Source organism: Bacillus sp. MM2020_4, from assembly GCF_011250555.1.
GTDB lineage: Bacteria > Bacillota > Bacilli > Bacillales > Cytobacillaceae > Neobacillus.
This window is the reverse complement of the sequence record NZ_JAANMZ010000024.1, coordinates 1-57,671: the sequence shown is the minus strand read 5'-3', so window position 1 is coordinate 57,671 and position 57,671 is coordinate 1. Positions and strand designations below refer to the sequence as shown.

General features: G+C 41.7%; 55 protein-coding genes, 9 tRNA genes, 1 rRNA gene, 2 riboswitches and 1 other annotated feature (1 of these 68 running past the window's edge). Of the genes, 47 read left to right on the top strand and 18 right to left on the bottom strand.

Features of this window, described 5'->3' with window-relative positions:
• Positions 1-623 carry the 5' portion of an aminopeptidase gene (locus G6554_RS15460; RefSeq protein WP_166243408.1) on the bottom strand. It extends 622 nt beyond the left edge of the window, so the window shows 623 of its 1,245 coding nt (coding positions 1-623); the start codon lies at positions 621-623; its stop codon lies off the left edge, out of view.
• A 189-nt stretch (positions 624-812) separates the two neighbouring features.
• Between G6554_RS15460 and G6554_RS15455 the strand changes: the two genes are divergently transcribed.
• The 6 genes from G6554_RS15455 to G6554_RS15430 all read left to right on the top strand — a co-directional run bounded on the left by G6554_RS15455 (position 813) and on the right by G6554_RS15430 (position 8,168).
• Positions 813-1,391, top strand: a complete 579-nt coding sequence (locus G6554_RS15455; RefSeq protein ID WP_166243406.1) for a hypothetical protein — start codon at positions 813-815, stop codon at positions 1,389-1,391.
• Positions 1,392-1,469: 78 nt separating this feature from the next.
• Entirely contained in the window at positions 1,470-3,125 is a 1,656-nt protein-coding gene (locus tag G6554_RS15450) for an FAD-binding dehydrogenase (protein ID WP_166243404.1), read from the top strand.
• A 245-nt stretch (positions 3,126-3,370) separates the two neighbouring features.
• Positions 3,371-4,435: a pyruvate dehydrogenase (acetyl-transferring) E1 component subunit alpha gene (gene pdhA / locus G6554_RS15445; RefSeq protein ID WP_166243402.1), complete on the top strand. Its 1,065-nt coding sequence runs from the start codon at positions 3,371-3,373 to the stop codon at positions 4,433-4,435.
• Positions 4,435-5,415, top strand: coding sequence for an alpha-ketoacid dehydrogenase subunit beta (locus tag G6554_RS15440; RefSeq protein ID WP_166243432.1), 981 nt, complete (start codon positions 4,435-4,437; stop codon positions 5,413-5,415). Before pdhA ends, G6554_RS15440 begins: the two co-directional genes overlap by 1 nt.
• Before the next feature lie 21 nt (positions 5,416-5,436).
• Positions 5,437-6,720, top strand: coding sequence for a dihydrolipoamide acetyltransferase family protein (locus G6554_RS15435; RefSeq protein WP_166243400.1), 1,284 nt, complete (start codon positions 5,437-5,439; stop codon positions 6,718-6,720).
• A gap of 41 nt (positions 6,721-6,761) precedes the next feature.
• Positions 6,762-8,168 carry an FAD-linked oxidase C-terminal domain-containing protein gene (locus tag G6554_RS15430; RefSeq protein WP_166243398.1) on the top strand — a complete coding sequence of 469 codons (1,407 nt, stop codon included), beginning with the start codon at positions 6,762-6,764 and terminating at the stop codon, positions 8,166-8,168.
• Positions 8,169-8,231: 63 nt separating this feature from the next.
• Here the strand turns inward: G6554_RS15430 and G6554_RS15425 are convergent, their stop codons facing one another.
• The 5 genes from G6554_RS15425 to G6554_RS15405 form a co-directional block, all read right to left on the bottom strand.
• Positions 8,232-10,340: an MMPL family transporter gene (locus tag G6554_RS15425; RefSeq protein ID WP_166243396.1), complete on the bottom strand. Its 2,109-nt coding sequence runs from the start codon at positions 10,338-10,340 to the stop codon at positions 8,232-8,234.
• A gap of 121 nt (positions 10,341-10,461) precedes the next feature.
• A complete protein-coding gene (locus G6554_RS15420) occupies positions 10,462-11,013 on the bottom strand; it encodes a TetR/AcrR family transcriptional regulator (RefSeq protein ID WP_166243394.1) in 552 nt (183 codons plus the stop codon).
• A 100-nt stretch (positions 11,014-11,113) separates the two neighbouring features.
• Entirely contained in the window at positions 11,114-11,578 is a 465-nt protein-coding gene (locus tag G6554_RS15415) for a CD3072 family TudS-related putative desulfidase (protein ID WP_166243391.1), read from the bottom strand.
• The gene (locus G6554_RS15410; protein ID WP_166243389.1) at positions 11,568-12,143 is read right to left on the bottom strand and encodes a CD3073 family putative ECF transporter S component; all 576 of its coding nucleotides are present in this window, start codon (positions 12,141-12,143) and stop codon (positions 11,568-11,570) included. The genes G6554_RS15415 and G6554_RS15410 overlap by 11 nt, the downstream gene beginning before the upstream one ends.
• A 45-nt stretch (positions 12,144-12,188) precedes the next feature.
• Positions 12,189-13,073: a selenium metabolism-associated LysR family transcriptional regulator gene (locus G6554_RS15405; RefSeq protein WP_166243388.1), complete on the bottom strand. Its 885-nt coding sequence runs from the start codon at positions 13,071-13,073 to the stop codon at positions 12,189-12,191.
• 327 nt (positions 13,074-13,400) lie between these two features.
• On the opposite strand from G6554_RS15405, the gene G6554_RS15400 reads away from it, so the two are divergent.
• The 5 genes from G6554_RS15400 (at position 13,401) to G6554_RS15380 (ending at position 17,759) form a co-directional block, all read left to right on the top strand.
• Positions 13,401-14,318, top strand: coding sequence for a class I SAM-dependent methyltransferase (locus G6554_RS15400; RefSeq protein WP_166243386.1), 918 nt, complete (start codon positions 13,401-13,403; stop codon positions 14,316-14,318).
• A gap of 102 nt (positions 14,319-14,420) precedes the next feature.
• Positions 14,421-15,800 carry a chloride channel protein gene (locus tag G6554_RS15395; protein ID WP_347564319.1) on the top strand — a complete coding sequence of 460 codons (1,380 nt, stop codon included), beginning with the start codon at positions 14,421-14,423 and terminating at the stop codon, positions 15,798-15,800.
• Between the two features lie 156 nt (positions 15,801-15,956).
• Positions 15,957-16,451 carry a sigma-70 family RNA polymerase sigma factor gene (locus tag G6554_RS15390; protein WP_166243384.1) on the top strand — a complete coding sequence of 165 codons (495 nt, stop codon included), beginning with the start codon at positions 15,957-15,959 and terminating at the stop codon, positions 16,449-16,451.
• Positions 16,444-17,466: an anti-sigma factor gene (locus G6554_RS15385; RefSeq protein WP_166243382.1), complete on the top strand. Its 1,023-nt coding sequence runs from the start codon at positions 16,444-16,446 to the stop codon at positions 17,464-17,466. The genes G6554_RS15390 and G6554_RS15385 overlap by 8 nt, the downstream gene beginning before the upstream one ends.
• Positions 17,451-17,759 carry a hypothetical protein gene (locus G6554_RS15380; protein WP_166243380.1) on the top strand — a complete coding sequence of 103 codons (309 nt, stop codon included), beginning with the start codon at positions 17,451-17,453 and terminating at the stop codon, positions 17,757-17,759. Before G6554_RS15385 ends, G6554_RS15380 begins: the two co-directional genes overlap by 16 nt.
• A 346-nt stretch (positions 17,760-18,105) precedes the next feature.
• Here the strand turns inward: G6554_RS15380 and G6554_RS15375 are convergent, their stop codons facing one another.
• Positions 18,106-18,831: a polysaccharide deacetylase family protein gene (locus tag G6554_RS15375; protein WP_242637803.1), complete on the bottom strand. Its 726-nt coding sequence runs from the start codon at positions 18,829-18,831 to the stop codon at positions 18,106-18,108.
• Between the two features lie 178 nt (positions 18,832-19,009).
• Here G6554_RS15375 and G6554_RS15370 point away from each other — a divergent pair, with 178 nt between their 5' ends.
• Positions 19,010-19,702 carry an AIM24 family protein gene (locus G6554_RS15370; protein ID WP_166243378.1) on the top strand — a complete coding sequence of 231 codons (693 nt, stop codon included), beginning with the start codon at positions 19,010-19,012 and terminating at the stop codon, positions 19,700-19,702.
• Between the two features lie 267 nt (positions 19,703-19,969).
• On the opposite strand, the gene G6554_RS15365 is transcribed toward G6554_RS15370, so the two are convergent.
• Positions 19,970-20,887, bottom strand: coding sequence for a nuclease-related domain-containing protein (locus G6554_RS15365; RefSeq protein WP_166243376.1), 918 nt, complete (start codon positions 20,885-20,887; stop codon positions 19,970-19,972).
• Between the two features lie 193 nt (positions 20,888-21,080).
• Between G6554_RS15365 and G6554_RS15360 the strand changes: the two genes are divergently transcribed.
• From G6554_RS15360 to G6554_RS15330, 7 genes are all read left to right on the top strand, one after another.
• Positions 21,081-21,410, top strand: a complete 330-nt coding sequence (locus tag G6554_RS15360; RefSeq protein ID WP_166243374.1) for a PadR family transcriptional regulator — start codon at positions 21,081-21,083, stop codon at positions 21,408-21,410.
• Complete coding sequence (locus tag G6554_RS15355; protein ID WP_166243372.1) at positions 21,407-21,805, top strand: permease prefix domain 1-containing protein; 399 nt, start codon at positions 21,407-21,409, stop codon at positions 21,803-21,805. Before G6554_RS15360 ends, G6554_RS15355 begins: the two co-directional genes overlap by 4 nt.
• A 12-nt stretch (positions 21,806-21,817) precedes the next feature.
• Positions 21,818-22,456: a hypothetical protein gene (locus G6554_RS15350; RefSeq protein ID WP_166243370.1), complete on the top strand. Its 639-nt coding sequence runs from the start codon at positions 21,818-21,820 to the stop codon at positions 22,454-22,456.
• A gap of 147 nt (positions 22,457-22,603) precedes the next feature.
• The gene (locus tag G6554_RS15345) at positions 22,604-23,293 is read left to right on the top strand and encodes a response regulator transcription factor (RefSeq protein ID WP_166243368.1); all 690 of its coding nucleotides are present in this window, start codon (positions 22,604-22,606) and stop codon (positions 23,291-23,293) included.
• Between the two features lie 84 nt (positions 23,294-23,377).
• A complete protein-coding gene (locus tag G6554_RS15340; protein WP_166243366.1) occupies positions 23,378-24,301 on the top strand; it encodes an ABC transporter ATP-binding protein in 924 nt (307 codons plus the stop codon).
• The gene (locus G6554_RS15335; RefSeq protein WP_166243364.1) at positions 24,294-25,037 is read left to right on the top strand and encodes an ABC transporter permease; all 744 of its coding nucleotides are present in this window, start codon (positions 24,294-24,296) and stop codon (positions 25,035-25,037) included. The genes G6554_RS15340 and G6554_RS15335 overlap by 8 nt, the downstream gene beginning before the upstream one ends.
• A 12-nt stretch (positions 25,038-25,049) precedes the next feature.
• Positions 25,050-25,955 (top strand): sensor histidine kinase, encoded by a 906-nt coding sequence (locus G6554_RS15330; RefSeq protein WP_347564318.1) that lies wholly within the window; start codon positions 25,050-25,052, stop codon positions 25,953-25,955.
• Between the two features lie 70 nt (positions 25,956-26,025).
• Here G6554_RS15330 and G6554_RS15325 read toward each other — a convergent pair whose 3' ends face one another.
• Positions 26,026-27,852: an amino acid permease gene (locus tag G6554_RS15325; protein WP_166243362.1), complete on the bottom strand. Its 1,827-nt coding sequence runs from the start codon at positions 27,850-27,852 to the stop codon at positions 26,026-26,028.
• Between the two features lie 148 nt (positions 27,853-28,000).
• Positions 28,001-28,146: riboswitch (cyclic di-AMP (ydaO/yuaA leader) on the bottom strand.
• Positions 28,147-28,274: 128 nt separating this feature from the next.
• On the opposite strand from G6554_RS15325, the gene G6554_RS15320 reads away from it, so the two are divergent.
• The gene (locus G6554_RS15320; protein WP_166243360.1) at positions 28,275-28,427 is read left to right on the top strand and encodes a hypothetical protein; all 153 of its coding nucleotides are present in this window, start codon (positions 28,275-28,277) and stop codon (positions 28,425-28,427) included.
• Positions 28,428-28,463: 36 nt separating this feature from the next.
• Here the strand turns inward: G6554_RS15320 and G6554_RS15315 are convergent, their stop codons facing one another.
• From G6554_RS15315 to G6554_RS15305, 3 genes are read right to left on the bottom strand one after another with little or no spacing between them, the layout of a single operon-like run.
• Complete coding sequence (locus tag G6554_RS15315; protein WP_166243358.1) at positions 28,464-29,558, bottom strand: GerAB/ArcD/ProY family transporter; 1,095 nt, start codon at positions 29,556-29,558, stop codon at positions 28,464-28,466.
• Positions 29,555-30,760, bottom strand: coding sequence for a Ger(x)C family spore germination protein (locus tag G6554_RS15310; RefSeq protein ID WP_166243356.1), 1,206 nt, complete (start codon positions 30,758-30,760; stop codon positions 29,555-29,557). The genes G6554_RS15315 and G6554_RS15310 overlap by 4 nt, the downstream gene beginning before the upstream one ends.
• On the bottom strand, positions 30,757-32,337 hold the full coding sequence (locus tag G6554_RS15305) for a spore germination protein (RefSeq protein ID WP_166243354.1): 1,581 nt from the start codon (positions 32,335-32,337) through the stop codon (positions 30,757-30,759). The genes G6554_RS15310 and G6554_RS15305 overlap by 4 nt, the downstream gene beginning before the upstream one ends.
• A gap of 215 nt (positions 32,338-32,552) precedes the next feature.
• Here G6554_RS15305 and G6554_RS15300 point away from each other — a divergent pair, with 215 nt between their 5' ends.
• The gene (locus G6554_RS15300) at positions 32,553-33,125 is read left to right on the top strand and encodes a TetR/AcrR family transcriptional regulator (protein ID WP_166243352.1); all 573 of its coding nucleotides are present in this window, start codon (positions 32,553-32,555) and stop codon (positions 33,123-33,125) included.
• 140 nt (positions 33,126-33,265) lie between these two features.
• Here G6554_RS15300 and G6554_RS15295 read toward each other — a convergent pair whose 3' ends face one another.
• On the bottom strand, positions 33,266-33,520 hold the full coding sequence (locus tag G6554_RS15295) for an alpha/beta-type small acid-soluble spore protein (RefSeq protein ID WP_166243350.1): 255 nt from the start codon (positions 33,518-33,520) through the stop codon (positions 33,266-33,268).
• Between the two features lie 106 nt (positions 33,521-33,626).
• Positions 33,627-33,839, top strand: a binding site (T-box leader).
• 51 nt (positions 33,840-33,890) lie between these two features.
• On the opposite strand from G6554_RS15295, the gene argS reads away from it, so the two are divergent.
• The 5 genes from argS to G6554_RS15270 all read left to right on the top strand — a co-directional run bounded on the left by argS (position 33,891) and on the right by G6554_RS15270 (position 39,372).
• Positions 33,891-35,585 carry an arginine--tRNA ligase gene (gene argS / locus G6554_RS15290; RefSeq protein ID WP_166243348.1) on the top strand — a complete coding sequence of 565 codons (1,695 nt, stop codon included), beginning with the start codon at positions 33,891-33,893 and terminating at the stop codon, positions 35,583-35,585.
• A gap of 72 nt (positions 35,586-35,657) precedes the next feature.
• Positions 35,658-36,119, top strand: coding sequence for a DinB family protein (locus tag G6554_RS15285; RefSeq protein WP_166243346.1), 462 nt, complete (start codon positions 35,658-35,660; stop codon positions 36,117-36,119).
• Positions 36,120-36,200: 81 nt separating this feature from the next.
• Positions 36,201-37,382: an MFS transporter gene (locus G6554_RS15280; protein WP_166243344.1), complete on the top strand. Its 1,182-nt coding sequence runs from the start codon at positions 36,201-36,203 to the stop codon at positions 37,380-37,382.
• A 276-nt stretch (positions 37,383-37,658) separates the two neighbouring features.
• Positions 37,659-38,840, top strand: a complete 1,182-nt coding sequence (locus G6554_RS15275) for a NupC/NupG family nucleoside CNT transporter (protein ID WP_166243342.1) — start codon at positions 37,659-37,661, stop codon at positions 38,838-38,840.
• Between the two features lie 47 nt (positions 38,841-38,887).
• Positions 38,888-38,990, top strand: a riboswitch (guanidine-I (ykkC/yxkD leader).
• A 61-nt stretch (positions 38,991-39,051) separates the two neighbouring features.
• Positions 39,052-39,372, top strand: coding sequence for a hypothetical protein (locus tag G6554_RS15270; RefSeq protein ID WP_166243340.1), 321 nt, complete (start codon positions 39,052-39,054; stop codon positions 39,370-39,372).
• 33 nt (positions 39,373-39,405) lie between these two features.
• Here the strand turns inward: G6554_RS15270 and uptA are convergent, their stop codons facing one another.
• From uptA to mgtE, 3 genes are all read right to left on the bottom strand, one after another.
• Positions 39,406-39,999, bottom strand: coding sequence for an undecaprenyl phosphate transporter UptA (uptA, locus tag G6554_RS15265; protein ID WP_207627636.1), 594 nt, complete (start codon positions 39,997-39,999; stop codon positions 39,406-39,408).
• Between the two features lie 136 nt (positions 40,000-40,135).
• On the bottom strand, positions 40,136-41,323 hold the full coding sequence (locus G6554_RS15260) for an FtsW/RodA/SpoVE family cell cycle protein (protein ID WP_166243338.1): 1,188 nt from the start codon (positions 41,321-41,323) through the stop codon (positions 40,136-40,138).
• 144 nt (positions 41,324-41,467) lie between these two features.
• Entirely contained in the window at positions 41,468-42,826 is a 1,359-nt protein-coding gene (mgtE, locus tag G6554_RS15255; RefSeq protein WP_166243336.1) for a magnesium transporter, read from the bottom strand.
• A gap of 243 nt (positions 42,827-43,069) precedes the next feature.
• Between mgtE and G6554_RS15250 the strand changes: the two genes are divergently transcribed.
• The 4 genes from G6554_RS15250 (at position 43,070) to cshA (ending at position 48,595) form a co-directional block, all read left to right on the top strand.
• Positions 43,070-43,846: a hypothetical protein gene (locus G6554_RS15250; protein ID WP_166243334.1), complete on the top strand. Its 777-nt coding sequence runs from the start codon at positions 43,070-43,072 to the stop codon at positions 43,844-43,846.
• A gap of 170 nt (positions 43,847-44,016) precedes the next feature.
• The gene (locus G6554_RS15245; RefSeq protein WP_166243332.1) at positions 44,017-45,096 is read left to right on the top strand and encodes a D-alanine--D-alanine ligase; all 1,080 of its coding nucleotides are present in this window, start codon (positions 44,017-44,019) and stop codon (positions 45,094-45,096) included.
• Between the two features lie 82 nt (positions 45,097-45,178).
• Entirely contained in the window at positions 45,179-46,558 is a 1,380-nt protein-coding gene (locus tag G6554_RS15240) for a UDP-N-acetylmuramoyl-tripeptide--D-alanyl-D-alanine ligase (RefSeq protein WP_166243330.1), read from the top strand.
• Positions 46,559-47,101: 543 nt separating this feature from the next.
• Positions 47,102-48,595, top strand: coding sequence for a degradosome RNA helicase CshA (gene cshA / locus G6554_RS15235; RefSeq protein ID WP_166243328.1), 1,494 nt, complete (start codon positions 47,102-47,104; stop codon positions 48,593-48,595).
• Between the two features lie 74 nt (positions 48,596-48,669).
• Here cshA and G6554_RS15230 read toward each other — a convergent pair whose 3' ends face one another.
• Positions 48,670-49,398, bottom strand: a complete 729-nt coding sequence (locus G6554_RS15230) for a rhomboid family intramembrane serine protease (RefSeq protein ID WP_166243326.1) — start codon at positions 49,396-49,398, stop codon at positions 48,670-48,672.
• A gap of 94 nt (positions 49,399-49,492) precedes the next feature.
• On the opposite strand from G6554_RS15230, the gene acpS reads away from it, so the two are divergent.
• The 6 genes from acpS to G6554_RS15200 all read left to right on the top strand — a co-directional run bounded on the left by acpS (position 49,493) and on the right by G6554_RS15200 (position 55,557).
• On the top strand, positions 49,493-49,843 hold the full coding sequence (gene acpS / locus G6554_RS15225; RefSeq protein ID WP_166243324.1) for a holo-ACP synthase: 351 nt from the start codon (positions 49,493-49,495) through the stop codon (positions 49,841-49,843).
• A 183-nt stretch (positions 49,844-50,026) separates the two neighbouring features.
• Positions 50,027-51,040 (top strand): LolA family protein, encoded by a 1,014-nt coding sequence (locus tag G6554_RS15220; protein ID WP_166243322.1) that lies wholly within the window; start codon positions 50,027-50,029, stop codon positions 51,038-51,040.
• Positions 51,041-51,141: 101 nt separating this feature from the next.
• Entirely contained in the window at positions 51,142-52,305 is a 1,164-nt protein-coding gene (gene alr / locus G6554_RS15215) for an alanine racemase (RefSeq protein WP_166243320.1), read from the top strand.
• Between the two features lie 261 nt (positions 52,306-52,566).
• Positions 52,567-52,848: a CopG family ribbon-helix-helix protein gene (locus tag G6554_RS15210; RefSeq protein WP_166243318.1), complete on the top strand. Its 282-nt coding sequence runs from the start codon at positions 52,567-52,569 to the stop codon at positions 52,846-52,848.
• A 4-nt stretch (positions 52,849-52,852) separates the two neighbouring features.
• A complete protein-coding gene (ndoA, locus tag G6554_RS15205) occupies positions 52,853-53,203 on the top strand; it encodes a type II toxin-antitoxin system endoribonuclease NdoA (protein WP_007083556.1) in 351 nt (116 codons plus the stop codon).
• A 218-nt stretch (positions 53,204-53,421) separates the two neighbouring features.
• A complete protein-coding gene (locus G6554_RS15200) occupies positions 53,422-55,557 on the top strand; it encodes a Tex family protein (RefSeq protein ID WP_166243422.1) in 2,136 nt (711 codons plus the stop codon).
• A 51-nt stretch (positions 55,558-55,608) separates the two neighbouring features.
• Here the strand turns inward: G6554_RS15200 and cmpA are convergent, their stop codons facing one another.
• Positions 55,609-55,722: a cortex morphogenetic protein CmpA gene (cmpA, locus tag G6554_RS15195; protein WP_007083554.1), complete on the bottom strand. Its 114-nt coding sequence runs from the start codon at positions 55,720-55,722 to the stop codon at positions 55,609-55,611.
• A 98-nt stretch (positions 55,723-55,820) separates the two neighbouring features.
• Here cmpA and G6554_RS15190 point away from each other — a divergent pair, with 98 nt between their 5' ends.
• The 11 genes from G6554_RS15190 to G6554_RS15140 form a co-directional block, all read left to right on the top strand.
• The gene (locus G6554_RS15190) at positions 55,821-56,294 is read left to right on the top strand and encodes a SprT family protein (RefSeq protein ID WP_166243316.1); all 474 of its coding nucleotides are present in this window, start codon (positions 55,821-55,823) and stop codon (positions 56,292-56,294) included.
• Between the two features lie 108 nt (positions 56,295-56,402).
• Positions 56,403-56,477 (top strand) — tRNA-Asn (locus G6554_RS15185).
• 3 nt (positions 56,478-56,480) lie between these two features.
• Positions 56,481-56,571 (top strand) — tRNA-Ser (locus G6554_RS15180).
• 18 nt (positions 56,572-56,589) lie between these two features.
• Positions 56,590-56,661 (top strand) — tRNA-Glu (locus G6554_RS15175).
• A 57-nt stretch (positions 56,662-56,718) separates the two neighbouring features.
• Positions 56,719-56,793 (top strand) — tRNA-Gln (locus G6554_RS15170).
• An 18-nt stretch (positions 56,794-56,811) separates the two neighbouring features.
• Positions 56,812-56,896 (top strand) — tRNA-Leu (locus G6554_RS15165).
• A 62-nt stretch (positions 56,897-56,958) separates the two neighbouring features.
• Positions 56,959-57,044 (top strand) — tRNA-Leu (locus G6554_RS15160).
• A gap of 62 nt (positions 57,045-57,106) precedes the next feature.
• A tRNA-Arg gene (locus G6554_RS15155) sits at positions 57,107-57,183 on the top strand.
• 8 nt (positions 57,184-57,191) lie between these two features.
• Positions 57,192-57,268, top strand: a tRNA-Pro gene (locus G6554_RS15150).
• A 16-nt stretch (positions 57,269-57,284) separates the two neighbouring features.
• Positions 57,285-57,358: transfer RNA gene (locus G6554_RS15145), tRNA-Gly, on the top strand.
• Positions 57,359-57,472: 114 nt separating this feature from the next.
• Positions 57,473-57,671: ribosomal RNA gene (locus G6554_RS15140) — 16S ribosomal RNA — on the top strand; the annotation flags it as partial.

Below are 57,671 nucleotides of genomic sequence, written 5' to 3'. Positions count from 1 at the left end.
TCATTTAGTTTCGCCGCTTTTTCATTCAATGTTTGTTTATGGTCATCCCATGCAGCAATTGGGTCATCTGCATAAACACGGGAGGTTTTAAAGATTTGATCCCATAAGGCATCGACCTGTTCCTCAGAAGATGATAAGTCCGGGAACACTTTTGCAGCCCAACCTGCACCGGCAGCGGCAGCAACAGTCCATTTTAAATCATCATTTTGTGTGGCAATACGCTGGGCACTGAATGCTTTTCCAGCTATATTTTGATAGGCACCGATTTTAGCGGGATCGACTTCATTTAGTAATCCAGGATCACTTGAGACAATCGATAGACGACTTACTCGATGATTTAACACATGGTCTTCGGATTCTTGAATTTCGTATTCAGGAATGGTCGTCAACACTTCTACAGGTTGATGTAAGTAATGCAGTTTACTGATTTCATCATCAGACCATTTAACGATTACTTTTTCAGCCCCTAACGTATATGCCTCTTGGGTGATATAACGAGCTAATGGAGCTTGATCCACAGTAATCGTCATTTTTACCCAATCACCGGGCTGAACGTTGATTCCCTTTGCTACTAAAAGTTTTGCGTATTTTTGTAAGTTTTCATTAAAATTTGGCAGGACCATTTTTTAACCCCCAATTGTTTTTTCCTTACTAACATACCATACTTAAAAGTATCTTCAAAATTATCAAACTTCATGAAACTAGGTTGCACCAAAAGAATAGAATACGTGTTTTAATACCTTTGTGGGATCTGGTAAAATCATGTAAATAGAGGTGATGATAGTGAATGAGACGCAAAGGGTACAAAAAATATGAAGGAAAAGCTGGTTTATATCAGAGCAAAGTCGGATCGAGTGCCTCCACTATCCCAGAGAGTAGTAAGAGTATTGTGGGTATTTTTATTGGGTGCCTTATTGGGCCTGTCTGCAAAATTAATAGGAACTTACCCAGTTTTTGGGGTAGTCGTAGCATCAATCATAGCCATGCGAAGTCGTTCGCCTAAAGTCGCAGCATTACACGTATTTGTCTTTTTGACTACAATGATTATTACTTATTATATATATTCGATGGTGTTGTTAGGATTTTCACCAAAGGATGATCTTATCTATTGGGGCGGTATTGCCTTACTTTCGCCGCTAGCCGGTTATCTGGTGTGGTACGCCAAAGGAAATGGCTGGCGGGCCGCGTTTTGTGCGGCTTTACCTATTAGTATGCTCTTGGTTAAGGGCAATAACTTTTTCTATACTTTTTCAGTTTCCAGTGGACTTGCTGTTTTCGCAGCTGTTTTACTATTTAGTATTTTACCCGCTAATCATTTTCAGCGCTTACGTATGCTGCCAATGGTCACTTTGTTATTTTTCTTATTGGAGTGGTTAGGAGTACCTTTTTAATTGTATAATTATCTAAAAAGTCAGTAATTTCTGGTGAAAAAATAACAAGTACATGATAATGGATGGGGGATTTGTCCTGTGGAATTTGATGTCATCGTAGTTGGGGCCGGACTTGCGGGGTTAGTAGCGACAGCGGAGATTGCCGATGCCGGTAAAAAGGTTTTGCTGTTAGATCAGGAACCTGAGGCATCCATGGGCGGACAGGCATGGTGGTCCTTCGGCGGTTTGTTCCTAGTTGATTCACCGGAACAGCGGCGAATGGGAATAAAAGATTCGAAAGAATTAGCATGGCAGGATTGGTTAGGTACAGCTGGTTTCGACAGGGAATTGGATGAAGATTACTGGGCGGTAAAATGGGCGAAGGCATATGTAGATTTTGCATCAGGGGAGAAACGTTCATGGCTATATGATATGGGAGTGCGCCTTTTTCCAGTAGTAGGATGGGCAGAACGTGGTGGTTATCTTGCCGACGGACATGGAAATTCAGTCCCGCGCTTCCATATTGTGTGGGGAACGGGTCCAGGCATCGTGGCACCGTTTGAACGGAGAGTCCGGGAGCATATGAAAAAGGGATTAGTCGAATTCCGTCCGCGACATCGGGTTGACGATCTGATGAATCGTAACGGGGCAATTGTTGGTGTGAGCGGTTCTGTTCTTGCCCCAAGTTCTGCTGCCCGCGGTGAGGCCAGCAGTCGAGAGGTGGTTGGAAACTTTGCATATCAGGCACAAGCCGTGTTGGTTTCAAGTGGTGGTATAGGTGGCAACCATGATCTAGTCCGCAAAAATTGGCCCAGTCGAATGGGGAAGCCCCCAAAACTGATGATTTCAGGTGTACCCGCACATGTGGATGGAAGGATGCTTGCCATTACCGAAGAAGCAGGCGGTCGAATGGTAAACCGTGACCGTATGTGGCACTATACCGAAGGAATTAAAAACTGGGATCCTGTTTGGGCTAATCACGGGATTCGAATCCTTCCAGGGCCTTCATCAATCTGGTTAGATGCACGAGGCAATCGTTTCCCTGCACCCAATTTTCCTGGGTTTGACACATTAGGAACGCTTGAAGCGATCCAAAAGACAGGCTATGACTATTCATGGTTTATTTTAACGCAGAAAATTATCGAAAAGGAATTTGCCCTTTCCGGTTCGGAACAAAACCCGGATCTAACAGGAAAAAGTATTCGAAAAGTAATAGGCAGAGCGCTGCCTGGGGCATCTGGCCCTGTAAAGGCATTTATGGACAAAGGGGAAGACTTTATCATTGAAGATAATTTGAGCGATTTAGTAGCCGGTATGAATAAATTGACAGGAGAAAACCTGTTAAATTTCTCAGAGATTGAGCGTCAAATAAAAGCACGAGATCGCGAACTGGAAAATAAATTTACGAAGGATCTTCAAATAACAGCAATCCGGGGTGCACGGAATTATCTTGGGGATAAACTAATCCGCGTTGCGACACCGCATAAAATTCTTGATCCGAAAAATGGACCTTTGATTGCAGTCCGTTTGCATATCGTAAGCCGAAAAACATTAGGCGGCTTGCAGACTGATTTGTCGGGGCAAGTTCTTAACGCTTCAGGAGATCCGGTTCCAGGGCTGTATGCGGCTGGAGAAGCATCGGGGTTCGGTGGCGGTGGAGTACATGGATATCGTTCACTTGAAGGCACGTTTGTCGGCGGCTGTCTTTTTTCGGGAAGAGTAGCCGGTCGGGCAATTGCAAAAAAGCTCCTCTAGTTGTGTATAAAAACATCTCCTTGTGATTTTCATCCAAGGAGATGTTTTTTTGTCCTAATCATGAAATAATACCTCAATTAGTGTCACAAGAGTAGCCGCTTATTAATAGAGCTCAGGAGAGCGCAGGAAAGGCGGTATAATTTCTGAACCTTCTGACATTTCATTGACATCGCTATTAAGGAAAATATATACTATTGACATCATGTCAATTTTCAGAAATCCAATTCGAATATGGAGGGAAATCTATGTGGTTGGAACCTAATGAAACCGTAGTGGAAAAAATTCAGTATCTGGATGAGAATGGAAAGCTTACCGGTGAAAGTCCGGACGTAAAGGATGAGGAACTGATTAACTTGTATAAATGGATGATTCAAGCGAGATCGTTTGATCAACGAGCCTTAAAATTGCAGCGTCAAGGGAGAATCGGTACGTATGCCCCCATGATTGGCCAGGAGGCGGCACAAATTGGTAGCGCTTTCTCCTTAGAAAAACAGGATTGGGTCTATCCTAGCTACCGGGAAGTCGGTGTTAGTTTGGTCCACGGAGTCCCAATGGAGAATTTTTTCCTTTATACTATGGGACATCTCAAGGGGACGGCATCTGAATCAGCCAATGTTTTCCCTGTGCAAATTATCATTGGGGCCCAGTGTCTACATGCTGTCGGCGGTGCCTGGGCAGGAAAATACAATAAGGAAAATAGTGTAAGTGTTGCCTATATCGGCGACGGCGGTACTTCCGAGGGCGATTTCCACGAGGCGTTAAATTTTGCCGGTGTCTATAAACTTCCAGTCGTTTTTTTCGTTCAAAACAATCAGTGGGCGATAAGTGTCCCGATTTCAAAACAAACGGGCAGTGCCTCGATTTCCCAAAAAGCAGTAGCGTATGGCATTACCGGGGTTCAAGTGGATGGTAATGATGCACTTGCCGTTTATTCTACCATGAAGCAGGCACTTGAACGTGCTCGCCAGGGAAAACCTGTATTAGTGGAGGCTATTACATACAGACAAGGGCCGCATACGACGGCTGATGACCCGACCAAATACAGGGATAGTGGTGAGCTAGAGAAATGGCTGGCAATGGATCCACTGAAGAGAATGAAAGCTTTTCTCATGGAAAAGGAAATCTGGAACGAAGAGCTGGAACAAAAAGAATATGAATGGGCCGACAAAAAGGTTTCAGAGGCATTTGAACTCGCTGTCAACACACCAAGAAGCAAGGTTGAAGAAATATTTGGGTTGGTATATGAGCAAAAGACAAACCAGCTTACAGAGCAGCTGAACTCCATTCCAACAGAGGGGGTATTGAAGTGATGACCACAATGACGATGATTGAGGCAATTAATTTTACCCTGAGAAAGGAAATGGAAAGGGATCAGCGAGTCATTTGCATAGGTGAGGATATTGGAAAAAACGGCGGAGTTTTCCGTGCCACAGATGGTCTACAGGCGCTATTTGGGGAAGAACGCGTTGTCGATACGCCAATCGCAGAGTCGGCCATTATTGGAGCTTCCGTTGGGATGGCAAGCAGGGGATTACGTCCAGTCGCTGAGATTCAATTTTTTGGATTTATTTACGAAGCGATGGATCAGATGGTGGCACAGGCTGCGAGACTTCGATTTAGGTCTGGTGGTGTATTTCAGGCACCAATGGTCGTCAGGGCACCATTTGGTGGGGGAGTAAGAACCCCGGAACTCCATTCTGATAGTTTAGAAGGTTTGTTTTTGCATTCGCCTGGGATGAAGGTGGTTATGCCAAGTAATGCCTATGATGCTAAGGGATTATTAACAGCGGCAATTCGTGATAATGATCCGGTATTATTCCTTGAACCAATGAAGCTTTATAGGGCTTTCAAACAAGAAGTACCAGAGGAAGATTATGTGATTGAGATCGGAAAGGCTCGTGTGTTAAAGCAAGGTGAAGAGTTAACGATCATTACTTGGGGACCAAGTGTACCGCTTGTCAGTAAGGTAGTCGAGCAATGGGAAAAGCAGACCAATACAACTGTTGAAATAATTGATGTAAGGACGATTTCCCCAATCGATGAGGAAACGATTCTGACTTCCGTGCAAAAGACTGGGAGGGCGATCATCGTTCATGAAGCAGTGAAAACCGGGGGACCAGGCGCCGAGATCTCCGCGCTCATCAATGAAAAGGCATTATTTCACCTAACGGCACCGATTATTAGAATAACTGGTTTTGATACCCCTTACCCGGTACCATCGGTGGAGGATGAATGGCTGCCTAATGCCAACAGAATCATTCAAGGCATGAAGGAAGTATTTTCGCATTAAGGAATAGGAGATGCATAAGGAATGGCATACGAATTTCGATTGCCTGACATAGGCGAAGGATTACACGAAGCGGAAGTCCTTACTTGGTTCAAAAACGTCGGCGACCAAGTAAAGGAAAATGAAAATCTAGTAGAAATACAGACGGATAAAGCGGTTGTAGAAATTTCCTCACCTGTAGGAGGAACCATTCAATCCTTTGGAGCAAAAAGTGGTGATGTGGTTAAGGTGGGCGAAATCCTTTTTACCGTTCTTGAAAATAATCATCGAATGGAGGCGATCACCCCCCTCCCACAAGAATCCTTACCCCAAAATTCCACACAGCAGTGGTCAATCAGTCAACAGGACGGAAGACAACCTACTCAAGCCAATCTTTTACCGAAACAACGAGTCATAGCGGCACCATCTGTAAGAAAACTGGCAAGGGAACTAGGGGTTGATATAACAGAAGTGACGCCGACAGGTAAGGCCGGCAAGGTAACGGAAGAGGATGTAAGGTCCTTTGGCATCCGAGCTACTAAGGAGGTTGCCGTCGCGATCGCGTCAGCTGCTCCAAAGGTTGTTTCTGCGCTACAACCCGAACAAATGTTGAAGGGGGAAGTGGTTGAAGAAATAAGGGAACCGATTCGGGGGTTGCGGAAAAGAATTTATGAAAATATGACTCTTTCAAAATCAAAGGCTGTCCATTGCAGTGGTATGGACGAAGTGGTGATCACGAAGCTGGTTGAATGGCGAAAACAGTTGCAGCACCATGCTGAAAAGGTGGGAGTCAAGTTGACGTATCTTCCGTTCTTTGTGAAAGCAGCTGCAAAAGCACTTCAACGCCATCCAATCTTTAATGCATCCGTTGATGATGAAAGGATGGAGATTGTTTATAAGAAACAAATCCATATCGGGATTGCAACGGCGACAGACGCGGGCCTAATGGTCCCTGTCATTAAACATGCGGATCAAAAAACAATTTTAGAAATAGCAAAGGAGATTCAAGATCTTTCGATTCGAGCCAGAGAAAGGAAGTTAAGGACTGACGAGCTCACAGGCAGTACTTTTACGATTTCAAACACAGGCGGAAATGGCGGCTGGTATGCAACACCGATTATTAACTACCCAGAGGTTGCCATCCTAGGCATACACAGTATTAAAAGGAAACCAATTGTCCAGGATGATCAAATCATCATTGGCGATGTGATGGGGATGTCCATTACCTTTGATCACCGCGTCATTGATGGTGCCCCATCAAATGCCTTTATGACGGACGTTCACTCATTCATTGAAAATCCTGAGCTATTAATACTAGAGGGAAGGTAGAAAGGGTGTCAGGCACCGTTATTTAGGAAGGGGGTTCCACAGTGAAGCTTTATGATGAGTTGTTACGTATTATCGGGGATGGTGAGAGGGTTTCGATTAATCAGACGGTCTTGGAACAGCATAGTAAGGGGGTGGCATACCACACACCCGCAATGCCCGATATAGTTGTTTTCCCTATTTCAAAAGAAGAGGTTTGCAGGATTGTTCAGTTTGCCAATGAGCATTCTATTGCAGTTGTCCCATTTGGGGCCGGAACAAGTTTGGAAGGGCATATTATCCCTGTCAATGGAGGAATTACCCTTAATTTCACGCTGATGAATCAAATTCTCTCGATCAGGCCGGATGACTTTTTGGTCACGGTTCAGCCGGGGGTCACAAGGGATCAATTGAATCATGCGTTAAAGAAACATGGTCTCTTTTTTCCTATCGATCCCGGGGCAGATGCCTCCATTGGAGGAATGGCGGCAACGAATGCCAGCGGTACAAATAGTGTTAAATATGGAGTCATGCGCGATCAGGTGCTGGGATTGGAGCTCGTTTTGGCAGACGGTTCGGTTATTCGGAGCGGCGGTTATTCCTATAAATCATCGGCAGGATACAATTTAACTGGACTCTTCGTTGGATCGGAAGGGACATTAGGGATCTTTACGGAAATTATTCTAAAACTGCAAGGAATTCCAGAGGTTATCTCAGATGTGAAAGCAACATTCCCATCGATTGAAGCAGCTGGGAAAGCAGCCACGATGTTGCTAAAGGCTGGACTTCCAATTGGAAAAATAGAGTTAGTGGATGAAAAGACCATCAAAGCCGTAAATTCCTATAAAAACACAACCTATCGTGAGGAACCCACTTTGTTTATGGAATTCAGCGGCAACGGACCTGATGTAGCGTATAGCGTCGAACAGGCACGAGAAATTATCAGTGGTGAACAATCTGCGACGTTTGAATTTGAAAATGATTCCCTAAAGAGGGCCCAACTTTGGGAAGCCAGGCACCATGTAGCCTTTGCTATTTTAGCGGCAAATCCGGGGATGGGGATGATGTCTACAGATGTATGTGTCCCACTGTCCGAACTAACCAGTGCATTAGCACATACTAGGAATGTAGTCGAAGAGCAGGGTCTCGATGCAGCCATTTTTGGGCATGTGGGTGATGGTAATTATCATGCGGTATTACCAGTGGATCCAAATAGTAAAGAACAACAGAAGCGCGTAGAGGAAGTCCATAAACAAATTGTCCAGTTTGCATTGTCCAAAGGAGGGACCTGCACTGGTGAGCACGGGATTGGTCTCGGCAAGAAAGCCTTCTTGCGGCAAGAACATGGAGATCTTTTACCGATTATGAAGGGGATCAAAGCATCCGTTGATCCGAACCATATTTTAAATCCCGGGAAGATATTTGAAGGGGTGTCTGTAACGTCTCAATTGAAGGGGCCAATCACTTCGTAAAGCAGTCATATAAAGAAGAAGAAAGGCAGCCAAAAAATTTGTGGCTGCCTCTCTTTATAGGTGCTATCTATTTTCACTAACCTTTTTATCTTTTTCCAATAAAACAATTAATCCAGGCAGCAGGACACCTCTAATTAAGAAGGTATCTAATAAGATTCCGACTGCAACAATAAAGCCGAATGTAAATAACAGCTGGATCGGCTGGGTCATTAATACGGCAAAGGTGGCAGCTAGAATAATACCGGCAGAGGAGATGACTCCGCCTGTGTTTGTAACTGCGATTTCTACAGCATCCTTAACAGAATGAGTCGCCCTCTCTTCTTGGAATCTTGAGATGAGTATGATATTATAGTCGATTCCAAGGGCAACCAAGAAAACAAACGCATAAAGCGGAACCCTATTACTGATGGAATCAATATCAAAGAGCAGGTTGCTCAAGAATGTCCCAAGCCCTAATGCTGCAAAGAAGGAGATTAAAATGGTACCCATCATGTAAATGGGCATCTTAACCGATTTTGTTAAGATAATTAACATTCCAAAGATTAAAATGGTTTCCAGCAGCACAATGACAATGACGTCCCGGTCGTTTACGGAACGATCATCCACTTTCGCTGCGGTTTCACCAGAAAAATAAAGCTTACCATACACCTTGCTATCAGTGGTAATTTGTTTGGTGGAACCAATTATTTCTTCCAAGGCATCGATGGTTTTAATAGAATACGGGTTTCCGGCAAAAGTCAGACTATAATAAAGAACGGAATCATCCTCCGTTTTCCCGCCTAAGCGAACATCACTAACAAGCGGCTGTTCAGCCAATGTTTTTCGTAAACTTTCCTGTTGGTCAGCTGTTACTGAGGCAGATGACTCGAATACAACGGTAGTTTGGGCTAAATCGCCGGGTTCAAACTTTTTCGCCAAAATTTCATAGCCTTGGCGGGATGGCATATCTTCTGGGAATGATTTCATTGTGTCAAATTCAAACTTTAGATTAAATAAATTGCTTGCCGATAATAAAAGAATGATCCCGATTACAGCGACGGACAGACCAGGCTTCCTGGTAACGAAGCGGCCAATTTTTCCCCAAACAACATGTTGATTTACTGCGCGATTACCAACGCGGGGAACCTTAGGCCAGAAGGACTTTCTCCCAAATAGCGTAAACAAGGCAGGTACAAGTGTAATCGATGCCAGCATAATGACCAACATGGTTGTTGCAAAAGTTGGAGCAAAGTTCTGGTAGTCACCAAATTGAGCAAAAAATAACACAAGCATGGCGGCTAAAACGGTTCCTCCCGAGAAGAAGACAGGCATGCCTGTTTCACGCATTGCTTCCTTCATCGCATCAAACTTACTTTCGTGGTTCGTGAGTTCCTCGCGATACCTGGAAAAGACAAATAAGGAATAATCAATCATCGCCGCAAATAAAAGAATCGACATAATTGAAATTGTCTGGTTGCTCAAAGCAAGCCCGGCCTTCCCCATGATTCCAAGGATTTGATTCACGACCTCATAGACAAAGACAGCCGCAAGAAGCGGAATGAATGCTAGTAATGGTGAACGATAGATTACGATTAATAGGATAAGAATTAAACCGACAGTTGATAAAATAAGGACAAGATCTGCACGAGAAAATAAATCAAGAGAGTCTGTTGCGATTCCCGCTGGTCCTGTTACATATAATTTGTATTCGGATGTATCTGCAATCGCCTTTTTGACTTTTGTCAATGACTCCTTAATTTCCTTATTTTCCAGCGAAGCATCGAAGGTAAGGGGAATCAAGGCCGTTGTTTTGTCCTCTGATAGGAAACCAGCTGCAGCTTGTGGAGGTAGGGATGCGATGGGAATCATTTGTTCAATCCCAGCGATGTCTTTCCTCTTAACTTCATCTAAAATTTCCCCTAGTTTAGCAATTTCTACTTGGCCCTCTTTGGATTGAAAAACTAATATGGCCGGAGTTCCTTCATTATTAGGAAAATAGTGATCCATTTTCTTTTGAGCAATCACAGACTTCGCATCATCTGGTAGGGAATCAATTCTAGAAACCTCATAATCCTTTGCGCTCGGTGCAAGCATAGCCAAAAGGATGGTCATAACTAGCCAGATGGATAAGGTAATCCACATCCCCCTTTTGGTTGAAACTCGATCGGTTATTGCTTGTAAAAATGATTTCATCTTTTTGATGTAGCCCCTCTCTTTATAAAAATTTACAAAGTAACGCAAATGTCACTTTTGGTAAAAGTAAATTGACACTATTGTCACTACTATTATCTTTGAAAGTAACATGGGTGTCAATTTAGGTATTTGTGAACATTCCCTCGCGAATAATTTGTTTAATGGAACTAACCCAAGTAGAATGGGGGGTCCCCCCGTGATTAGGGATGGCTACAGATTGAAAGATGTAGCCCAACAGTAAGTTGTTTGGAATATCAGACCGTAGTTTGCCTTCTGCCTTCCCTCTATCGATAAAGTCTTGTAAATACTGATACATATCAACATGAAGTTTCTCAAACTTTTCATTATGTCCTGGGATTTGCTGTCCGATTCTGATGAGTTTCTGAATGTCTGATGATGATAATATCAGGTTTAAAAGAAAATCAAATTGGGCGTCGAACCCAAGTTGTAGGTCTAATTGCTTTAAATGAATTAGAAATTGATCCATTTCATAAAAAATAAAGTTCGTGATGAGATCTTCTTTATTTTCAAAGTATTTGTAAAGGGCACCGCGCGATACGTGTAAAGTATCTGCTAAAATGCTAAAAGTAAATCCTTCATAACCATGTTGAAGAAGGAGCTGTTTTGTCTCCTGAAATAATTCATCCCTAGAAAATTTGCGTTCACGTGCCATGTTCTCACCTCTGCCCCCATTATATACAATATTTGCTGCAATAGAAAACAACTTAAAAACAAGCCCGCTTTCCGGATCAGGCTTGTTTTTTGTGCATTCCTTATTTTATAAAGTGCAGATTACCTTTGAATTCTGGTTCACTGGTATTCGGCAAATACCAGAGGGTTTTCAATGTGATTCCTTTTTCGCCAAACATCGCTGTTAACTCTTCGATAAAAATGCCGCGAGTCGGGTCACATGATGGGCTACTCTGAATCCCTAGCAGACCGATAATGTCATAATCATTTTTCAGATAGTCTTCAGCTTGTAGAAGGACAGGGTTCAGGATCTTCCGACAATGCTCTCTGTACTCAGGTGTGTTGTATTGTTCGTAGGTCATCGATGGCCGATTCAGCCCAAGAAAGGTAAATTCCGGGCATGGCAGCTGGAGAAATCCGTAACCCTCTTTCATTGCCCACTCAACAGCTGAAAGGACAGCACCTTCTGCACGGGCCTCATCTACAATGACGGTATTCTGATTTAAGATACAATGAGAAACTAGCAGGATCTTTTTACTACGCTGCATTTTTCTTCTCCTTATTCACGATCTTTGCTAGATTTGGTAAGCGGGCTATCATGAACATAACCAACAAACACGTAATGATTTTATCGACAAAATTGCCGGTAATCCGTGAAATAAAGGTAGAGGCAAAAACGCTTTCTCCTGCTGAGCGCAGCCAAAGGACGACTAAATCCATCCCGCTTCCATTTAATCCGCCATAGACGGCAACAGCAATCGGTGTCCCAATAAGAGGTGCGATAATAGATAACATAATTCCGGTGATAAGGGCGATATACCATTTTCTGAAATCAAACTTTTTCGCCATGTAACCTGCGACTAACGCAATAGCAATATTAACAAGCCCAAAGAACATGGCAGATGGACCTGTTGTGGCACCGAGGACCACGTTGGTCAGTCCACCGGCTAATGCTCCCCACCATGGGCCGAATAAGACGGCGACTAAAACCGTACCAATTGTATCAAGGAATAACAAAGGAATTTTCATTGATGAGACCACAGTTCCTAATAGTACGTTTAAAGCAATACCCATTGCAGAATAAGTTAAAATCATTGTTCTACTTACTTTCATAAACCTTTCCCCTCTTTTATAAAAGAATAGTAAAATCCGATTGCATCACTGCTTAAATAAAAGCCCTGTAAATTCTTTAATGATCGGACGGTCTGCCGCATCAGTTAGAGAAGTAAAATAAAAGTTTCTTAGAAAAGGATCAAATTTTTCAATAATCTGGATCCGACCTGCCTTTGCGGCTGGCATGGCAGCTAGCTTCGAGATAAAACTGATACCAAGTCCTGCTTCTACTGCAGCGATAACGGCTTCGGTACTGCCGATGGAGACAACGGAATGCAAATCAGAAAGTGAACACCCATGAAGTGTCAGGTAATCCTCCATTACCTTTCTTGTGCCTGATCCCTGCTCCCTTAAAACAAAATCATATTGTTTAATCTGCCTAAACTCCGAGTCGTCTGAATGGATCATCGGGTGTCCATTTGGTGTAATCAATACGAGTGAATCAGAGGCAATCGGCCTGAATTGAAGTTTGGTTGACTCTTGCTCAAGGCCAATGATTCCTATATCAATTCGATGATCCAGAAGTCTATCGAGGATTTTCTTAGAATCACCAATTTCAATGGTTACATCTACCTTTGGGTAAAGGCTTCGGAATGTTTTAATCCAGTTTGGAACAAGATAGGTACCAGGGATGGTGCTGGCACCGATGGTTAAGGTCCCGGTTAATGTATCATGAAGACCATGAAGTTCATCCTCCAGCCTTCGCCATCTTTGTGTTACTTCTTTAGCGGCCTGATAAACTAGCTTTCCGGCAGGGGTTGGCTGTATTCCCGATGTGCCTCGTTCCAAAAGCTCCATCCCAAGCTCTTCTTCCAAACTCTTTATTTTAAGGCTTGTCGTCGGCTGTGAACTTTTTAAGGCAGCAGCTGCCTCTGAAAAACTCCTTTTCTCGACAACCAAAATAAACGCTTCTAGTTTATTAAAATTCATTTCTACACTCCATCTATATTGGGATATTTAATAATTTATATTTACTTTTTTTATACTTAGGTGAGACTTTAATTGACAGTGCAGGTACACCATTATATTTTAACTTGATGGATGAGCATATGAAAGCAGGATTTTGTAAACATCTTTGTCGATTCTGTTAACAACGGGTGTTAGGTACTATTTTTCCAAAAAAGAAAATAAATTTATTGACTTTAACTATAAAACGTGCTATAATATTTATTTATTGACAATAAAGTTAACTCATCCTAAAATAAACTCCTAGCCACTTTTTGCTGGGAGTTTTCTTTTTTTAAAGGGGGAGTTTTCATGGAAGCTAATAAGGAAAGTTTAACTGCATTAGTAAGCTGCTTTGCCAGGGGATACCATGCATTGAATTGCAGCAAGCCCATTTTTAATGATTGGGCTGCCCCTTCACTGTTACGTGACGAGGAAAAACAACTAATCAGCACCAATTGGGCAAATGCCATCGCCTTTTTCGATCCGGAAAAGAGTGAATCCTTGACATCATTTAACGAAAAATTAGAATGGGTGATGAACAATCAGACCGTTCCTCAATTAGTCAGCCGGGCACGATATGCAGAGGAAAGTCTCGTGTCGGCGATTGAACGTGGAGTGAGACAATATGTGATTTTAGGTGCCGGCCTTGACACTTTTGCCCTTCGCCATAAAAACTTGCCGGAGGATTTTATCATCTATGAAGTCGACCACCCCGCAACCCAAGCATTCAAAATGAAGTGCCTGCAAGAAATGGGTTTCGCCATTCCTGCAAACATAAAATTTGTTCCCGTTGATTTTAAACATGATTCCTTACCTGAAGAGCTGAAAAAAAGCGGCTATGATAGCGGGCAAATTGCCTATTTTAGCTTGTTAGGGGTTGTTATGTACTTAGAGAAACTTGATTTTTTAAAACTCTTGACTGCCATTTCGGAAATGTCTTTAAACGGAAGCTCCTTTGTCTTTGATTATCTTGATGACACCGCGTTTAATGAAAGAAAGGCCTCAAAGAAGCTCATTCAAATGCGGCAAATTACTGCTGCCACGGGTGAATCAATGGTTACCGGCTTCGATCCTTTTGAACTTGACCTCGAGCTGCAAGATTGTCAGATGCTTTTATATGAAAATCTTTCACCGGAGAATATTGAAGAGCTGTACTTCACAGACAGGGAAGACGACTTGCACGCTTTTGACCATTTTCACTTCGCCCATTTAGTTGTTCATAAGTAAATGTTGACACCGTTCCTTTTTTGGACGGTGTTTTTTCAGGTGTTATCCTAAATTTTCAATCAATAGACTTCCTAAACATGTAGTGCTATTTTCAATAGGGGGGTGAACGGACAAATGTTTTCGCGGATCTATTACGTGGAACCGCTTGTGATGATTGCAACATTACTCCGGTGGCTATTTTTAGCAACGATTATGGGAGCATTTGTTGGGACCGGAACAAGCCTATTTTTACGTTTATTATACTATTCAACAGGTCAAACAGTACATATCCCATTATGGCTGCAAATGGTGCTTCTACCGCTTGGCGGGTTGTTGAACGGACTCATTTTATATTATGGATACCGCCATGCTTCGAAAACAAATAAAGACTCAACGATTGCCGCTGTACATGAGCAGTCGGGGGTTATGCCCTTTAAAACCATGTGGGTAAAGCCGTTAACGGCGATTATTACGCTTAGTTGCGGAGGCTCAGCGGGAAAGGAAGGTCCATGTTCGCATATCGGTGGTTCGTTGGCATCATTATTTGGCCTTCTTTTTCGCTTAAATCCGGAACTTCAACGGCGAATGGTTGCCTGTGGTGTTAGTGCTGGGTTTGCCAGTGTATTTGGCACGCCGATTGCAGGAGCTATCTATGGGATTGAGGTGTTAACCATCGGGCGTCTTCGTCACGATGTTATTTTCCCTGCTGTGATTGCAGGTGTCACATCTTACCGTATAAGCAAGCTATGGGGACTTACATATGACTATTATCCAATACGGGTTGCTTCACAGTTTTCAGAGGGACTGTTTATTAAAATGATTATCATCGGCATCCTTTGCGGACTTATTTCGTGGCTCTTTATTGAGCTGTTTGTCCAGGCGCGTACGTTTTTTGGCTTTATTCAGGAGAGGTTTCATATTTGGGAACCGTTCATGCCTTTGATGGGTGGTCTTGTTTTATCATTACTTATTTTCATACTGCCAACCGATTACCTTGGGTTAAGCTTGCCGTTGATGGAGAGCGCTTTAGCTGGGGAGCAAGTGCCCTATTTAGGTTTTCTGTGGAAATCACTCTTTGTTGCAATTACGTTAGGGTCGGGATTTTACGGCGGGATCGTCACACCACAATTTGTGATTGGCGCTCTAACTGGAAATGTTCTTGCCCATCTAATGGGCATCAATCCTGCTCTGGGGGCAGCGGTCGGAATGGTTGCGGTTGTTGCCGCGGCATCGAATACACCTATTGCTGCAATATTCATGGGATATGAATTATTTGGCAGCTTAACTGGCATATATGTGGTCGGGGCCTGTATTACAGCGTATATTGTCATTGGCCACAGGAGCGTTTATCCCGACCAGCTTGTTGCTTATCCAAAGTCCTTATGGATGTATCTGCAGCCGGGAATATCATTAGAAAGGGAAAAAATCCATGTTTCTTACGGGCTGTTACGAAAAATAAAACGGTGGCAGCGGCGGAAGCCTTACTTTAAAGTTAAAAGGTAATAGCGAAGGATATTTTAAACAAACGTTTGATTAGTAGGATATAGATGGATGAATGCGAACAGGGGCTAAACTGTTCGTATTTTTTTGTGAAATAATTTCCAAAACTGCAACCTTTTGCTATCGTTAAACGTGGTTAAGGTGAAAGGGGGAACGGGAGTGGAGCTAGATCAGGTTTACCTGGAACATGTCAATGATTTATACCGGTATCTATACTCCCTTTCAAAGGACCATTTTATCGCCGAGGACTTGGTTCAGGAGGCTTTTTACCGTGCCTATTTGCATCTGGAGGATTATGAAATCTCTAATATTCGTGCATGGCTATTTAAGGTCGCATACCATGCCTTTATTGATTTTCAACGGAAAAATAAACGTCTTGTTATTCAGGCGGAAATGGATGAGAGTAATTCCTCTCGGGATACGCCGGAAAAAAAGCTCTTAGAAAAGGAAAGCTTCCAATTATTATTGGAAGAAATTCATTTGTTAAAAGAACAAGAAAGACATGTGCTGTTGTTATGTGATTTGCATCAGCTTGCATACAACGAAGTTGCGGAAATTTTGGGAATGAATTTGAATACCTTGAAAAGCCATTTACATAGGGGCCGGCGGAAGGTCATGGAAAAAGTGAAGGAAAGGAAGAAGACGGATGAGTGATGAAAAAAATAATGTAGACGATGAATATCAAAAATACCTAAAGGAATCATTGAATGAAGTAAGCGAAGTGCACTCTTATTCCGAAAAAAGCCAAACGGAGATCGTCACGATGGGGAAAAATAGGGCCCGCAGGACGAATATTATGATCAGTCTGGCCATTCTATTATTAATTGTCCCTATCATGACATTGGCCTCCCATATGTACTATGCCGTTGGCGATAGGGCAAACCGTCTGATTGACGTTGCCACGAAAACGATCTATGTGACCGAACCGAATATGGGGCTGGAAAAATTACGCCTAGAGCATGAAATTGGCTTTTTTTCAATGAATATCAAGTTTGATGTATTTAAAAAAATCGGTAAGGAAGATTATAAGGTTGGGAACTATGATATTGACTTTTTTTTAGACAGAGCGAACTTTCCTAAGAAGAACCTTAATCTAGATAGGCCGTTAGCGGAATATCCAGATAAGGATACAGAAGTCTTGTTTCACCCTAAAGCATCCGTCCCTTTTAATAGAAACGATCAATGGGATATGTTAAATAAGCTTCCCGATGGGACTGTAGCGGAGGTATATATATCATTAAACGATGTTATGAAACCAAAGGAACTGAATAAAATTCTGCCTAAGGATATGGAACTTCGCTGGCTAGCGGTGGATACGGGGATGGATGCAGCACAGGTGGATGATGAAGGGGTACCCATTACACCTCTTGGATACCCTGCGCAATATGATCAGACGACGTGGTCCCCGTTTAAATCCTATAATCAAACAAATGAGGAAGTGTTTCTCGATATTTTATCGCTGCTTGAAAAAAATGAATCGGTTGCTGAAAAAGTCGCCCGGGCTAAATCATTGTCCCTGAAAAGCCGCATTGCCTATATTAAGAAACACGGCATCAAGGTGTATGGCGCTGTGATTACCGGCCCAACAGAGGAATTAAGAAAGCTGCAGAATGTAAAAGAAATTAATACGATGAAGGTAGGGGAGGTAAAACTATGGAACTGGGAATAAAGAAAAAAGGGGGCAACAGACGCCTTCCGACGATATCTGGATTTCTATCTTTTCTGGTTGCGCTACTTTCATTAGCTGGTTTAAATGTAGCTCTATTAGTAAAAAACGCAGAGTTTCCCGGAATCTTTATCGTTCAACTGCCAATTGTCGGTTTTTTTCTCGGACTTGCGGGGCTGGTAACCGTGAGAAGATCAAGATTATATGCCATTTGGGGACTTACCCTTAATATCTTTTTACTAGTTTTTACCCTATTAATGATGATTGCAGCATTAAGCATTAACCCAAAACCATAACACGAAGTTTTTTATGAAAAATGGTACAGAATCCTCATCGCTGGACATACTGTTAGATAAAGGCATGTCCACATGAGGTGATAAAGTTGGAGAAACTAGCAAATCTTTGTTGGGATGGGTTTACGCTAAAACATGTGTCACACCCGAAAGTCGTTAAACCTTATATCCTATTTATTTTTTCTGCCCTTTTGGTTGAATTGTTTTTGATTGCATTGTTGGGAGTGTCATGTTTTATCTTTTACCAAAACGGCTTTAGTCCGGATATGCTCTATTATATTAGTGGCGCAGTATTGCTTCTACTGTTTGTGATAACAGCTTCGGTGTTAAAAACAATTATTTTGAGACATTATTTTATCAATTTATAAGAGAGAAGCTCTGAAACAGTTACAAAGTTGTATCCTTGTTCTTTCAATGCAGGTAGAAAAATTTTTAAAGCCTGGATGGTCTGACTCCGGTCGCCGCCGCTATCATGAAGAAGGAGAATATCACCATGGCGAGCATGGCTGATGACATGATTAGCAATACTCAGTGCCCCCGGCAGGGACCAATCTCTTAATTCCTGATGATACGACCAAAGTACGACTTTGTATCCTTGTTCTTTTGCCTCCTGCAATAGGGCAGTGTCTAGGTATCCCCCAGGAGGTCTGAACAATTTAGGGTGGTTTGGCTGGTATTTTTGGATAATACGATCTGCCAATATAACCTCGTTGCGCATCTGATGAAAGCCAACTTTATTTTCGTATGGATGTGTCATAGAGTGATTGCCCAATTCATGACCGGCCTCCACAACCTGTTCGACAATGTCCGGATACAGTTCCATTCGGTTTCCGATTTGAAAAAATGTCGCATGGGCACCAAACTTCTCGAGAAGTAAAAGAATTTGGGGCGTATAGACAGGATCGGGACCATCATCAAATGTTAAAGCTATGACCTTTTTGTGTGTGGCTACTTCCCAGATGACTTGCCCCGTTGGCTCCACTTGCTTTCTCTTTATCATCTCCGCAAACACAGTTGTTTGAACGCTGGAATAAAAGCAAATAAATGCAATAATGAATCGAACCCATTTTATCATGGCGAATCTCCCTTAACGACCAAACTAGTTAGTCTTACTAATGTGTGCCTATATCATCATTCTTATGTTAAGAATCAGGGTAATTGTTTTCCGAAACAGCAAAAGAATCTAGCGAAAAACAAAATTGAAACATTCCTATCTTTTCTACGTAATACAATTAAGAAAGGGGATGGGCTGGATGAGTAGATATTCAATGGATGAATTCATTAAACAGACAGAACAAAAGGATAAAGGGGAAGGCTTTTTCGAATTAGAAACCCCGCGGATGCTTGAAGTGAACTTGGATGGCCTTGTTTGGGCAAAGGCGGGATCTATGGTCGCGTATCATGGGAAAATAAAGTTTGATCGCGAAGGCATTTTGGAGCACGGATTGGGGACCGCCTTTAAAAAGGCATTCACCGGTGAAGGTGCCTCGCTAATGAAGGCAAACGGACGGGGGAAATTGTATCTTGCCGATGAGGGGAAAAAGATTATTATCCTAAACTTGCAAAACGATTCCATCTATGTGAATGGAAATGACTTGCTAGCATTTGAGCCGGGGATAAAATGGGAGATTAAATTAATGAAGCGGATTGCCGGGATGATGGCCGGCGGTTTATTCAATGTCCGCTGTGAAGGAACTGGCATGATTGCCATTACTACACACTACGAGCCATTGACACTGCGGGTATTGCCGGGACAGCCGGTTATCACTGATCCAAATGCAACCGTCGCCTGGTCCGGAAATCTACAGCCTGAGTTTCAAACGGACATCAGTTTAAAAACATTCTTTGGAAGGGGCAGCGGTGAATCGATTCAAATGAGGTTCGAGGGCGATGGATTTGTCGTGGTGCAGCCTTATGAAGAGGTTAAGAGGGTAGAGAAGGGGTAACTTCATTGTAATCAAGCGGATGAAGACCAAGAGTGTGAATGAAATTGGAAAAAAGGACTTCATAAGATCGCTGAAGGACAAATCTTACTAGGGAAACTAAGGATTAGTCCCTCATAAGGTTGCTGAAGGACAAATCTCGATAGGGAAACAAAGGATTAGTCCTTCATGAGGTTGCTGAAGGACAAATCTCGATAGGGAAACAAAGGATTAGTCCTTCATAAGGTCGCTGAAGGACTAATCTCGAAAGGAAAACAAAGGATTAGTCCTTCAAACATAATAAGTCCATTGTCGAACTCCTGCCTTTTTAAAATTCCTCTCTAAAACCCTTCTAATCGTCTTTTTACACTTCACAACCCTACACCACTCATAAACCAAATTGGTTGTAATCCTCATTTTAGGAAACAGAAGCTTTAATTCATTCACACTCCGCAATACGGCCGTTGTCGCCAACTCTTCGTGCCCGCAATCACCACACACGCATTTCTTTCCGTGAACAGACATCGAAAATGAGCGGCATCCCACACATGTAAGTCCTTTTCGCAGCCCTTCATAATGATACGGGGGCAGTGTGGTATAAGGATTTTCCTCCATATGAAGGGAAATTAATTTATCAGCAAGAAACTTGTGTTTTTCATTTAAACGAGAAGGGAGCCCATCTATTTTTTTCAAATAGCTATTTACCTGTGTTGGAAAGATAAAAGGTTTGTCGAGGGTGGCCTGGTATAGGGTGAACCCGGGGTTGATAAAAACGACCTGGGCTTCAATGGGCAAAATAAACCCAATTTGATGAAGTAATTGACGGAGTAGGGATTTGCAGCGATTCAATTGATGAAGTGGATTAGTATATTCCTTATTGGGCCTCTTATATAATCTATCTACATCAGTATCTGTTTCGTAAAAATAATCACCTTCAAAATTCTTCACTTCGAAAAGGCAAATCTTTTCAGAAACAATAAGCAGCGAGTCTATTTGGAATGTAGTGTTGTTTACGTTTAATAACAGGTCATTTAGGATATAGCACTCACATTGAAGTTTCTTCGTCAACGCGTCAAACATGAGCTCACCTTCATATCCTTTTTTAAGTCTAACATAATGCTGTCTGTCTTTTTCGGGTAGGGTCATGAAGGTGTCTAGCAACTCCAAAATGATTAATTCCTTAGATTTAATACGGGGTTTATACGCCATATGCCACGGCCATTCTTTTTTTATCACTCCAAGTTTATTTTATAAGAATCTCTCTACCTAAGCGGCCAAGGGTTATGAAAATTTTGTTAATTTTTTTTAAAAAAAGGGCCTAATATTACTTTGACAGATAGAGTAATTTCGAGTAAGATTACTCTATCAGATAGAATAGTTATTGAAACAGGGAAGTGACAAGATGATTAGAAGCGATCTGATTCGCGGTCATTTAGATTCGATTATTTTACGCCTGATTTTTGAACAGGATAGGTATGGCTATGAAATATCGAAGGAAATCAGTTTACGTACAGACAATCGATTCCAGATAAAAGAGGCAACCTTATATGCTGTTTTTCAAAGACTGGAGAAAAAGGAATTAATTGAATCGTACATGGGGAGCGTTTCACAAGGCGGGAAAAGGAAATATTACAGGATTACCACGCTTGGGAAAGCTTACTTAAAAGAAATGATTGCGGAATGGAAAGAAACAAAAGAGGTAATCGATTTATTTATGGAGGGGTTAAAGTGAAAAAGTTAAAAAATCATGTCGATGAACTGTTTAAAGATGTTCCGGAGAGTGAGCAAAAGAAGGCTGTTAAGCAGGAGGTTTTAGAAAATCTTGAAGAAAAAGTGCTAGACCTGATAGAACAAGGGAAGGAAGAAGAGGATGCGATCAATAAAGCGATCGTGGACTTTGGAGACATTGAGGATTTAAAAAAGGAACTGGGTGTAAAGCAGCCGGTGAAGAAAAATATGTCAAGATTAAATTTAGGTTTCTCCATTTGGGGGAGCATTCTCATTATCGCTTTATTTGTGTTTATCAATTTTGCCTATTCACCGCAAACAATCTGGTTTGTCTATCCAACCTTCGCGGTGTTATGGTGGCCGCTAGCCATGTATTTTCATTGGCAGCGGTCAAAATAGGGAGGGATTACAATGAGAAAATTCGATCCAGGCTTTGCCGTCGCAGGATGTATCATGAGTATTATCTTTCTTATACTTGTTAACTATCTAACTAGCAGCCAATACGTATGGTTTTTTTATCCTTCCTTTGTATTGTTGTTGTGGCCTATTGGTGTGTACTGTGTGAAAAATGGGAAACATAAACATCTGTCACTTTCATATAGCGTATTGCTCATTGCCTTTTTGACAGTAGAGAATTTCCTCCATTCACCAGAGTATCCATGGTCAATTTTAGCTGTTTATCCAGTATTCTGGTGGCCGATTCTAGTTTTTTTAGGGAAGCGCGCACTAACATTACCCGTGGCATTGATTGGGAGTACGTCGATTATTTTTTATTATGCGGTGCTTAATGTATTCTTGTTTCCACAGCATCCGTGGGCTATCTATCCGGCTTTCGTTGTGTTGTGGTGGCCGCTTGTCATCTATCATGCCAAACAAAAGACATTTTTTGCATTCTCTCTTCATGCTACTCTCTTACTAACGGTCTTTTTTATTACCGTTAATACCGTCTCCAGCCCTAGCGCAATTTGGGCCGTATACCCCATCTTTTGCGCATTGTGGTGGCCATTAAGCATGTACTACTTCGTCTATAAAAGAAAACTCATAAAATAATCATTTGGGTGTTGTCCACTGCGGGGAGACAAGTGTCTTTTTGTGGTGCCTGACACCCTTTTTACTATATAGATAGTATTTGTGTAAATGGTGAAACAAGTTTATGCTGTATATACAAAATTTGGAGAGTAACTGGGTGATGATTGAATGGAGCAAATCAATATTTTGGTTGTGGAAGATGATAATGATATTAATCAATTATTATGCAATATTATCCGGAAAAGCGGGTATGTCCCGCAGCCGGCCTATTCTGGTACTGAAGCGATGATCTACTTGGAACGATCAGAATGGGATATGGTGCTGCTCGATTTAATGCTGCCTGGTATGACAGGAGAAGAGATCTTAGCAAAAATAAGTGAACAAAATCCTATACCTGTCATTGTAATCTCCGCAAAGCTGGAGCAGCAAACAAAAATCGAAGCCTTACGAACCGGTGCGGATGATTACATCACGAAGCCCTTTGATATTGAAGAGGTTTCTGCAAGAATTGATTCCCATCTAAGAAGATCCCGCCGTCTAACTCAACAGCCACATCCTAAAGAATTAACATTCAAGGATTTACAGGTTGATACGGTGGCAAAGACAGTAACTGTTAATGGATTTCAATTGACAGTTACGGCACGAGAATACGCAATCCTTGCACTGCTTTTGTCATCTCCCAAAAAGGTCTTTACCAAGGCGAACGTATATGAAAGTGTCTGGAACGAGGAATTCCGTGGCGATGATAACACCATCAATGTGCATATGAGTAATGTCAGGAGCAAGCTGGCCAAAGCCAACCCTAATGAAGAATACATCGAAACCATCTGGGGAATGGGCTACCGCCTTAAAACTTAATGTTTTCTTAAGAGTTTGCTTAAGCCTTTCTTATGTAATCATACCTATACTAAATTTATCGCCGCATAAGGGAGGTAAATTTAAATGAAAGAATATGTACTCAAAACCAACAATCTATCCAAAAAGTATAAACAGCAACAGGCCTTAAACAAAGTAAATCTTTCGATTAAAAAAGGTTCAATCTATGGTTTTATCGGGCAAAATGGTGCTGGAAAATCAACGCTCATTCGACTAGTGTCAGGACTTGCATTTCCCACAACCGGTACAATGGAGTTATTTGGAAAAGGTAACGAGACGGAGCTTATACAAGCAAGAAAACGCATCGGGACAATCATCGAAGGACCGGCATTGTATCCCCAAATGACCGCTGCTGAAAACTTGGAAGTCCACCGACTGCTAAAAGGTATACCGGGAAAGGAATGTATCGAAAAAACCTTATCCCTTGTCGGACTTCAGGAGACTGGGAAAAAGAAAGCCAAAAACTTTTCTTTAGGGATGAAGCAACGTCTTGGTCTTGCGATTGCACTATTGGGTGATCCTGAATTCTTAATTCTCGATGAACCTATTAACGGACTCGACCCGATGGGAGTCGTCGAAATCCGAGAACTTTTAAAGAAGCTAAACCGAGAATTTGGGATTACCATCTTAATCTCGAGCCATATCTTAAGTGAACTGCATTTATTAGCTACGCACTATGGCATCATTCATAAAGGGGAATTAATCGAGCAATTAACAGCAGAGGAACTAAATGGGAAGTGCCAGCAATTTTTGCATATAAAAGTGGATAATCCGAACAAAGCGGCAACCATACTTGAAACGGAACTAGCCACCAGTGCGTTCGAGGTCATGCCAGACGGTGTGATTAAGTTGTTTGCTTATTTAGATGTTCCTGGTAAAATCTCGACAACCTTAACGAATCATGGTTTAGTCATCGAACAATTCATGCCGATGGGTGAGGACCTTGAAGGCTATTTTATGAATCGGATTGGAGGCGTGAACCATGGGTAATTTGGTGAAATCAGAATTATATAAGTTACAAAAGGATCGTTCCCTTTGGACATTGATCGTCATCCTAATGGCTTCAGCTATTTTTTATCCAGTTCTGATTTTCTTTGATAATGGTGCAAATTCTGCCACAGTGAATGATTTTTATATCGGTACCGCTCTTAGCGGAAACGATTATATTATCAGGCTTGTCCCATGTATACTTGCAGGTTTCTTCATTTCAAGTGAATATTCGAATGGTACGATGAAAAGTATCGGGGCTTCTGGCAATAACAGAATCAGGATCTATTTTGCCAAATTACTGGCTTTTTCAATAGGTGCAGTGATTATTTCATTAGTCTTTCCCCTTGTCATATTGGTAGCCAGTACCATTTTGTTTGGGGCTCATGATCTGCCTGCCTTAGACTATGTTATCCAGACGATGGGCTTAACGATCCTTTATGCGGCAGCATTTGCCTCGATTATGTCACTATTTTCTATTATCTTCAGCGATAGTGGAAAGACGATTGGGTTTTTACTTATCTTTTTCCTTCTATTTGATAGTATCTTATATTTGTTAAGCAAAGAATTTGCCTTTGTTGAGGCCGTTTTTAACTACTCCGTGTTCAAGCTATTTTTGGATATTAAAGCTGAATTAAGTAATGGTGCTTTTTTGAAAATTTTGCTAGTCCCAGTCATTACATGGATGGTGTTTGGGTTTTTAGGCAGTTTTATTTTTCAAAAAAAGGAAATAAAGTAAGGAAGAAAGCGGGTGGGAAGCGTGCTCTATATAACAATTATTTCTGTTCTAGCCGCACTGCTTTTTCTCACTCGTCTTTTTTTTATCAAAAGGGAAATCAAACGCGTCACAGTGCAGCTCAACCAGTTTAATCATAAACAGACGAAAAAAAAGGTTGATCTTACCTTTTTCGAAACAGACCTGGAGAAACTTGCGAGTGAAATTAACCAGCAAATAGATAGTACGATGCAGGCCCAGGCAGAGAAACAACGGACAGAGAATGAGCTGAAACAGGCAATTGCTAATATTTCTCATGATATTCGGACCCCGATGACCTCCATTCTTGGCTATATTCAGTTCCTCGAATCAGCTGACATAGCTCCTGAGCAAAGAACGGAGTATACGACAATCGTTAAAAAGGGGGCGCTCCGCTTAAAGGTGTTACTAGAAGACTTTTTTGAGTTATCGGTCATCGAATCCGCAGATTATCCGCTAAAAATTGAATCTATCAAACTGAATCAAATAGTACCTGAAGTATTGGTTGGATTTTATGAAGCATTTTATCAAAGGGGACTCGAACCGATTATTCATCTTCCGGAAGAAGAAGTCGTCATTAAGGCAGATGCCTCTGCAGTCAAACGGGTAATCGAAAATTTACTGAGTAATGCCCTAAAGCACTCAACGGGAAATGTGACAATCTGTCTTGAAAAACGACGATCTTCGGTTGAGCTAACAATTAGCAATCCTGCCGGCTTCCTTACCGAAAGGGATCTCTTTTTTCTGTTCGATCGTTTCTATAAAGCCGATCAAACAAGAATAGGAAAAGGGACAGGGCTGGGCTTATCGATTGCCAAAGGCTTGATGAAAAAAATGAATGGGAATTTGACAGCGGAATGGCAAGAGGAGCACTTGATGATGAAATGTGAATGGAAGATTTAATGAGGAACTAAAAAGGGGCTCCCCACGGTCAGTTGCATGACTTTTGGGATAGCCCCTTTTGTTTTGTTATTTATTTTTTCAAATGATAGGGCACAGTCGTGATGATTACATTTCTGCGATAGAGCAAGAATGACCGAATCAGTAAGCTTGATTGGTTATGAAGAATATTGTGCCAGCCTTTTTTAGGAATAAACTGTGGAATAATCACAGTGACTTGATAATTGGATTCGCTCGCTTTATGTTCAACCGTATCAACAAATTTGGTTAATGGCTGGATGATGCTGCGATAATGAGAGTGTAATGTCACAAGTCGGATATCGGGCTGCCACTTTTTCCATTTCTCTTCAAACTTTTTTTCGTCTTCTCTTTCAAAAGCAACGTAAACGGCAATAATCTGGTCAGCTGAAAGAGATTTAGCGTAATTTAGTGAGTTTTCCACCACATGCGTAATTCCTGCAACAGGTACAACAATGACATTGCCTTCAATCAGAGCAGCAGGCTCGCAAGTGGTAATCCTAAGTTGGTCACCTACTGAATCATAATGCCTTCTGATTCTATGGAAAATTAAAATGATAATGGGAATAAAAATCAATACAGGCCAGACGCGATCGAACTTTGTTAAAAAGAACACGATGGTTACAGTAAAACTAATGATTGCTCCCGTGGTGTTAATAATAAGCTTCGGTACCCATCCCGTTGGTTTTTCACGAATCCATTTCAGCATCATTCCTGTCTGTGACAATGTAAATGGAATGAACACTCCCACAGCATATAGTGGAATGAGATGTTCTGTCTGACCTTCAAAAAACATAATTAACAGGATGGAGGCAACACCAAGGATGATGATGCCATTGGAATAACCTAACCGGTCACCTCTGATGGTAAACATTCTTGGGATAAATTTATCTTTAGCCAAATTCACAGCTAGCAGCGGGAAGGCTGAGTACCCCGTATTGGCCGCAAGGATTAATATCAAGGCCGTTGTCCCTTGGATAAAGTAATACATGCCATTCCGGCCAAAGATCTCTTCGGCTATTTGCGAAACAACCGTTACCTCGACGCGGGGAGAAATCCCATAATAATAGGCTAAAAAGACGATTCCGGAAAATAGTAGGGCCAGTAACGTTCCCATCGCCATTAATGTTTTCGCGGCATTCTTTGGTGCCGGGTCTTTAAAGTTTGGGATGGCATTGGAGATTGCTTCTACTCCTGTAAGCGCCGAACTGCCAGAGGCAAAGGCCTTTAAGAGTATAAAAAGACTAATGCCTGCAACCGGTGTCCCAAGCGGTGCCGATAAATCGGGTGAAACACGACCCGTTACGATATTGAATAATCCGACCCCAATTAAAATAAATAAGGCGAACACAAATAAATAAACAGGGTAGGCTAATATAGAGGCGGATTCCGTTACCCCTCTTAAGTTTAAAATGGTTATAAAAATGACAAAAATGATGGCAATGACTACATTGTGCGCATGTAAGGCAGGAAATGCGGATGTAATGGCATCGGTACCTGCAGATACACTTACAGCCACCGTTAAAATGTAGTCTACCAACAATGACCCACCGGCAATAAGACCTGGATTAACCCCTAAATTTTCCTTAGAAACCACATATGCTCCGCCGCCATGCGGATAGGCAAAGATTATCTGCCGGTAGGAAAGAATTAAGGCAGCTAAAAGGATTAATACCCCGACCGCAATGGGAATGGAGTACCAAAAGGCAAGGGTGCCCAATGTTACAAGGACAATCAATATTTGTTCCGGACCATAGGCCACGGATGACAATGCATCCGAGGAAAGGATGGCTAATGCCTTCGTTTTTGTGAGTTTTTGTTCCCCTAAAGCTGTTGATTTTAAAGGACGTCCGATTAATAACCTCTTTATAGAAGAAATCACTGCAGTTCACCACCGAATTAAGTATAAAAGTAGTATTCTCTTTGCAACTAAAAAAACAGTCGCTAAGGATATCTTTGGAACAAAAAAAATCTACAAGCCATTTTGAATAGACTTGTAGACATTATTTTCCATGTCGCACAAGCTCCACCTTCCTTCTCATATAACGCTTACGAGGTTAGCTGTCGGATTCGGGCCAATGAGTAGCCCTACCTTTTGAAAGGATTCACCCCTGGGTTGTAGATCAACCCGCAAACACGGTTCCCCCGTACCATATGGTTTCAGCGATTTAGAAATTTGAAACTGTGGATTATCATACTCCCGTGTTGTGGAAAAGTAAATAAAAAAATTTTTAACTTAGCTATGAATGTTATTCAAAGAAATGTAGATAATAGGTGATATTTTATCTTGATAGGAGGCAAACAATGTCTGGCTATAAGAAACCCTTATTTACTGATAGATTTTTAGACGAATTAGCAAGAGAAATATCTCAACTCTATGGAGGCCCTGAATATAAAAATGAGGATGAGGATTCGCAGGTAGGAGGTGGGGATTGGAAGCAGAAGTCAAACGATTGATTAATTAATATAGTACATGTTCAATCAATCGTTTGATTAGTGTTTAGCATGAGCATATTTTTTTCGAAGGCTTCCAATTGCCAAAAGGAGCAGCGGGATTCCCACCATGTTGATCGGTAGCGCATAATACACCCAAAATGTCTTCATATAGCCAAATGTGTAAGATGAATTTGGATAAAGTTGAGCTAAGATAAAAAACAAAGGCGCAGCTATCCAAATCAACTTCCGCCAATTTTTAATGTTAAATAATTGAGCAGCACCATAACAAGCTAAAAAGAAGTAAAGTGATAATTTGATAAAAACACTAAGAATCCAAACTAAGACAGCAATGATTTCGATGTTTTGGACAAAATCCATTACTGAGATGTAGCTAACCACATCAAAAGTAGGGTGACGCAATTTAGCTGAGATCTCAGGACCCAAAACTAGCAGTACGCATAAAGAAACAATGCAAACCGTAAAAGCAGATATAGCAATTCCCCATACGGCGCTTTTTATAGCCTTCTGTGGCTCATTCATAAAAGAAACGAGCATTAACATGGTAACGGACTCCCCAAAGAAAGCCAGCGGAATTAATGTTCCTTTCCAAATCGAAGGAATTCCAGAATCAATAAAGATCGGCATGATATTTTGGGTATCGAAATCCTTAATAGATAACACAACTAACATAATGACGGAAATGATAATGATTGGACCGAAAACTTCACTGCATCGGCCAATTCCTTCGATTCCTCCAACATAAGTAACATATATAAGCAGTAAAAGCATGGTCAGATTTAATGCCCATGGGGGGGTCGTCGGAAGCAGAATGGTAATCGTAAAATCAGAAAACTCTCTTAAAATATTGCCAATCACTGAAAACCATTGAATGAGGTAAGCAATCACAATCAATGTCCCAAGCCACTTACCTAAAAGTAGCCTGCTAAATTGAACTAACGAATGTTTGGGATAAAGCAGGGCTGTTTTTGTGGCAATGTAAACAATGAATACGCCCAAAAAGCTAGCGATCATATAAGAAATCCATAAATCCTGCTTGGCATCTTCCATAACAGGGCCAATCGTGAGAAGGATAATGTTTCCTGTTTCAAATGTGAACATCAGCCAAAATATTTGCAATCCCGACAATTTCATTTTTTAATCTCACTTTCTTTAAACAATAAAGATGGCCCATTCATTCCGATTCGTTTAATTTTTATGTCGGATTGGACTGAAATATCTGCCTGTGAAAACGTCTGATTCCAGTTTCTTTTCATCGTCTTCCACTGGATTGGATGCTTACGATGAATGGCCTCACCAAAACCGAAAATATCCAAACCATATTTTTTTTGAACCTTTTTTATGGTTTGCTGAACCTGCTTTTGTGCTGCCACTTCAAATTCCTTTTCTAGTAGCTTTAAATTATTGTTATACTCAACATTTAAACCAGAGTTATTTTCTGTCAATGTTCCTTCACCTATCAATTTGACAGTAAAATTAACCTTGTTATTCTTACTTAGTATTGGTTCGATTTTGCTCGTTATTTTCGTTAAATTTATGCTGGCATTACTATCCTTTGTTTGAATACTAATATTTATCTTTTTTAGATTGCCCATTACCCAGAGCATATCTCGATTTTCTGCCGAGTTAAGAAATTCTCCAACCATTTTAAGGTTTTGGTCAAACACGCTAACACCGGCTAAACGGAATACCTTTGGGTTCGGGGATGTATCTTTCCCAGATTTTATCCCTTCAAGCGAACTGCTAATTTCAATGGTCGGAATTGTTGGACTAATTCCCTCACGGTTTGCCGCAATCAGTAAATGTAAATAAGCGGTATCACCTCTCCCGCCACTCTGCCGGTGCTCCTTTAATGCCGAAGCGGCGGGGGATTTCTCTAATGGATTGGGGACAGTAAGGAGTTCTTTTGCTTTCATCCCCTTTACCACAAATATATCGGACCGAAGGCTGACATCAGGAGACCGGTTATTCAAATCAAGCTCTTTTTTCAGCCCGCGTCTTGCGAACGCCTCGCTAAAGAAGATCAAGCGGCGTTGGCCAAAAAATGCTTCCCTAGGGAGTTTTGTCTGTATGTTTTGCAGGGCCTCCTCAGCATTTTTCCCCTTTGCAGAAATGGTGAAGTATCCCTGACCTGCCGCTCCACCTCCACCGCCTTGGGTTTGAATGTTCGCCGGAATCACAATTTGCCCGCTTATTTCAATCTCGCCATTTTCAGCTACATCCCAGCCGGATGCCAACCAAATCGCCCGTTCATTTAATTCTTTGCGATCCCAGCAGCCAGAAAGAAATAGCAAGGACAGGCAAGAACAAAGACAAAGAAGTGGCATTTTGTTCATTGCTTCGTACCTCCTTTTTGGGGGCCTGGCTTCTGCCCTGTAGGAATACGCTGTTTATTCCTACCAAACGTAAAGATAGGACCGGCCGTGTTTGCCCATCTTGGCACCCGAAAAAACACATCCTTTAAATCTACAGGTATTTGCGGGGCAACGGGAGTGAAATAGGGAACGCCAAAAGAACGAAGGGTGACGAGATGGATGGTCAAGGCAATAAAGCCGATGACAATACCGTATAAGCCAAAAATCCCTGCTAAAAGCAGCATTGGAAACCGGATAAGCCGTAACGCCGTACCCAGGTTGTAACGTGGTATGGCAAATGAAGCAATCCCCGTTGTCGCCACAACAATGACCATCGGGGCCGATACAATTCCGGCTTGTACAGCAGCCTGGCCGATAACAAGCGCACCGACAATACTGACGGCTGACCCAACTGCTTTTGGCAGGCGAATCCCTGCTTCCCGCAGCCCCTCAAAAACAAATTCCATAATTAGCGCCTCTACGATGGCAGGAAATGGGACGCCTTCACGGGCCGCGGCAATACTAATAAGAAGTGTGGTTGGGATCAGTTTAGGATGATAGGTAGTCAAGGCAACATAAACAGATGGTAAATACATTGTCATATTAAATAATATATAACGAACTAGCCGAATAAAGGATGTGTAGAGAAATCGTTCATAATAATCTTCTACCGACTGTAGACCGTTCCAGAAGGTCATAGGAACAATAAGTACGAAGGGTGTGTTATCCACCATAATAGCCACTTTACCTTCAAGAAGATTTGCAATGACAATATCAGGTCTTTCCGTATTTTGAATTTGGGGAAAGGGTGTAAAGGGATTATCCTCTATAAACTCCTCGATATATTCCGATTCCAATACTCCATCAATTTCAATCCGACTAAGTCTCCCGCGAACCTCCTCTAATAAGCTTTCAGAAGCAATTCCCTCAATGTAGGTAATCTCTACACTTGTTTGCGACAATTTCCCAACGGTTAATGCTTCGAATTTAAGCCTCGAACTGCGAATCCTTCTGCGTAGCAGCGAAGAATTGGTGCGGATGGATTCCGTAAATCCGTCCCGTGGGCCGCGAATCGTAATTTCGGTCGCCGGTTCTTCAATACTGCGCTGGGGCATTCCATTTAAATCAGCAACAATACCCTTTATTTCTCCCTCAAATATGATTCCAGCATTACCCATTAGGATCCCGTCAACAAGTTCATCAATGGTTGAAATATTCTTAATGGGTGTGACCGCGAATAGTTGCTGCTCAATTATTTGTTGAAGTGAATGAACTTTGTTTAAGCCGTGAGGAAACCCTTCATATAACAAAGGCCGCAGCAATCCCTGTTCTAAAGTCTTTGTATCTGTCAACCCATCTAAATAAATTAAAAGCAATCTAGGTTTTCCTGCTTCGTAGATGGGATGAGTGACAAGGTCAGCACAGTTTTGAAAAAGATCCTTTATTATTTGCTCATTTGCTATAAGCTCTGAACGCAATGGCTCATTTTTTATAGTAGAAGGATAGGGGGTGATTTTATTGCCATCAAAATGCTTTTTTTTGCGGAACCGAATCATCATATATCCCCCTTATGTAACTGAGTATATTTTTCCAATTCGAGGGGGTTGTATGCATTTTCTTTCAGTAGATAACCATTTTTTATATCTGCTAAATGGTAATTGACAATTTCCAAAAACTTTACAGGAAAAATTGAAAACAGAAGACAGGCTGTGGTATAGTAAAAGTGTTTGGAATGACCGAAAAACTAAATCAGTCAATAAGGAGGGTGATGCAAATGGCACCCGACAGGAGAAAGATGATTGTGGAGGCAGCTACAAAGTCCTTTTCATTATTTGGCTTTAAAGCAACGACAATGGATCAGGTTGCGAAGCTTGCCAATGTTGGAAAAGGGACCATTTATACCTTTTTTAAAAATAAAGAAGAACTGTTTGAAGAAATTATTTCTTCGCTTGTGAAGGAAATGATTGTGGAGGCGGATGCAGCCATCCAGCCGGATTTACCGTTTACGGAAAATGTTCATCACGCCTTATATCGTTTATTAGAATTCCGCTCCCAGCACCAGCTTATGATTAAGCTTGTCCAGGAAGAAGCTGAAATGGGAACATTGACGGTATCTGAAATGCTCCAACATGTAGAAAACGAGATTATTGCCTATCTAAGGCAAAAAATTGAAACAGCGATTGCGAAAGGTGCAATTACGAAGGTCAACACAGAAATAACCAGCTTTCTTTTGTTAAAGATGTATATTGCCCTTGTGTCTGACTGGGAAAGAAATCACGACCCGTTAAGTTCCGAGCAGATTGCTGAAATCATGAAGGTATTTCTATTAAAGGGGTTGCAGGGGTAACGGGACTTCTTTGCTTTAGCTTTATGAAGGACAAATCGAGAGGGTAGCAGCAGGGATTAGTCCGTCACCGGCCATATGAAGGACAAATCCCCCGGCTTTCAAGAGAGATTCGTCCTTCATACCAGCTTAGACCCAAGCAATCACGGCTTTTTACTTAAGTTTTCCTGGGCCATTTTCACGAGCTCCCGCACCATACTGCCGCCGAGCCGGCCGCCCACTTTTCCAGCCTGTTCAGATGTAAGCTGACCGTTATAGCCCTTTTTCAATGGAACACCGACCTCTTCGGCTGCTTCAAACTTCGCATCCTCCGGGTTCGCAGATTGAACAACCTGCGCTTTAAGCACATCCAAGCCCCTTCGTGCTTCAGGTACAAGTATTTTATTTCTTCTCGCCATCGAAAATCCCTCCTTTAAAAATAGGATTTCCTTAATATAAAAATTCATCAATATGGGCTGGATAAATCCTTATCTTTCCAGTATAATAGCTGGTAATCGAGCTATAAATAAATCAATGAAAAAGAGAGTAGTTATCTAGGAAGTCAAAGCGAGTCAGGGGCGGTGGAAGCCTGATACAGAGCAGATAATGAAGCGCACTTTTGAGATGCTTGCCTGAAAGTAGTAGGGTAGGCCGGAGAATCCTCCGTTACAAAGTTAAGCCGGTTCTTTTTGAACAATTAGAGTGGTACCGCGGGATTATCAAACTCTCGTCTCTTTATATAAGAGGCGGGGGTTTTTTGTTTTTTATAAAAAAAGGAGGTCTATAGAAATGAATTTTAAGAAGGAGCTGGCAGCCGTTCTCTTTGAGCTGCTTGACCAGGAAATGGCAGCAGCGGATCTGGAACTGATGATTGAAAAACCAAAAAACGCCACACATGGGGATTTGGCCTTTCCATGCTTCACCTTATCAAAGCTGAAAAGAAAATCACCTAATCTGATCGCACAGGAACTAAGTGGAAAGATACAGTCCCCTATTTTTGAAAAAGTGGAAGTCGTAGGCGCGTATCTTAATATCTTTTTAAACAAAAAGCTGGTTTCCGAACAGCTCATCAGCAGCATTTTCGAACAAAAGGGGCATTTCGCAGACCTCGAATTTGGGGCAGGCGGCAATATAACAATCGACATGTCCTCACCGAATATTGCGAAGCCTTTTTCAATGGGACATTTGCGTTCGACTGTAATAGGAAATTCTATTGCTCTCATAACAGAAAAATGCGGCTATAAGCCCATCAAAATCAACCATCTGGGGGACTGGGGGACTCAATTCGGAAAATTAATTACCGCCTATAAACTTTGGGGTGATGCCGAAAAGGTAAAACAAAACCCGATTAAGGAATTACTGGCTCTATATATTAAGTTTCATGAAGTGGCAGAAGCCGATCCAGCACTAGAGGATCAAGGCCGCAGCTGGTTTAAACGATTAGAGGATGGCGACGCGGAAGCGTTAAGCCTATGGCAATGGTTCCGCGATGAATCGCTGAAGGAGTTTTCAAGAATCTATGAATTAATGAATGTTGAATTTGATTCTTATGCCGGCGAGGCTTTCTATAATGACAAAATGGAACGCATCGTCAAGCTGCTCGAGGAGAAACAGCTGCTAATTGAATCTGATCAAGCACAGGTGGTTGAATTAACCGATGAACAGCTGCCGCCGTGTCTCATTAAAAAGTCAGACGGGGCTACGCTTTATGCCACCCGTGATTTAGCTGCCGCTCTCTACAGAAAAGAAAACTATAATTTTGTTCAATCATTATATGTCGTTGGTCATGAACAAAGTCTTCACTTTAAACAGTTAATCGCCGTATTAGGAAAAATGGGCTATGAATGGTCGGAAAAAATGGTTCATGTTCCTTTTGGCATGATGTTAAAGGACGGCAAAAAGATGTCGACCCGTAAAGGCAAAGTGGTCCTTTTAGAAGAAGTACTAAACGAATCGATTGCGATGGCGCACCACAATATCGAAGAGAAAAATCCAAACCTGGCAAACAAAGATGTAGTAGCGAAACAAGTAGGGGTGGGCGCAGTTATTTTCCACGACTTAAAGAACAATCGAATGAACGATATCGAATTTTCCTTAGAGGAAATGCTGCGCTTTGAAGGGGAAACAGGACCATATGTTCAATATACCTTTGCCCGTGCCTGTTCCATTTTACGAAAAGCCAATTGGCAAACCGAATCACAGCCTGAAACCTTCACAAATTCCTGGGATAAGGAATGGAAAGTGGCCAGTCTATTAATGGAATTTGCTCCCGCTGTTAAAAGAGCTTGTGAGAATTACGATCCGTCACAGGTGGCAAAATATATTGTTGACCTTGCCCAAGCCTTTAATAAGTATTACGCAGAGGTAAAAGTCTTAGAAGATAGCACGGAGAAACAAGCACGCTTGGCCCTTGTTTACAGTGTTACGGTCGTTCTTAAAGAAGGATTACGCTTATTGGGCATTGAAGCACCGGAAGAAATGTAAGGACATTTTGTTTTATAGTTGGTGAATAATGGTATAGAATAAGGCTATGTCAATTTTAAGGGGGCTAACGAAATGAGCGGATTATTATTTAAGAGTTTTGAGTTAACCAGGGGTAAGTTGATTAATAATGTGGAGGGATTCGACGAAGCTATACTCGATGTCCAACCGCAAGGATTTAACAACACACTCCACTGGCATATCGGCCATGTATTAACGGTTGCCGAACAATTTATGTTTGGCTTTCCGAAAAAGTCAACGAATCTCCCTGCGAACTATATGGAACTTTTTGCATCGGGCACAAAGCCTGCTGACTGGCAAGGTGACGTTCCATCCGTTCAGGAATTGACTGCACAGTTAAAGGAGCAACTCAAACGCATCAAGGAAATTCCAGGAGAACGCTTTAATGAAAAGCTGAAGGCTCCTTTTCTTGGTCAAGAAACGTTTGGGGAACTTGGCAACTTTGCTGTTTTCCATGAGTCAAATCATCTTGGACAAATGCATGCAATGAAACGCGTTATAGAAGCTGCAAAGTAAAGGATCATGAAAATTCCGTTTCTACTAATCGTAGAAACGTTTTTTCATTTTTTTATTTCAGAAAGGGAGTTTTTAACTTCTATGGAAAAACAGATGACGAAAGAAAAGATTTGGACAAAAGACTTTGTGCTGATTTGTTTAGCAAACTTCTTTATCTTTCTTGGATTTCAAATGACACTGCCGACCATTCCGTTGTTTGTGGAGGATTTAGGCGGAAATGAACAATTAATTGGGTTTGTGGTAGGCATCTTTACCTTCTCTGCGTTGCTGCTGCGCCCTATTGCAGGTAGTTCGCTTGAAACAAAGGGGAGAGGCTTTGTCTATCTAATTGGATTAACTGTTTTTGTTCTTTCGGTCGGTTCTTTTGGGTTTTTAACCAGTATTGTTTTACTATTTGCGATGCGCGTCGTTCAAGGGGCTGGCTGGGGATTTTCCACTACAGCCTCAGGAACGATTGCTACTGATTTAATCCCTGCTTCGAGAAGGGGCGAGGGAATGGGCTATTACGGGCTTTCCGGCAATTTAGCATTGGCATTTGGCCCCTCCCTTGGACTGATTCTAACCGGTATTATTTCGTTTAAACTATTTTTCTTAATTTGTGCGGGATTAGGGTTGATGGCCCTTCTGTTGTCATCAAGAATTACCTATAAAAAGGTCGAACCTAAACCGAAACAGACTAAAACAAAGCTTGATCTTTATGAGAAAAGCGCCCTAAAACCGTCGATGTTGATGTTCTTTATCACAGTCACATTTGGCGGGATTGCTGCTTTCCTGCCGTTATATACGGCTGAAAAACATATTGCCGGTATTCAATTTTATTTTCTCATCTATGCCCTTGCATTGATGGTGACAAGGACTTTTGCCGGGCAGTTATACGACCGGAGAGGACATATAGCTGTTTATATTCCCGGTACATTGTTAATCTTGGGGGCGATGATTTTGTTGGCATGGCTTCCGAATAGTACCGTTCTTTACATAGCGGCTATTCTCTACGGTCTTGGCTTCGGGACGGTCCAGCCTGCCTTACAGTCATGGGCGATTGAAAAGGTTCCTATGAATCGAAGAGGGATGGCGAATGCGACGTTCTATTCCTTTTTCGATTTAGGCGTTGGGATCGGGGCAATGGTGTTCGGGCAAATTGGCCATCTACTCGGTTACAGCAGTATCTATAAAACGGCTGCTATTTCAATCTTCATTTCGATGCTGCTTTATTTCTATTTTCTATACAAAGATCGGATAAGTGCAGGACAACAGGGATCATAGAGAGCGTTAATGGTAAAGGGCATGGAGGAAATCTCCATGTCTTTTTATCTTTCTTCATATGGGTAAGGATGGATGATTCGGTGACAACAGGGATAAATTAATTATTGAATGATAGTGAATAACCTGAATTTTGCCTCTTCCCGTCATGTGGTTGACACCTAATAACCACAATTCTATAATCAAAAGGTTGTTTGAAAACGTTGTCGATTTTTGTCGGAAATTTTATATATTGCTCGTTATACACTGAGGGCTTGTCTGAAAAAGGAGAGAAACTTTTTGAAATTTATTTTGTTTTTGGCCGCATTGGCCGTCATCTTTTTACTTGCTTTTATCGTAAGTAACAATAAAAAAAGAATAAAATTGAAGCCGGTTGCGATTATGCTTGTTTTGCAGCTAGTATTCGCTTATTTATTGCTTAATACGGAAATAGGCCTTGTGATTATTAGAGGTGTATCTGCGTTGTTTGAGCATCTTCTCAAGTATGCGGCAGAGGGAATCAACTTTGTCTTTGGCGGAATGGCCATGAAGGGAGCGGCACCCTTTTTCTTAAATGTTCTGATGCCGATTGTCTTTATTTCTGTCTTGATTGGAATTGCTCAGTACATAAAAGTCCTGCCAATCATTATTCGTTTCCTTGGCTTGGTTTTAAGTAAGGTGAATGGTCTCGGGAAATTAGAATCCTATAATGCAGTCGCATCAGCTGTTTTTGGTCAGTCTGAGGTGTTTATTTCGGTGAAAAAACAGCTGCCATTCCTTCCTGAACATCGATTGTATACACTGTGTACCTCTGCGATGTCAACCGTGTCGGCATCCATTTTAGGGGCTTATATGACCATGATTGATCCGAAATATGTTATTACTGCGCTTGTTTTAAACTTGTTTGGTGGATTTATCATTGCCAATATCATTAATCCATATGAAGTAACGGAACAAGAGGATATTATCGAGATTCATGATGCCGAGAAACAAACCTTTTTTGAAATGCTTGGAGAATATATTTTGGATGGCTTCAAAGTAGCCATTATCGTGGGTGCCATGCTGATTGGGTTTGTTGCGTTAATCAGCATGATTAATCATATATTTGCAGCAATCTTTGGTATTAGCTTCCAAACCGCTCTTGGTTATGTGTTTGCTCCACTGGCTTTCGTTGTTGGCATCCCTTCATCCGAAATAGTCGATGCAGGAACGATTATGGCGACCAAGTTGTTATCCAATGAATTTGTAGCGATGATGGATTTAGGAAAATTAACGGATTCGTTGTCTGGCAGAACAGTGGGGATCATTTCTGTTTTCCTAGTATCGTTCGCTAACTTTTCGTCCATTGGGATTATCAGCGGTGCTGTAAAAGGCCTAAGCGAGAAGAAAGGAAATCAAGTGGCGAAGTTTGGCCTTAAATTGCTATTTGGCGCAACCCTTGTCAGCCTATTAACCGCAGCCATTACGGGTATTATGCTTTAGTTCCTTATTGAATTCTTTTGTGCTAAAATTATCATATAATAAAAAATACGCTGGTTTTCTAGGGTTCCGTGGCCATATTGGCCAGTCTGGTCCGAGAGAAAACGCGCACCTGTCATGGTGCGGACACGGAAGGACAAAAGCCTGGGAGAAATAATCGCGCGTCGATGTATTTCTTCTAGGCTTTTTTTATATTAATAGGAAGGAGTTTGAAATGGACGTTTTACTTGAGAATAAGTGGACAATTTTAGTGTGTCTTGAAGTATTGGCTTGGTCATCAACTTTTTTCTTGTTATATGCGAGATATGGATTAAAATCGACCTTTTGGTTTAAGGTAGCGACAGTTCTCTTTGCGGTAACGGGAGTGATCCCACAGGTGTTGATGGGCATTCTTAATTTTATCTCGACCAAAAAGGTGGATCTGTTTACCCTAATCATTGTGGTACTGATCATATATGGCTTTACCATTGGGAAAAAGCATGTAAAAAGGTTGGATGCTTGGGCGCAGGAGAAATTTTCAAAGCAGACAACTTGAGAAAGAACTAGTAAAAAACCACCGAAAATGAACTTAATCGGTGGTTTTCTTTGTTTTTTTGACTAAAAAGTAGATGGCCCCCAACACGACAGCAGCAATTATGATGGGCAACACATATGGCTGAGCGAATTCTTTCACATGTGACCAGTTGCTGCCTAACACCTTTCCTAAGTAGAGGAAAAGAATCGACCATGGCAAAATGGCTGCAACGGTGTAAAGGGTAAATTTACCGACGGGCATTTTTGCAATCCCGGCAGGAATGGAAATGGCATGCCTGACGACGGGGATGAATCGGGCTGAGAAGATGACTCCTGCACCGTATTTTCTAAACCAAAGTTCTGCCACATCAATATGGTTCTTCTTAATCAAGACATACTTCCCGTATTTCTCCAAAAAGGGACGTCCGCCATAATAACCGGCCCAATATAAAAATAATTGGGCAATTGTGCCGCCGATGGTACCGGCAATAACAGCACCTGCAAAATTTAAATGTCCTTGAGAAATCATATAACCGCCATAGCCTAAAACAATCTCGCTCGGGATAATCTCTATCATTAATCCCAGCGCGATACCAAAGTACCCTAACTGCGATAAAAATTCTAAAATGGAGTTAAAAAAGTCTGCCATAATTCACCTTCACTTATGTAGTAGTATAACGTTTATAGTGTATCTTAGTTTGTCTGATAATGAAATTAATATGGTGAATTTCCTTTATTTATACCTGGTCACAGAAAGGGCAGCGGGAAACGCTGCCTCATTTAAATTAAGCCTGTAAGGAATTTTCTGTTGAAAACATGTATGTTTTATGGTGATAGCGAAAGCTGTAAATAAGACCCATTCCGAACATATTACCCATAAGCGAGCTCCCGCCGTAGCTGATAAAGGGCAGCGGAATACCTGTAATCGGAAGTACTTGAATCGTCATCCCGATATTTTGGAATACATGAAAGGTGATCACGCTGATAATGCCTGTACAGACATAGGTATTAAATGGGTCGCGGGTGTGCATAGCAGTCTTGATTAAATGATAAATAAGCAGAAAAAAGAGACCAACGATGATACTGCCACCGACGAAGCCATACTCTTCCCCAATCACGCTAAAGATGAAGTCGGTATGAGCCTCCGGGATATAAACCTCGCGATGACCAAAGCCCTTCCCGGTAACAAGACCTGAGCCAATGGCACGTAACGACCTTAACAAGTGAAAGCTAGAGCTTGTGGCATGACTATAGGGATCAAGCCAGGCATAAATTCGATTAAATTGATAGGTTTGTACGTGCAGGTATTTTTCAAGAAATTCAGGCTTTATTAAGACAAGATAGAAAATAAGTGCTGCAAATGACGCGCCCGCACCATAGATTGGGATGATGATTTTCCATGAAATTCCCGAGATTAGAATAAGTCCGGTTAAAATTGCTAAAATGACGAGACCTGTGCCAAGGTCCGGCTGCAACATAATCAATCCCAGCGGCACCGCCGTAGTGATCCCTAATTTTACTAGTAAAAGGAAATCAGTTTTCAGTGATTTTTCCAGATGGTTTTCCTTATGGGTAGTGATGACACGACTTAGCGCCAAAATCAAAAAGGTTTTCACAAATTCCGACGGCTGGATTTGCCCGATGCCTCTAATGACAAACCAGCTTTTTGCTCCATTTCTTATTGGGGCAATGGATTCTGGTGCAAGGTAAACGGTAAGAAGCAAAAGCAACCCGAAGCAATATAAATACCAGGAAAGCCGCTTATATTGATAGCTGTCGATAAAGATGGAAACGGAGATAATAGCGGCCCCGATCACATACCAAAAAATTTGCATGCGTAAGAAATTTTTTGCTCCATATTGCTCTGAAGCTTGTGCACTATAAATAGCTGCACAGCTGATTAAAAAAAAGAGGAATAATAATAAGGTTAACGTCCAATCAAAACGGTCAGCCTTTTTCTTGTATTGATCCATCTGCTACACCCATTTTTCCAATAGTAATCTATTTTTTTGCTGTAAGGGGTTACCAACAATCCCTATTTAGGGAAAATATGACATCATTACCTATTATAACGATTCAACGGGCGAAAGGTTTCAATTTGTTTTCTCAATAGGAATCTACATAAGATAGTTTATAAACATTGTGGCGATGCCAAAGTAGGTGAGTAATGAAAAAATATCGTTTAAGGTGGTAATTAACGGCCCGGATGCTACTGCGGGATCAATTTTCAGTCGGTAAAGGATCAGGGGAATAATCGTTCCTGCCAGTGTACCGATGATGAGAGTGAAAAATAAGGAGCAGCCGACAACAGCGCCTAAAATTAAATTCCCCTGCCAGATATAAGCGATAATGGCGATAAGAATGGCACAGGTAAGGCCAATGGTGATGCCCACGCCAAGTTCCCTTGCAATTAAGCGGGTAACTGCTCGTTTATTAATATCATGAGAGATCAATCCCCTGACAACGACAGCGAGAGACTGTGTCCCGGTGTTTCCTGTCATCCCAGCAATCATTGGCATAAAAAAGGCTAAAGCGACAACTTGTTGGAGGGTATCTTCAAAGCTACTGATAATTCTTCCAGAAATTACCCCAATAAATAAAAGTAAAATCAGCCAGGGAAGACGTCTTGCTGCCGCAACCAATGTTTTGGTTTCAAAGTCGATCGACTTCCCAGAAGCTGATAACTTTTCAATATCTTCATTTGCTTCCTTAATGACAATATCGATAATGTCATCAACCGTTACAATCCCAACAAGGATATTGTCCTCGTCAACAACCGGGATGGCTAAAAAGTCGTAACGTTCCGCTATTCGCGCGACAACCTCTTGGTCAGTTGTTACGGAAACAGAAATGACCCGTTCGTACATGATTGTGCGGATTTTCTCCTCTGGTTCAGCTAACAGTAAATCTCGGTAGGAGACAACCCCGACAAGCTGCCGGGCTTCATCAATGACATACAAATAGTTAATCGATTCAGCAAACTCAGCAAATATTTTAAACTTATCGACGGCTTCTCTGACAGAAAAATAATCACGAATCCAAACAAAGCGGTTGGTCATCATTCTTCCTGCTGTTTCCGAAGGGTAATTCATGATGTCTTTGACCGCATTGGACTCCTCTTGTTTCATGCCAGAAAGGAGAGACTCCTTTTTCTCCGGAGACAATTCATTTAATAGCAGGGCCAAATCATCATTATCCATTAAATCCAGTACCTTACTGGATTTTTCGATACCGAGAATATTTAATAACCCGAGTTGATCTGGCTTTTGAAGCTCCTCCATTAAATCAGCGAGGACGTCAAATTTTAAAAATAATAGGAATCTTCCTTTATGCTTTTCAGGTAATTCTTGATATATTTTTGCGACATCATAGGGTTGGAGTTCCTCTAGAATCGCTTCAAACTCCGTCTTTTTGTTTTCCTTCAAGGCTTTAATAATATATAACGTTATTTCATTGGGAGTCATATCTTTAATCATGCACTTTTGTACACTCCTTTCAGGCGCGGGGGTGATGACAAAAAATGGTAAGACAACAAATTTAGTCAAAGGATTTAGTCATAGTATGTGTAACACAGAATCATTTTTTGTAAACGAAATGAAATATGCTATTTGACCTATTATTTGATAAAATAAGGAAGTATTTACAAAAGGTATTTGGAAGTTTCATGGAAATTGACCCGTGAAATTTATGTATATGTTGTTGAACGGAGGAGTTTGACTTTGAAAAAGCATCATCAAGACATACAGGATCTCATCTACATTCATTTAAATCAAACAGATCAGTATGTACTATCCTATGGTATTGAATTCGCCGAATTTACTGCTGCTTTTTCTGGTTCATTAAATCATCTACTCTTACTTAAGCACGGTTTTGATGATGCTGACTTTAATATGCACACACTACTTGACTATTGTCCAGAAGAGCGAATTAACAAGTTAGCTGCAGAAGATGTCTATAGTTACGGAAACTTCTGCTGGATTGATTTTATGGAAGATGATGTCCTAAATGAACTTACAGGTCAGGAATTAGCTGAATTACTCTATTTAGGTCATCAAAAGCAGCATTTAAAATTACCTTTTTACAATAAACTGGGTAACCGCTTTGTTTATTTAGCCCATGATGATGGCTGGTATAATAAAACCTATTACCGCAGCTTTAAGGACTTTTTTCATTTACTTAGTGAAGTGCTTGCCGGCAAACTAGGGGAAATGAAGCTGGAAAAATCAATCCTGGGGATTCGGAAAAAACGTGACTATCCGCAGGTGAACAAAGAAATTCTCCTTTCGTTAACCCCTTTCATAAAGGAAGGGATTTGTATCTCATTACGAGACGTAGACCATCAGCGCGGCCGCATTGAAATTCCGATCTGGGTGATAGGCGATTATGCGAATATGGATGATATGGTGGAGGAATATGAACTAATTTCCACTAAACCCTACCATGCGAAGATTATCTTTGATAAAAAAACAAAAGAGTGGAAACTTAATGTCATCTAAGATCTCTCCGATTTGGGGAGATTTTCTTTATGGTATTGGTTTGAAGCAAGCAGTATGTATCATAAAATAAGGAAGAGAAAAAACTTTACTAAAACTCGTCTGCCACATTTCCTTTCTTATTTAATAAAATGATAAAATATAACCGTGACAGAGAATATGGAGGTTTATTTATGAAAACAAAACTAGGTTTGTTATATGGGGGAAAATCCGCCGAGCATCAGGTGTCTTTACAGACAGCACGATCTGTTATTAATGCATTGGACCTTGAAAAGTTTGAAATTCATCCTATTTACATAAATGTTGAAGGCGCGTGGATTAAAGGACCACAGTTAAGCGGGCCGGTAGAAGAGGTCAAGGCACTTGAATTTTCACAGGGACATTCCCTATCACCACTATCACTGGCACCGTCATTTCAACAAGATGCGCAGCAGGAAGCAGCACCGCTTGATGTCATCTTTCCATTGTTACACGGACCGAATGGCGAAGACGGGACTGTACAGGGATTATTGGAATTACTAAACCTTCCCTATGTAGGAAACGGTGTTCTGGCATCAGCTGCTGGAATGGATAAAGTGATGATGAAGAATGTCTTTGCACAGGCCGGTTTGGCACAAGTAAACTATGTTGCTTTTATAAAAAGCGAATGGACAAAGGCAAAAGAGGAGTCATATGCCAAGGTAGAAGCAGAACTCGGATATCCGTGTTTTGTAAAACCGGCGAATCTCGGATCGAGTGTTGGAATCAGTAAATGTACGAATCGCACAGAATTAGAAGCGGCATTTGTGGAGGCTTTCCAATTTGACCGTAAAGTGATCATTGAAGAGGGTGTCACAGCACGAGAAATTGAAATTGCTGTCCTTGGAAACGATGATCCGCAATGTTCTGTAGCCGGTGAGATTGTTCCGAAAAAAGATTTCTATGATTACAAAGCGAAATATGAAGACGGGGATACAGCGTTGATTATTCCGGCTGACGTAACGGAAGAGGAATACGAACAATTGAGGGAAATGGCGATTCGATCCTTTAAAGCATTGGATTGTTCCGGGCTTGTTCGGGCTGATTTCTTCTTAACGAAAGATGGTAAAGCGTTGATTAACGAAGTCAATACAATGCCTGGCTTTACGCCATTTAGCATGTTTCCGCTCCTATGGAAACATACTGGTGTAGAGTATCCGCAATTAATTGAGCGGCTAGTGGATCTTGCGAAAGAAAGACATGCGGAGAAACAAAACATTAAATATACTTTTTAACTGACGAGAGGGAGACAAAGGTGACACGGCTAAAATGCCGTGTCCATTTGTAGTTTCAGAAAAGAATAGAGGAGGGTACTATTTGATTAAGCGATCTTTGAAACAGATTTCAGAAATGGTTTCTGCTGCTAATGACATCCCCCAGTTTGCTGATGTAATGATTGAGGGGGTAACGATTGATTCCCGAAAAATAAAGGCCGGCAATTTATTTATTCCCTTTAAGGGCGAGCGTGCAGACGGGCATAAGTATGTTGAGGAGTCGATTCGAAACGGGGCAGCGGCAGCCCTGTGGCAAAAGGATGTGCCAAACCCGCCGGCAGATTTACCGATTATCATTGTCGATGACTGCCTTATTGCCTTACAGGAATTAGCGCGCAACTATCGCCAGGAATTACCTATTAAAGTTGTTGGAATTACGGGAAGTAATGGGAAGACGACTACTAAGGATATGACTGCCGGGCTATTATCGATCCAGTATAAAGTCCAAAAGACGGAAGGAAATTTCAATAACCACATCGGTATGCCTTTAACTGTTTTAGGCCTAAAGGAAGACACTGATATCGCTGTCCTTGAGATGGGGATGAGCGGCCGGGGAGAAATTGAGTTCCTGACAAAACTTGCCTGTCCTGATGCTGTTATTATTACCAATATTGGGGAGTCACATCTTCTTGACCTTGGTTCGAGAGAAGGAATTGCGGAAGCAAAGCTAGAGATTCTTCATGGCCTTCGTGATGGCGGACTAGCTGTCCTCCATGGCGATGAACCGCTTCTGATGGAACGAATCCACCGCTATAAAGGGAATGTAACTGTTCAGACCTTTGGCAGAAACGAATCCAATGATCTATATCCAACAGAAATTACCCAAATAGAGCAAGGAAATTCCTTTAAAATAAATGCCGTTTCGGACGTAGTTTTCGACCTTCCTGTTCTCGGCACACATAATATATTAAACGCGCTGGCATCGATGTTAATTGCCAATCATTTTTCCATTCCCTTTGAAAAAATGATTGCGGGCTTGGCCAGTATTAAGCTGACTAATATGCGGATGGAACTGGTAGAAGGTCAGAATGGGGAAAAGATTATTAACGATGCCTATAATGCCAGTCCAACCTCGATGATGGCTGCAATCGAATTGGTGTCAAATCTCCAAGGGTATGAGCGGAAAATCCTAGTCCTTGGTGATATGTTAGAGCTTGGACCACAGGAGGAGCAATATCATCTGCAAATTGGATCAGGGTTACAAGCAGATAAGATTGATTATCTCTTTACTTTCGGTGTGCTTGGCAGGGAGATTGCCAGGGGTGCAAGACAGACCTTGGGGGAACAAAACGTATTTGCTTTTACTGATAAGACGGAACTTATTCAGAAGTTAAAAACGTTCGTGGATACTAATACACTAATCCTTGTGAAGGCCTCCCGCGGAATGAGGCTAGAGGAAATCGTTTCGTCTTTACAAAAGTAGAGGATGAAATGATTTTTAAATTTCTTCAAGGGAATGAATGATTCCACTGTTTTAAAAGAAAACTAACAGAAACCCCTTCGGAGGGATTTGAAACCGCATATTTGCCACTGTGAGGAACAGACTGCCCTATTTCTCAAGTAACAGATTTCTGCTAAAGCGGTAAGCCAATTTACTGTCTTTATTGCAAAGGACTAATAAAAGTGGTATGATAGTCATCAACGTGTCTAAAGGACGATTTAAAAGGGCATACTCCTTTGGAGAATGTTCTTTTTATTTTGAATAGGGCGGAGCGCCGCCAAAATGAGTTATTAATTGTAATTTCCGAATTTCCTTTCGTAATATGGATAATTCTAAGCTCTGCTCACACCGCCTTTATAAGTTGGTGTATCACTCATAACCAGGTTCCTTTCCATGATGGGATTTGGAATAATCACCATGTTCGTTTTTAGGGTGAAATATAGTACACCTATTACTGCACTTGATGCGTATGAATATAAGCACGTAGGCAAACCATTTTCAAAAAGATGAAGGAGAATGAAAACATTGACAAAGTTTGAAGAACTAGGTCTGAGTCAGGCCACTTTAAAAGCTGTCCTCAAAATGGGTTTTGAGGAAGCAACACCAATCCAGGCAGAAACTATTCCATTGGGCTTAAAAAATATTGATTTGATCGGTCAAGCTCAAACAGGAACAGGAAAAACAGCTGCATTTGGAATTCCGTTGGTTGAAAAAGTAGATGTTAGTGCGGATGCGATCCAAGGGATCATTATTGCACCAACTCGAGAACTTGCCATCCAGGTATCGGAAGAACTTTATAAACTTGGTTCAGGCAAAAGAGTTCGCGTATTGCCAATCTATGGCGGACAAGACATCAGCCGCCAGATCCGTTCATTAAAGAAAGCACCGCATATCATTGTAGGGACTCCTGGACGGGTATTGGATCATATTAACAGAAAGACCATGCGCCTTGATACCGTTAACACAGTCATCCTCGATGAAGCGGATGAAATGTTAAACATGGGCTTCATTGAAGACATTGAATCCATTCTTGCTGCAACACCTGATGATCGCCAAACGTTGCTCTTCTCAGCAACAATGCCTGGTCCAATTCAAAGAATGGCAGAAAAGTTCATGAAGGATCCGCAAATTGTTCGTGTAAAAACGAAAGAATTGACGATGCCTTCCATCGAACAATATTACCTTGAAGTGCAAGAAAGAAATAAATTTGACGTTTTAACAAGACTCTTGGATATCCAATCACCGGAATTAGCGATTGTGTTTGGTCGTACGAAGCGCCGTGTTGATGAATTATCGGAAGCATTAACGTTAAGAGGATATACAGCAGAAGGTATTCATGGTGATTTAAGCCAGGCTAAACGTATATCTGTTCTTCGTAAATTTAAAGAAGGTACTATCGATGTCCTTGTAGCAACAGACGTTGCAGCGAGGGGCCTAGATATTTCTGGAGTTACCCATGTATATAACTTCGACATCCCACAAGATCCGGAAAGTTATGTACACCGAATCGGACGTACGGGTCGTGCTGGTAAAAAGGGTATTGCTTTAACTTTCATTACACCGCGGGAAAAATCATATCTTGCAGTCGTTGAAAGAACAACGAAACGTAAGATGGAAAAAATGAAGGCTCCAACGCTTGATGAAGCATTAGAAGGCCAACAAAAAGCGGTTGTTGAGAAAATCGTCCAAACGATCGAATCAAACAATTTACATTATTATAAAGCGGCAGCTCAAGAATTACTTGAAGAAAATGATGCTTCAACAGTAATTGCAGCAGTTCTTAAAATGTTAACAAAAGAACCGGATACAACTCCGATTAAATTAACAGAAGAACAGCTTCCACAAAAAAGAGATAGAAAACCACAAGACCGTGACCGTCGCAGAAGAGATGATTCTCGTGGATCATACGGCGGAGGCGGCGACCGCAATCGTAAAAAGGCACCTGTGAAGCCAAGAAGCGGTGAAAAAAGAACTGGTGGAAAATCAACAAAACCAAGAAGCTATAACCACCAATCATAAAATGAAGAGCATGGATAATCTCCGTGCTCTTTTTTGTGTTAAACCGACAGCCGATTACTAGGAATCGGCTGTCGTTATTTTTGCGCTAAAAGACCAACAATTGCAATGATGATGATAGCAGCCCAAATTAGTACTTTTACAGGGGATTGCGCTGCGGCTCTCTTTCTGTTGGTGCTGGCCCAGTTTGCTGTGCTTCTTATAGAATCCGAAAGGTTCTTTTTATTATAGTTAGGAATGGCACCAAGTAAAAAGCCGCCAATTAACCCGAAGAGGTGAGCGGTAATATTTATATTTGGCTGTAAAAAGGTCATAATCAAGCTGACGACACAAAGTATGAGGATAATTTGCGAGTTTTGCTTTGAAAGCATATGTTTTTGAAAGATAATAATCGCAAGATAGTAACCGAAAAGCCCAAAGATAGCACCGCTTGATCCAACATGGGTATAGGTTAATGGTTCAAGTAGAAGTGTAGCGACGTTCGCGATGAGTCCGGAGAGAAGGTAGACGAATAAGAATCTGCCGCTACCAAGTATCCGCTCGAGCGCCGGTCCGAATAAAACCAGAGAAAAACTATTAAACAACATGTGGGCAAAGCCGCTGTGCATAAATGTTGGCGTAATTAACCGCCAAACTTCTCCTTCCGTAATATAAAGGTTAACACCGGAAAAAGTTTGAATGAACCATTGGTTTGGGAATATTGGTAAAATGGTTAAAAGATATAATAGGATGTGAATGGCAACAATAATAGAAACCAGCGGATAAAAACGAATAAATTCACGAAAGCTTTCTGTTCTTGTAAACAAAATGAAAAACCTCCCCTCACATACCATCATAAACAGATTCTCTGTCTTATACACTATTATGCAAAAGATATATTAAATAGAAGGAAGATGAACGATGATTAAAGGGATTGGGATTGATATTATTGAACTTTCACGGGTGCGGGAGATTATCGCTAGACAAAGTAAATTCGTCGACCGAATCCTAACAAGTAATGAAAAGAGTAAGTTTGAGGACTTATCCGAAACTAGAAAGGTGGAATTTTTAGCAGGTAGATTTTCAGCAAAGGAGGCTTTTTCAAAAGCGATGGGCACAGGTATTGGGAAAGAGCTTTCCTTTTTAGATATTGAAATAGATACAGACCAACTGGGGAAGCCGCTTATTGTAAGGCCAGAGGTGAAGGCGCATCTGTCAATCTCCCACAGCAGGGAGTATGCAGTTGCGCAAGTAATTATTGAGAGTGAGTAAACGTTGAGAATCGTCCAGCTCCGGGCGCCTTCCGCTTATATTTTTTTCGCATATTCACCCAGGTTGTCTCATATATTCATAGGGAAATAGGAGAGACAAGGTCAGCTATGGTTATTGAAGCCTGATTCCTGCCTTTCTCTTCTTTGATAATCATATGAAATGAGACAAGAAGGGGTTGAAGGGATGAGGAAAAAGTGGTTGCTCCTCTTAATGGGGCTGGTCGTCATTTTTATGCTTGCTGCCTGTGGTTCAAAATCACAGGACGATGTGGTGAAGGAATTAAAGGGTAAACAAGGTGACTTAACCAGCTATAAGGTGAATGCAACGATGACGTTGAAAATGGGCGCTGACTCACAGGTGTATAAGGTAGAAATCTGGCATAAGGACCCAACATTCTATCGCGTCAATTTGAAAAATGCCGAAAAAGACCAAAGCCAAATGATTTTACGAAATAACCAAGGGGTGTTCGTTCTTACTCCTGCATTGAATAAGAGCTTCCGTTTTCAAAGTGATTGGCCGCAAAACAGCAGCCAGGCCTATTTATATGAATCATTGATTAAAGATATTGTCGCAGATAAAGAGGCTAAGTTCACCTCAACAAAAGACCATTATGTATTTGAAACGAAAACACGTTATCAAAATAATAGTATGCTTCCAATCCAAGAAATTAAGCTTAATAAAAGTGATTTATCGCCAGCTATGGTAAAAGTGATGGATCCTGATCGGAATGCCCTTGTGACGGTTGAATTTTCGAAGGTAACGTTTAATGCAAGTTTTGATAAGGATGATTTCGATATGAAGAAGAACATGACCCGTGCCCAGCTTAATTTACCGGCGATGGCAACTGGCGGCGATCAAGCCTTTACTGTCATGTATCCGACCTATAAGCTAACAGGAACCAAGTTGATCGGGGAAAAGACAATCAATATCCAGGATGGTAAAAGGGTAGTTCTCACCTATGACGGTAAAAAATCATTTACGCTTGTCCAAGAAAAGGTTACAGCGAAAGTGGCATCCACTTCCCCAACCAATGTGGAAGGTGATATCGTTGATTTAGGTGTCACGATTGGAGCGGTTTCCGACCATTCCCTGTCATGGTCACATGGCGGAGTTGATTACATGATTGCTTCGAAAAACCTAACGACTGAAGAAATGATTGAGGTAGCTAAATCGGTTCAAGGCGACGCGGTAAAATAATCTTTACACATTCTGCAGGCTCTCACTATTGGGAGCCTGTTTTTTACTTTTTGTGATAAAATAAAAACAGTTCTAATTTATTTTAGGAAGTGGAAAGAAATATGGAAAAGCAAGGATATTTTTATCGAGATACATGGGTTGAGGTCGATTTAGATGGGATCACTGAAAATGTCAGTTCCTTTAAAAGACATTTACCTAGCCAAGTCGATATTATGGCAGTTGTGAAAGCCAATGCTTATGGCCACGGGGATATTCAGGTAGCGGAAACAGCACTTGCGGCAGGGGCGAAGTATCTGGCAGTCGCCTTTATGGATGAAGCCATCGCCTTAAGAAATAAGGGAATCACGGCGCCGATTCTCGTGCTGGGTGCGACCCGTCCTGAAGATATTCGAATGGCAGCAAAATATATGATCACGCTAACTGTTTTTCAAAAGGAATGGCTTGAAGAAGCGCAAAAATATATAGTAACGGGTGAACGGGTATCGTTTCATATCAAGGTAGATACGGGTATGGGCAGGCTCGGTGTTCGGAGCAGTGAGGAATTAAACGTCGTTGAGCAAATCATTTTAGCGGATGAACGATTTCTTCTAGAAGGAATCTTTACCCATTTTGCCACTGCGGATGAACTGGATAGTACCTATTTTAAACAGCAGCTTACTCGCTTTGAGGAAATAGTCAGCTGCCTAACGGAACGTCCAAAGTATGTCCATACCAGTAATAGTGCAGCAGCAATCCGCTTTCCTAATGCCTATTTTAATGCGGTGCGTCTCGGAATCTCGATGTATGGATTAACCCCTTCTATTGAGATGGAAAAGGAAATTCCATTTCCGTTAAAGGAAAGTTTCTCCCTGCATTCCCGGCTTGTCCATGTAAAACAGCTGCAAAAGGGAGATAAAGTGAGTTACGGGGCAACCTACGAATGTGAAGAAGGGGAGTGGATAGGTACGATTCCAATTGGCTACGCTGACGGGTGGATCCGCAAACTGAAAGACCAGGAAGTACTTGTTGGTGGAAACCGTTCGAAGATTGTCGGCAGGATCTGTATGGATCAGTGTATGGTGCGTCTTCCTTCGTATATGCCTATCGGGACACCAGTAACGTTAATTGGGAGGCAGGAGGAGCAATTTATCTCAGTGAATGAAATCGCTGCAAAACTTGAAACGATAAATTATGAGGTGCCATGTATTATATCAAATCGTGTTCCACGCCTGTATAAAAAGGACGGAAAAATTGTCGATATAAAAAATGGGCTCCTTCATCAATAACAGGCGTAAATAAGGAAATTCGAACATATTTATGATATTGCGGTAATTTGTGCATAAAAGGATCTTTAATTGGCTTATAATACAGTAGAATTATATTTAGTCTATGAATTGGGCTCGATTAGTGTTATTATAAAATATGGTACAGATAAAACTCGCCGAATAGCGTGCTTAAGGGCCGTTCATGAGGTGTTGTATTTATGCGACAGAATGCATTTCTGGTTAGCTAAAAATGGTGTGTAGTGATGGTGGAGGTGTATGTTTGTGTCTGAATCCGGCGCAACTACGGAAATCTTAGTGAAGTTACCGCAACATCTTTTAACTGAGTTAGATGGTTTCGTTAAGCAAGAAAATGTAAACCGGAGCGAGTTTATTTACCAAGCAACAAAGATGTATTTGCGCGAACGAAAGAAGAGACAAATTCGCGAGTCGATGAGACGTGGATACATGGAAATGGCAAAGATCAATCTTAGAATTGCATCAGAAGCATTTCTGGCAGAATATGAGGCAGAACATACTGTAGAACGTCTTGTAAGCGGAGGGTAACCCTTTGATTGTCAAGCGTGGTGACGTATATTTCGCGGACCTATCCCCAGTTGTTGGTTCTGAACAAGGCGGCGTCCGTCCTGTACTTGTCATCCAAAACGACATCGGGAATCGGTTTAGTCCCACAGTGATTGTTGCAGCGATTACAGCTCAAATCCAAAAAGCGAAGCTTCCAACACATGTAGAAATTGATGCGAAGCGCTACGGATTTGAACGAGATTCGGTCATTCTGCTAGAGCAGATTCGTACAATTGATAAGCAGCGGTTAACCGATAAAATCACCCATCTCGATGACGAAATGATGGAGAAAGTGGATGAAGCCTTGCAAGTAAGCTTAGGACTCATCGAATTTTAGTTTTAAATACGCTCTTTTAAAAAGAGCGTTTTTTCATACATATCATGCCTCGTGATATTTCTGCCAATGAGCAAGCTAACATAGCTTGCTTTTATTTTTGCATTGAAACGCGCATGGACTGGGATGTTTAATGAAACACCCATACGATTTTGGTACAATATAGGAAAAGTGAATGGAGGAAAAATTTAGTGATCGATACAGCCGTAAAGGATGAACAAATGTTAGGAAAAATAGCCGCTGAACTAGCGATCCCTTATAAACAAGTGAAAAGTGTTATTTCGTTATTAGGTGAAGGTAATACCGTTCCGTTTATTGCCCGCTACCGAAAGGAAATGACCGGTGCCCTCGATGAAGTGCAAATCCGTACCATTATGGAACGCTCACAGTACATACAAAACCTAGAGCAAAGAAAGGAAGAGGTTCTTCGCATTATTGCCGAACAGGGCAAATTAACGGAAGAACTTAGCCAAAGTATAACGAAGGCGGAAAAACTTCAAGAGGTGGAAGATTTATACCGTCCTTATAAACAAAAAAGGCGGACGAAAGCGACTGTTGCCAAGGAAAAAGGCTTGGAACCACTTGCTGAATGGTTGATGACATTTCCGAAAGACAGTATGGAAGAAAAAGCGAAGCAATTTTTAACAGAGGAGGTACTTGCAGTTGAAGATGCCATTGCCGGCGCAAAGGACATCATCGCTGAATGGGTTTCTGATGATGCGGAAAGCCGTAAGTGGATCCGCAAAGAAACATTGAAATCAGGTCATGTCGCTTCAAGTGTAAAAGATGCGGAGAAGGACGAGAAAAAAGTTTATGAAATGTACTATGAGTATGAGGAACCGGTTAGCAAAATTGTCCCACACCGAACGTTAGCCTTAAATCGTGGTGAAAAAGAAGACATATTACGGGTTTCTATTAAAATGAATAGCGATCTTATTTTGTCCTATCTATCGAGAAAATGGATTCGTAATCAGCATTCTCCGGTTGCCCCGATTGTCTTGGAGGCCATGGAAGATAGCTATAAACGTTTGATCCAGCCGTCAATTGAACGAGAAATCCGCAGTGAGTTAACGGAAAAGGGCGAAGAACAAGCCATTCATATATTCTCGGAAAATCTCCGTAATCTATTATTGCAGCCGCCTCTAAAAGGAAAAGTGGTCATCGGTGTTGACCCTGCCTATCGTACCGGTTGTAAATTAGCAGTAGTAGATGAAACGGGGAAAGTCCTAAAAATCGATGTGATTTACCCGCACCCACCGGTCTCGAAAAGAAAGGAAGCGCGTGAAAAGTTTATACAGATTTTACGTGAGTATAAGGTGGAAATGGCGGCCATCGGAAATGGTACGGCATCGCGGGAGACGGAACAGTTTGTTGCCGATATATTAAAAGAAATGGAAGAAGAAATCTTCTATTTAATCGTTAATGAAGCAGGTGCCAGTGTCTATTCCGCTTCAGACCTTGCTAGAGAAGAGTTTCCTACTTTTCAAGTAGAAGAAAGAAGTGCCGTCTCTATCGCACGCCGCTTGCAAGACCCACTAGCTGAATTGGTAAAAATAGATCCTAAATCAGTGGGTGTCGGCCAATATCAGCATGATGTTACGCAAAAACGCTTATCTGAATCCTTGCATTTTGTCGTCGAGACTGCTGTTAACCGGGTTGGTGTCAATGTCAATACCGCTTCATCCTCGCTTCTACAGTATGTAGCAGGATTAAACAAAACAGCTGCAAACAATATTGTGAAAAAGCGCGAGGAGGAAGGAAAATTTACAAGCCGCGTTCAATTGAAGAAGGTCCCTCGTCTCGGCGCGAAGACTTATGAACAAGCAATCGGCTTTTTACGTGTACTGGATGGTAAACAGCCGCTTGATCGGACGGGAATTCATCCGGAGAACTATGATGAAGTAAAAAAGCTGTTGGGTAGCCTTGGTTTTACCGCTAATGACCTAGGGTCGGAAGAGCTTAAGACCGCACTTAACGGTCTCGATTTACAACTAGTTTCTGAAGAACTTTCAATCGGCGTACTTACCCTAAGGGATATCATAGATGCCTTGGTAAGACCGGAACGAGATCCGCGTGATGATTTGCCTCGTCCGCTACTGAAAAAGGATGTTCTAAAACTTGAGGACCTTAAAGCAGGAATGGAACTGCAAGGAACGGTTCGAAATGTCGTTGACTTTGGAGCGTTTGTCGATATTGGTGTGAAGCAGGATGGGCTTGTGCATATTTCAAAACTAAGCAATCGATTTGTGAAACATCCGCTAGACATCGTCTCTGTAGGAGATGTCGTTACTGTTTGGGTGGACTCTGTCGATATGAAAAAGGGCCGCGTTGCCTTAACCATGCTGCCGACGGCATAGAGCAAGGGATCCTTCAGACTCAGAGCATCTTAAAAATAAGAAACACTGCCTCTAAGAGCAGTGTTTTTTTCTGTAAAAAAACCAGCACTGATTTAACAGCTTAATCTGATAGCGATCCTTCTCATAAAAGGCCCTTTTCATTTGGTTTTGCAACCAAGTTGGCATAAATAAAACCTCCCGAAAAGTTCATCAATCTAAAGGTATATACAATATATGCTATAATGGGTTGTCAACGTTCGTGCGGAAGGCGGGAGATCTTAAAAATGGAACAAAAAGCACTTCAATTGTTGGTTGAGAAGATATCAATTGATTCGTTTGACAAACCATTCAAACATCAAGCGTCGTTCAATCCAAGATTAAGGTCGACGGGTGGAAGATACCTACTCGGTACACATAATATTGAAATCAATAAGAAGTACCTGGAGCAGCTTGGTGAAAGAGAATTAGTAGGCATCATCAAGCATGAACTATGTCATTATCACCTTCACATAGAAGGAAAAGGCCATCAGCATCGAGATCAAGCATTCAAGATGTTATTGAAAAAGGTAGGAGCACCAAGATTTTGCACACCGCTACCAGAGCGGCAAGCGAAACGCACGGCTAAAAAGATACTCATTTATGAGTGTACGAACTGTAAGCTCTCATATAAGAGAAGAAGAACCATTGATACAAGTAGGTATGTGTGTGGGAAATGTCGAGGGAAATTGACAAAGCTGAAAGAAATAATCCTTGAATAACGTAAGAATATGGAAGAGATTTTTATCCGAAAATCATGTTGACTTTCTATTGTTTCGTCATTATAATGGTAAGAGTCGATAGGGCAAACGCCTTATTGAAATCATTATTCCGCAGTAGCTCAGTGGTAGAGCTATCGGCTGTTAACCGATCGGTCGTAGGTTCGAGTCCTACCTGCGGAGCCATATGGGGAAGTACTCAAGAGGCTGAAGAGGCGCCCCTGCTAAGGGTGTAGGTCGGGTGACCGGCGCGAGGGTTCAAATCCCTCCTTCTCCGCCATATGTTTTCTGCAATTCCGGCCCCTTGGTCAAGCGGTTAAGACACCGCCCTTTCACGGCGGTAACACGGGTTCGAATCCCGTAGGGGTCATCTGGAGCGGGAAGTGACTTTGATTCATTTCCTGTTTCTTATTCATCACTTCTTTATTGGGCTATAGCCAAGCGGTAAGGCATCGCACTTTGACTGCGACATGCGTTGGTTCAAATCCAGCTAGCCCAGCCACTTTTATAAAAAAAATATGCGGGTGTGGCGGAATTGGCAGACGCACCAGACTTAGGATCTGGCGCCGCAAGGCGTGGGGGTTCGACTCCCTTCACCCGCACCAAACATTACCACTTGAATTATACTGGTTAATGTGTTATGATTATTTTTGTCGCTAATTCACTTGCGGTCGTGGCGGAATGGCAGACGCGCTAGGTTGAGGGCCTAGTGGGGGTAACCCCGTGGAGGTTCAAGTCCTCTCGGCCGCACCAAAGAAACTTGTTGACAAACCAAACCTGAGTATGATATACTTTAAAAGTTGATTTTAAATAATGCGCCCGTAGCTCAATTGGATAGAGCGTCTGACTACGGATCAGAAGGTTGTGGATTCGACTTCTTCCGGGCGCGCCATTACTTTTCGGGAAGTAGCTCAGCTTGGTAGAGCACTTGGTTTGGGACCAAGGGGTCGCAGGTTCGAATCCTGTCTTCCCGACCATTATAAAAATAAATACGCGGGTGTAGTTTAGTGGTAAAACCTCAGCCTTCCAAGCTGATGTTGTGAGTTCGATTCTCATCACCCGCTCCAAAATACCTTTTATTGCTCTTTGAAAACTAAACAAACAAAAACGTCAACAAACAATATTTTTTAGTTTCAATATATATGAAACTAAGCCAACGTAACAAAATGAGCTAATCAACTTTCTTGGAGAGTTTGATCCTGGCTCAGGACGAACGCTGGCGGCGTGCCTAATACATGCAAGTCGAGCGAATCTTTGGGAGCTTGCTCCCATTGGTTAGCGGCGGACGGGTGAGTAACACGTGGGCAACCTGCCTGTAAGACTGGGATAACACCGGGAAACCGGTGCTAATACCGGATAATCCATTTCCTCTCATGAGGA

Bases quoted from the DNA above. Each gene is read 5' to 3' on its own strand.
- G6554_RS15335 (WP_166243364.1), top strand. From the start codon at position 24,294: ATGGGTAATTTGGTGAAATCAGAATTATATAAGTTACAAAAGGATCGT.
- G6554_RS15340 (WP_166243366.1), top strand. From the start codon at position 23,378: ATGAAAGAATATGTACTCAAAACCAACAATCTATCCAAAAAGTATAAA.
- G6554_RS15245 (WP_166243332.1), top strand. From the start codon at position 44,017: ATGAAAACAAAACTAGGTTTGTTATATGGGGGAAAATCCGCCGAGCAT.
- G6554_RS15190 (WP_166243316.1), top strand. From the start codon at position 55,821: ATGGAACAAAAAGCACTTCAATTGTTGGTTGAGAAGATATCAATTGAT.
- G6554_RS15370 (WP_166243378.1), top strand. From the start codon at position 19,010: ATGAGTAGATATTCAATGGATGAATTCATTAAACAGACAGAACAAAAG.
- G6554_RS15280 (WP_166243344.1), top strand. From the start codon at position 36,201: ATGGAAAAACAGATGACGAAAGAAAAGATTTGGACAAAAGACTTTGTG.
- G6554_RS15385 (WP_166243382.1), top strand. From the start codon at position 16,444: ATGAGTGATGAAAAAAATAATGTAGACGATGAATATCAAAAATACCTA.
- G6554_RS15375 (WP_242637803.1), bottom strand. From the start codon at position 18,831: ATGATAAAATGGGTTCGATTCATTATTGCATTTATTTGCTTTTATTCC.
- G6554_RS15305 (WP_166243354.1), bottom strand. From the start codon at position 32,337: ATGATGATTCGGTTCCGCAAAAAAAAGCATTTTGATGGCAATAAAATC.
- uptA (WP_207627636.1), bottom strand. From the start codon at position 39,999: ATGGCAGACTTTTTTAACTCCATTTTAGAATTTTTATCGCAGTTAGGG.
- mgtE (WP_166243336.1), bottom strand. From the start codon at position 42,826: ATGATTAAAGATATGACTCCCAATGAAATAACGTTATATATTATTAAA.
- alr (WP_166243320.1), top strand. From the start codon at position 51,142: ATGGAAAAGCAAGGATATTTTTATCGAGATACATGGGTTGAGGTCGAT.
- argS (WP_166243348.1), top strand. From the start codon at position 33,891: ATGAATTTTAAGAAGGAGCTGGCAGCCGTTCTCTTTGAGCTGCTTGAC.
- G6554_RS15295 (WP_166243350.1), bottom strand. From the start codon at position 33,520: ATGGCGAGAAGAAATAAAATACTTGTACCTGAAGCACGAAGGGGCTTG.
- G6554_RS15220 (WP_166243322.1), top strand. From the start codon at position 50,027: ATGAGGAAAAAGTGGTTGCTCCTCTTAATGGGGCTGGTCGTCATTTTT.
- G6554_RS15420 (WP_166243394.1), bottom strand. From the start codon at position 11,013: ATGGCACGTGAACGCAAATTTTCTAGGGATGAATTATTTCAGGAGACA.
- cmpA (WP_007083554.1), bottom strand. From the start codon at position 55,722: ATGCCAACTTGGTTGCAAAACCAAATGAAAAGGGCCTTTTATGAGAAG.
- G6554_RS15270 (WP_166243340.1), top strand. From the start codon at position 39,052: ATGGACGTTTTACTTGAGAATAAGTGGACAATTTTAGTGTGTCTTGAA.
- G6554_RS15200 (WP_166243422.1), top strand. From the start codon at position 53,422: ATGTTAGGAAAAATAGCCGCTGAACTAGCGATCCCTTATAAACAAGTG.
- G6554_RS15285 (WP_166243346.1), top strand. From the start codon at position 35,658: ATGAGCGGATTATTATTTAAGAGTTTTGAGTTAACCAGGGGTAAGTTG.
- G6554_RS15400 (WP_166243386.1), top strand. From the start codon at position 13,401: ATGGAAGCTAATAAGGAAAGTTTAACTGCATTAGTAAGCTGCTTTGCC.
- G6554_RS15380 (WP_166243380.1), top strand. From the start codon at position 17,451: ATGGAACTGGGAATAAAGAAAAAAGGGGGCAACAGACGCCTTCCGACG.
- G6554_RS15260 (WP_166243338.1), bottom strand. From the start codon at position 41,323: ATGGATCAATACAAGAAAAAGGCTGACCGTTTTGATTGGACGTTAACC.
- G6554_RS15415 (WP_166243391.1), bottom strand. From the start codon at position 11,578: ATGCAGCGTAGTAAAAAGATCCTGCTAGTTTCTCATTGTATCTTAAAT.
- G6554_RS15365 (WP_166243376.1), bottom strand. From the start codon at position 20,887: ATGGCGTATAAACCCCGTATTAAATCTAAGGAATTAATCATTTTGGAG.
- G6554_RS15440 (WP_166243432.1), top strand. From the start codon at position 4,435: ATGACCACAATGACGATGATTGAGGCAATTAATTTTACCCTGAGAAAG.
- G6554_RS15410 (WP_166243389.1), bottom strand. From the start codon at position 12,143: ATGAAAGTAAGTAGAACAATGATTTTAACTTATTCTGCAATGGGTATT.
- G6554_RS15320 (WP_166243360.1), top strand. From the start codon at position 28,275: ATGTCTGGCTATAAGAAACCCTTATTTACTGATAGATTTTTAGACGAA.
- pdhA (WP_166243402.1), top strand. From the start codon at position 3,371: ATGTGGTTGGAACCTAATGAAACCGTAGTGGAAAAAATTCAGTATCTG.
- G6554_RS15360 (WP_166243374.1), top strand. From the start codon at position 21,081: ATGATTAGAAGCGATCTGATTCGCGGTCATTTAGATTCGATTATTTTA.
- G6554_RS15345 (WP_166243368.1), top strand. From the start codon at position 22,604: ATGGAGCAAATCAATATTTTGGTTGTGGAAGATGATAATGATATTAAT.
- acpS (WP_166243324.1), top strand. From the start codon at position 49,493: ATGATTAAAGGGATTGGGATTGATATTATTGAACTTTCACGGGTGCGG.
- G6554_RS15405 (WP_166243388.1), bottom strand. From the start codon at position 13,073: ATGAATTTTAATAAACTAGAAGCGTTTATTTTGGTTGTCGAGAAAAGG.
- G6554_RS15310 (WP_166243356.1), bottom strand. From the start codon at position 30,760: ATGAACAAAATGCCACTTCTTTGTCTTTGTTCTTGCCTGTCCTTGCTA.
- G6554_RS15315 (WP_166243358.1), bottom strand. From the start codon at position 29,558: ATGAAATTGTCGGGATTGCAAATATTTTGGCTGATGTTCACATTTGAA.
- G6554_RS15300 (WP_166243352.1), top strand. From the start codon at position 32,553: ATGGCACCCGACAGGAGAAAGATGATTGTGGAGGCAGCTACAAAGTCC.
- G6554_RS15435 (WP_166243400.1), top strand. From the start codon at position 5,437: ATGGCATACGAATTTCGATTGCCTGACATAGGCGAAGGATTACACGAA.
- G6554_RS15350 (WP_166243370.1), top strand. From the start codon at position 21,818: ATGAGAAAATTCGATCCAGGCTTTGCCGTCGCAGGATGTATCATGAGT.
- G6554_RS15425 (WP_166243396.1), bottom strand. From the start codon at position 10,340: ATGAAATCATTTTTACAAGCAATAACCGATCGAGTTTCAACCAAAAGG.
- G6554_RS15455 (WP_166243406.1), top strand. From the start codon at position 813: ATGAAGGAAAAGCTGGTTTATATCAGAGCAAAGTCGGATCGAGTGCCT.